At 69.2% G+C, this 45,645-nt stretch carries 37 protein-coding genes; 23 read left to right on the plus strand and 14 right to left on the minus strand.

Annotated elements, in window-relative coordinates:
• Positions 1–138 precede the first annotated feature (138 nt).
• Positions 139–777, minus strand: a complete 639-nt coding sequence (locus ABZZ22_RS19830; RefSeq protein WP_354934659.1) for a permease prefix domain 1-containing protein — start codon at positions 775–777, stop codon at positions 139–141.
• A 126-nt stretch (positions 778–903) separates the two neighbouring features.
• On the minus strand, positions 904–1,224 hold the full coding sequence (locus tag ABZZ22_RS19835; protein WP_354934661.1) for a PadR family transcriptional regulator: 321 nt from the start codon (positions 1,222–1,224) through the stop codon (positions 904–906).
• Between the two features lie 87 nt (positions 1,225–1,311).
• Between ABZZ22_RS19835 and ABZZ22_RS19840 the strand changes: the two genes are divergently transcribed.
• From ABZZ22_RS19840 to ABZZ22_RS19850, 3 genes are all read left to right on the plus strand, one after another.
• On the plus strand, positions 1,312–3,399 hold the full coding sequence (locus ABZZ22_RS19840) for an MMPL family transporter (protein WP_354934663.1): 2,088 nt from the start codon (positions 1,312–1,314) through the stop codon (positions 3,397–3,399).
• Between the two features lie 128 nt (positions 3,400–3,527).
• Positions 3,528–4,550 carry an SGNH/GDSL hydrolase family protein gene (locus ABZZ22_RS19845; RefSeq protein WP_354934666.1) on the plus strand — a complete coding sequence of 341 codons (1,023 nt, stop codon included), beginning with the start codon at positions 3,528–3,530 and terminating at the stop codon, positions 4,548–4,550.
• 197 nt (positions 4,551–4,747) lie between these two features.
• Entirely contained in the window at positions 4,748–6,547 is a 1,800-nt protein-coding gene (locus ABZZ22_RS19850; RefSeq protein ID WP_354934669.1) for a penicillin-binding transpeptidase domain-containing protein, read from the plus strand.
• 274 nt (positions 6,548–6,821) lie between these two features.
• Here ABZZ22_RS19850 and ABZZ22_RS19855 read toward each other — a convergent pair whose 3' ends face one another.
• The 3 genes from ABZZ22_RS19855 to ABZZ22_RS19865 form a co-directional block, all read right to left on the minus strand.
• Positions 6,822–8,333, minus strand: coding sequence for an SPFH domain-containing protein (locus ABZZ22_RS19855; RefSeq protein WP_354934672.1), 1,512 nt, complete (start codon positions 8,331–8,333; stop codon positions 6,822–6,824).
• A 14-nt stretch (positions 8,334–8,347) separates the two neighbouring features.
• Positions 8,348–8,872: an NfeD family protein gene (locus tag ABZZ22_RS19860; protein WP_354934675.1), complete on the minus strand. Its 525-nt coding sequence runs from the start codon at positions 8,870–8,872 to the stop codon at positions 8,348–8,350.
• 68 nt (positions 8,873–8,940) lie between these two features.
• Complete coding sequence (locus ABZZ22_RS19865) at positions 8,941–9,633, minus strand: pirin family protein (protein ID WP_354934678.1); 693 nt, start codon at positions 9,631–9,633, stop codon at positions 8,941–8,943.
• A 15-nt stretch (positions 9,634–9,648) separates the two neighbouring features.
• On the opposite strand from ABZZ22_RS19865, the gene ABZZ22_RS19870 reads away from it, so the two are divergent.
• Positions 9,649–10,899: a family 1 glycosylhydrolase gene (locus ABZZ22_RS19870; protein WP_354934681.1), complete on the plus strand. Its 1,251-nt coding sequence runs from the start codon at positions 9,649–9,651 to the stop codon at positions 10,897–10,899.
• Between the two features lie 9 nt (positions 10,900–10,908).
• On the opposite strand, the gene ABZZ22_RS19875 is transcribed toward ABZZ22_RS19870, so the two are convergent.
• Entirely contained in the window at positions 10,909–11,337 is a 429-nt protein-coding gene (locus ABZZ22_RS19875; protein ID WP_354934684.1) for an HIT domain-containing protein, read from the minus strand.
• Positions 11,338–11,354: 17 nt separating this feature from the next.
• Positions 11,355–13,355, minus strand: a complete 2,001-nt coding sequence (locus ABZZ22_RS19880) for an NADPH-dependent 2,4-dienoyl-CoA reductase (protein WP_354934687.1) — start codon at positions 13,353–13,355, stop codon at positions 11,355–11,357.
• 63 nt (positions 13,356–13,418) lie between these two features.
• Between ABZZ22_RS19880 and ABZZ22_RS19885 the strand changes: the two genes are divergently transcribed.
• The 3 genes from ABZZ22_RS19885 to ABZZ22_RS19895 are packed head-to-tail and all read left to right on the plus strand — an operon-like array spanning position 13,419 to position 15,879.
• Positions 13,419–14,273, plus strand: a complete 855-nt coding sequence (locus ABZZ22_RS19885; RefSeq protein WP_354934690.1) for an ABC transporter substrate-binding protein — start codon at positions 13,419–13,421, stop codon at positions 14,271–14,273.
• A complete protein-coding gene (locus ABZZ22_RS19890) occupies positions 14,273–15,133 on the plus strand; it encodes an amino acid ABC transporter permease (RefSeq protein ID WP_354934693.1) in 861 nt (286 codons plus the stop codon). Before ABZZ22_RS19885 ends, ABZZ22_RS19890 begins: the two co-directional genes overlap by 1 nt.
• Positions 15,130–15,879, plus strand: a complete 750-nt coding sequence (locus ABZZ22_RS19895) for an amino acid ABC transporter ATP-binding protein (protein WP_354934696.1) — start codon at positions 15,130–15,132, stop codon at positions 15,877–15,879. The genes ABZZ22_RS19890 and ABZZ22_RS19895 overlap by 4 nt, the downstream gene beginning before the upstream one ends.
• Positions 15,880–16,145: 266 nt before the next feature.
• Here ABZZ22_RS19895 and ABZZ22_RS19900 read toward each other — a convergent pair whose 3' ends face one another.
• Entirely contained in the window at positions 16,146–17,594 is a 1,449-nt protein-coding gene (locus tag ABZZ22_RS19900) for a glyceraldehyde-3-phosphate dehydrogenase (RefSeq protein ID WP_354934699.1), read from the minus strand.
• Positions 17,595–17,837: 243 nt separating this feature from the next.
• Between ABZZ22_RS19900 and ABZZ22_RS19905 the strand changes: the two genes are divergently transcribed.
• A complete protein-coding gene (locus tag ABZZ22_RS19905; protein WP_354934702.1) occupies positions 17,838–18,365 on the plus strand; it encodes a hypothetical protein in 528 nt (175 codons plus the stop codon).
• Between the two features lie 45 nt (positions 18,366–18,410).
• On the opposite strand, the gene ABZZ22_RS19910 is transcribed toward ABZZ22_RS19905, so the two are convergent.
• Entirely contained in the window at positions 18,411–19,790 is a 1,380-nt protein-coding gene (locus ABZZ22_RS19910; protein WP_354934705.1) for a protein kinase, read from the minus strand.
• Between the two features lie 204 nt (positions 19,791–19,994).
• Here ABZZ22_RS19910 and ABZZ22_RS19915 point away from each other — a divergent pair, with 204 nt between their 5' ends.
• Positions 19,995–21,173: a CaiB/BaiF CoA-transferase family protein gene (locus ABZZ22_RS19915; protein WP_354934708.1), complete on the plus strand. Its 1,179-nt coding sequence runs from the start codon at positions 19,995–19,997 to the stop codon at positions 21,171–21,173.
• Positions 21,174–21,258: 85 nt separating this feature from the next.
• Here the strand turns inward: ABZZ22_RS19915 and ABZZ22_RS19920 are convergent, their stop codons facing one another.
• Entirely contained in the window at positions 21,259–22,092 is an 834-nt protein-coding gene (locus ABZZ22_RS19920; protein WP_354934710.1) for a hypothetical protein, read from the minus strand.
• Positions 22,093–22,363: 271 nt separating this feature from the next.
• Here ABZZ22_RS19920 and ABZZ22_RS19925 point away from each other — a divergent pair, with 271 nt between their 5' ends.
• Complete coding sequence (locus tag ABZZ22_RS19925; protein WP_354934713.1) at positions 22,364–23,878, plus strand: NAD(P)/FAD-dependent oxidoreductase; 1,515 nt, start codon at positions 22,364–22,366, stop codon at positions 23,876–23,878.
• A gap of 104 nt (positions 23,879–23,982) precedes the next feature.
• The gene (locus ABZZ22_RS19930; protein WP_354934716.1) at positions 23,983–24,651 is read left to right on the plus strand and encodes a TetR/AcrR family transcriptional regulator; all 669 of its coding nucleotides are present in this window, start codon (positions 23,983–23,985) and stop codon (positions 24,649–24,651) included.
• A 19-nt stretch (positions 24,652–24,670) separates the two neighbouring features.
• Here the strand turns inward: ABZZ22_RS19930 and ABZZ22_RS19935 are convergent, their stop codons facing one another.
• Complete coding sequence (locus ABZZ22_RS19935) at positions 24,671–25,588, minus strand: LysR family transcriptional regulator (RefSeq protein WP_354934719.1); 918 nt, start codon at positions 25,586–25,588, stop codon at positions 24,671–24,673.
• Positions 25,589–25,670: 82 nt separating this feature from the next.
• On the opposite strand from ABZZ22_RS19935, the gene ABZZ22_RS19940 reads away from it, so the two are divergent.
• On the plus strand, positions 25,671–29,084 hold the full coding sequence (locus ABZZ22_RS19940) for a bifunctional proline dehydrogenase/L-glutamate gamma-semialdehyde dehydrogenase (RefSeq protein WP_354934722.1): 3,414 nt from the start codon (positions 25,671–25,673) through the stop codon (positions 29,082–29,084).
• A 168-nt stretch (positions 29,085–29,252) separates the two neighbouring features.
• Positions 29,253–29,654, plus strand: coding sequence for a hypothetical protein (locus ABZZ22_RS19945; RefSeq protein WP_354934725.1), 402 nt, complete (start codon positions 29,253–29,255; stop codon positions 29,652–29,654).
• A gap of 43 nt (positions 29,655–29,697) precedes the next feature.
• Here the strand turns inward: ABZZ22_RS19945 and ABZZ22_RS19950 are convergent, their stop codons facing one another.
• On the minus strand, positions 29,698–31,317 hold the full coding sequence (locus tag ABZZ22_RS19950; protein ID WP_354934728.1) for a Coagulation factor 5/8 type domain-containing protein: 1,620 nt from the start codon (positions 31,315–31,317) through the stop codon (positions 29,698–29,700).
• Between the two features lie 104 nt (positions 31,318–31,421).
• Complete coding sequence (locus ABZZ22_RS19955; RefSeq protein ID WP_354934731.1) at positions 31,422–32,174, minus strand: DUF4386 domain-containing protein; 753 nt, start codon at positions 32,172–32,174, stop codon at positions 31,422–31,424.
• 84 nt (positions 32,175–32,258) lie between these two features.
• Between ABZZ22_RS19955 and ABZZ22_RS19960 the strand changes: the two genes are divergently transcribed.
• A complete protein-coding gene (locus ABZZ22_RS19960; protein WP_354934734.1) occupies positions 32,259–32,915 on the plus strand; it encodes a TetR/AcrR family transcriptional regulator C-terminal domain-containing protein in 657 nt (218 codons plus the stop codon).
• Positions 32,916–32,949: 34 nt separating this feature from the next.
• Complete coding sequence (gene proC, locus ABZZ22_RS19965) at positions 32,950–33,738, plus strand: pyrroline-5-carboxylate reductase (protein ID WP_354934737.1); 789 nt, start codon at positions 32,950–32,952, stop codon at positions 33,736–33,738.
• 146 nt (positions 33,739–33,884) lie between these two features.
• On the opposite strand, the gene ABZZ22_RS19970 is transcribed toward proC, so the two are convergent.
• The gene (locus ABZZ22_RS19970; protein ID WP_354934740.1) at positions 33,885–35,033 is read right to left on the minus strand and encodes an acyl-CoA dehydrogenase family protein; all 1,149 of its coding nucleotides are present in this window, start codon (positions 35,031–35,033) and stop codon (positions 33,885–33,887) included.
• Between the two features lie 121 nt (positions 35,034–35,154).
• Between ABZZ22_RS19970 and ABZZ22_RS19975 the strand changes: the two genes are divergently transcribed.
• The 8 genes from ABZZ22_RS19975 (at position 35,155) to ABZZ22_RS20010 (ending at position 45,480) form a co-directional block, all read left to right on the plus strand.
• Complete coding sequence (locus tag ABZZ22_RS19975; RefSeq protein WP_354934743.1) at positions 35,155–35,748, plus strand: MerR family transcriptional regulator; 594 nt, start codon at positions 35,155–35,157, stop codon at positions 35,746–35,748.
• 53 nt (positions 35,749–35,801) lie between these two features.
• A complete protein-coding gene (locus tag ABZZ22_RS19980; RefSeq protein ID WP_354934746.1) occupies positions 35,802–37,013 on the plus strand; it encodes an acetyl-CoA C-acetyltransferase in 1,212 nt (403 codons plus the stop codon).
• Positions 37,014–37,152: 139 nt separating this feature from the next.
• Entirely contained in the window at positions 37,153–39,318 is a 2,166-nt protein-coding gene (locus ABZZ22_RS19985; RefSeq protein WP_354934749.1) for a 3-hydroxyacyl-CoA dehydrogenase NAD-binding domain-containing protein, read from the plus strand.
• A gap of 174 nt (positions 39,319–39,492) precedes the next feature.
• The gene (locus ABZZ22_RS19990) at positions 39,493–40,848 is read left to right on the plus strand and encodes a DUF4232 domain-containing protein (RefSeq protein WP_354934752.1); all 1,356 of its coding nucleotides are present in this window, start codon (positions 39,493–39,495) and stop codon (positions 40,846–40,848) included.
• Between the two features lie 544 nt (positions 40,849–41,392).
• A complete protein-coding gene (locus ABZZ22_RS19995) occupies positions 41,393–41,956 on the plus strand; it encodes a PadR family transcriptional regulator (protein ID WP_354934755.1) in 564 nt (187 codons plus the stop codon).
• Positions 41,953–42,102 carry a hypothetical protein gene (locus ABZZ22_RS20000; protein ID WP_354934758.1) on the plus strand — a complete coding sequence of 50 codons (150 nt, stop codon included), beginning with the start codon at positions 41,953–41,955 and terminating at the stop codon, positions 42,100–42,102. Before ABZZ22_RS19995 ends, ABZZ22_RS20000 begins: the two co-directional genes overlap by 4 nt.
• Positions 42,095–42,817 (plus strand): ABC transporter ATP-binding protein, encoded by a 723-nt coding sequence (locus tag ABZZ22_RS20005; protein WP_354934761.1) that lies wholly within the window; start codon positions 42,095–42,097, stop codon positions 42,815–42,817. The genes ABZZ22_RS20000 and ABZZ22_RS20005 overlap by 8 nt, the downstream gene beginning before the upstream one ends.
• On the plus strand, positions 42,814–45,480 hold the full coding sequence (locus ABZZ22_RS20010) for an FtsX-like permease family protein (protein ID WP_354934763.1): 2,667 nt from the start codon (positions 42,814–42,816) through the stop codon (positions 45,478–45,480). Before ABZZ22_RS20005 ends, ABZZ22_RS20010 begins: the two co-directional genes overlap by 4 nt.
• Positions 45,481–45,645 lie beyond the last annotated feature (165 nt).

Here is a 45,645-nt window from a genome sequence, read left to right on the forward strand (position 1 = left end):
TGGCGATGCGGACGGCGTCGTCCTCGTCGGTGAAGGTCTCCACGGTGAGGACCGGCCCGAAGCCGGAGTGGGCGGTGTGATCCGTGTTGGTCTCGACGCGCCTCCGCCTAACGGCTCCGGCGGCTCGACCAGCGCATATCAGCAGGCGGCGAGGGTGCGCTGGGCCGAGAGGGCGACCAGGGCGAACGGTGCTGCCATCAGGGCGATCGCGCTGATGGCCAGGGTCACGGTGAGGCCGCCGGTCAGGGTCAGCATGGTGAAGCCGGTCACGGGCACCACCGTGGCCGTGGCCAGAGACCAGGCTGCGGTCATCCGGGCCGTGCCGCGCCCGATCCGCAGCCACCGCTGACCGATCGCGGTCGCCACCAGCGCGATGATCGCGCCGAGGGCGCCTGCTGTGCCGACGTACCCGATGAGGACGTCGAGGGCGTGGAAGAGACCGGTGTCCGGGGCGGTCGAGTGGGCAGTCCCGCCGAGGTTGATCCCGCCGTCCCACAGGAAGGCCTGGGGGATCATCACGAGGACGAGCAGAGCGGCCGTGCGTCGGGCGCCGCCGATCGCGACCGTGTCGCGGAAGCCCGGAGCGACGACGTCGACGGCACCGAAGTCGCGTAGCGCGAGAGCCTCGGCCTCGGCGGTCGGGTAGCCCGCCCGGGTGTAGGCGTCGGTCGCGTCCTCGAGGTGGTCGCCGGCCTCGCGCAACAGGTCGCGGCGGGCCCAGCTCGGGCCGGGTACGGCGGTGCGCAGGTCAGCAAGGTAGACGTCGACGGCGCTCATGGGTCCATCCTCTCCGTGCTGCCGGGTCGACCACATCAGGGAACCCCCTGAACTGAGCTCGCCGCGGGTGCGATCTCGGTCATCACCCCTGACGCCTCGGCCGACGGGAGTGACGTCTCGGCTGGGTCAGACCTCGCCGAGGACGCCGGAGACGACCTGGGAGAAGGTGCGCCACTCCTGGCGGTGGGTGGCGAGGGCGCTGCGGCCGGCGGAGGAGAGCTCGTAGGTGCGGCGTTTGCGGCCGCCGACCTCGGACCAGGAGCTGTCGAGGTATCCCGCCTTCTCCAGGCGGCGTAGGGCCGGGTAGATCGTGCCCGTGGGGAGATCCAGCTCGCCACCGCTGCGGGCGCTCAGCGCCTCGATGATCGCGTAGCCGTGGAGGGGCTGCTTCTCGACGACGGCCAGGATCAGCGAGTCGAGGTGGCCACGGAGTGCGTCGGCTTTCATGTAGACAGCCTACACAGACCGGGTTACATTGCCTTCATACGTGTTGTCTGCCTACAGGTAGCCAGACGAGATCAAGAAGGAGACACGATGACCACCCAGACGACGACGAGACCCAGCCCGCTGCGGCGGCTGGCCACCTTCTCCCAACGGCATCACTGGACCGCGCTGCTGCTGTGGGTGGTCGTGCTCGTGGGCGTGACGGGGGCGGCCCAGGGCATCGGCGACGACTACCGCAACTCGTTCGACATCCCGGGAAGCCAGTCCCAGGAGATGGCCGATCTCCTGGCGAAGCACGGCGGAGCGACCGGCGACGAGGTGCGCGCAGTCATCCATGACGAGCGTGGCTGGGACACCGACCAGCAGGCGGTGGACGAGCTGATCGCCGACCTCGCCGACGTTCCCCATGTCGAGACCGTGGAGCCGGCCGATCCGCAGCGCGGGTCGGTGAGCGAGGACGGTACGACCGCACTCGTCACGGTCGTGATGGACGCCGAGGCCGGTGAGCTCCCGACCAGTGCCTACGAGCCCTTCCTCGAGATCGCGGACGACTCGACGACCGACGATCTCCAGGTCGAGATGGCCGGCGAGGCGATGCGCGAGGTGAGCGGGGGCGAGGGCGGCAGCTCGGAGGGGCTCGGGATGCTCGCCGCTCTGGTGATCATGTTCTTCATGTTCGGCTCGTTCCTGGCGGCGAGCCTGCCGCTGATCACCGCGATCTTCGCGGTCGGCACGACCTTCGGCGTGGTCACGCTGCTCTCCCACCTGACCACGATCCCGGACTACACCGCGCCGATGCTGATGCTCGTGGGGCTCGGCGTCGGCATCGACTACGCGTTGCTGGTCTTCTCCCGCTATCGCAGCGAGCTGCTCCACGGCGCCACCCGTGAGGACGCCACCTCGACCGCGATCGACACCGCCGGCCGCTCGGTCCTGTTCGCCGGAGTCAGCGTGATCCTGGCCCTCTGCGGCCTCTACGTGCTGCAGCTGACCTCGATCCAGGGCGTCGTGCTCGGGGTCGCTCTCACCGTCCTGATGACGATGATCGCCGCGGTCACCCTGCTCCCGTCCCTCCTCACGCTGTTCGGCAAGCGTCTGGAGAAGTCGATCCGCAAGCATGCGGCCCGTTCCGGACGCGAGCCCGGCCGCCGCTGGCGCGCCTGGGCCGGTGGAGTCCAGCGGCACCCGTGGGCCGCGTTGATCGTCTCGATGGTCGCTCTCGGCGCCCTCGCGACCCCGGTCCTCGGCCTCCAGCTCGGCTTCGCTGACGCCGGCAACGACGACAGCTCCTCGACCACCCGCAAGGCCTACGACCTGGTGAGCGACAAGTTCGGCCCCGGCGCCAACGGCCCGCTCATCGTCATGACCGAAGGCTCGCAGGGGCAGGCGGACGCGGCGTACGAGAAGCTCCAGACGCACGAAGGCGTGGCCGCGGTGACGCCGCCGCAGCCTTCGGCCGACGGCGCGGTCTACACCGCCATCGCCTTCCCGGAGACCGGTCCGCAGGACGCCGAGACCACCGAGCTGGTGAAGGAGCTGCGCGCCGACCTGGGCGACGACGTCCTCGTCGGGGGCTCGACCGCGGCGCTGATCGACTACTCCGACGCGGTCTCGAAGAAGCTGCCGCTCTTCATCGGGCTGGTGGTGGGCCTCTCCGCGCTGCTGCTGATGTGCGTCTTCCGCTCCGTCGCGGTGGCGATCAAGGCGGCGATCCTCAACCTGATCTCGATCGGCGCCTCGATGGGCGCGATGACGTACGTCTTCCAGGAGGGTCTGCTGGGGGTGGAGCCGGGGCCGATCGAGGCGTTCCTGCCGGTGATGACCTTCGCGATCGTCTTCGGTCTCTCGATGGACTACGAGGTCTTCCTGATCTCGCGGATGCGCGAGGAGTGGCTGCGCAGCGGCAACGCGCAGGAGGCGGTCCGCGAAGGGCTTGCGCACACCGGTGGCGTCATCACCGCGGCCGGTGCGATCATGGTCGTGGTCTTCGGCGCCTTCTGGTTCAGCCCGGATCGGATGCTGCAGGAGATGGGCTTCGTGATGGCGGTGGCGGTGCTGCTGGACGCGGTCGTGGTCCGGTGCCTCGTCGTGCCTGCGGTGATGCGGCTGCTCGGTGCTCGCGCATGGTGGCTGCCGCGGTGGCTCGACCGGATCCTGCCGCGACTGCAGAACGTCTGATGAACGAACGTAAGCGGATTCCGGACGATTACTAAGACGTGAAACTAATTTCCTGCGAGCGAAAGTAAGGGCGCGTACAACCGAAGAGAAGGGCCGCCACCGGTGGCCCCTGGCTTTCGGGAGTTGCCATGAACGGTTTGACCTTCCGCCTGTCCAAAGTCCGCCTCGCGGTCTCCCTCACCTCCACCGCCCTTCTCGGCGCCGGCCTGGCCGTCGCCCCAGGCTCCCCAGCCGCTGCGGCTGGGGAGCCCTACGTCGCACTCGGCGACTCCTACTCCTCAGGAGTCGGCACCCGCAGCTACCTCAGTGACGGCTCCGCCTGCAAACGGTCGACCCTGGCGTACCCGAGCCTGGTCGCCGCGGCGAAGAGCTACAGCCTCAACTTCCGCGCCTGCTCGGGTGCGGTCGTCGCCGACGTCACCAGCAGTCAGCTCAGCGCCCTGTCCAGCTCCACTCGCTATGTGACCATCTCGGTCGGCGGCAACGACGCCGGCTTCGCCGACGTGATCACCGAATGCGCCCTTCCCGCCTGGGCGAGCGACTGCGCCGGAGCGGTCGCGGGTGCGCAGAGCTACATCCGCAACACGCTCCCAGGCAGCCTCGGGACGCTCTACTCCCGGATCCGGTCGGCCGCGCCCAACGCGAAGGTGGTGGTCGTGGGCTACCCGAAGCTGTTCATGGGCGAGGACTGCAACGCCTTCACCTGGTTCAGCCCGCAGGACGAGGCGATCCTCAACGACACCGCCGTGCTCCTCAACAACACCACTGCCTCGCGCGCGAGCGCAGCCGGATTCAGCTTCGTGAACCCGATCAGCCGGTTCACGGGACACGCCGTCTGTGACGACGTCGAGTGGGTCAACGGGCTCTCCAACCCGATCGAGGAGTCCTTCCACGCCAACGCGGCCGGCCACCGCGACGGCTACACACCTCTGGTGAGCTCTCCGCTCACCGGCGCCGCGGTCGCCGCGACCCCGGCACTGGTCGACGCGGCCGAGGCTACCGGCCCCGCACAGGCCGCCAGGCAGCGGAAGTACGCCGCGCTCGACCGCCACATCGAGCCGAAGGTGTTCCAGCCGCCGACCCGTGAACGTCTGCAGAAGCTCGCGGACCAGCGAGGGGTGGACCTGGACGCCTGGCTGGCGACGCACTGAGCGATTTGGCTGTGAAGCCGAGCGTGGCCCACCGGCCGCTCTCGGCTTCACAACCTCCGCGTAGGAGGCGTGTAACCCAATCTTGGGGGCGAGGCTGATAGAACCGTCCCATGCGAGTATCCCGGGGCATAGCGGCCCTTGCTGTTGCTTTACCGCTGCTTGCTGCCTGCGGTGAGGCCGAGGATCCGGGTCCCAGCATGTCGACCCTGACCACGGCCCTGGAGAGCGGCACCTTCACGAAGGTCGACTTCGTCGCGAAGACCGACCCCGCCGAGGTCGCCGACGACTACCGCGATCTGACCGGCAACCTGTTCGGGAAGCTCGGAGCGCCCGACGTGTCCGCGACCAAGCCGGTCTTCTCCGGCCACGGCACCGACAGCGCGAAGTCGATGCTCACCTGGGCGTGGGGGGTGCCGGGCGGCCGGTGGACCTATGAGTCGGAGGTGGAGCTCCACAAGACCGGTGACAAGTGGGAGTTCGTCTGGGAGCCGACGGTCGTCGCCCCGGAGCTCGCCGAAGGACGCAGCCTGCATGTCGAGACCGTCCACCAGCAGCGGGGCGAGATCCGGAGCACGTCGGGAGCGACCCTGGTCGCCGATCGGCCGGTCGTCACGGTGGGCATCGACAAGACCCTGATCGACCCGGTTGCCGCCCCTGCGGCCGCCCGGGACGTCGCCGCGGTCCTCGGCATCAATCCGAAGCGCTACGCCAAGCGCGTCAAGGCGTCCGGGGACAAGGCGTTCGTCGAGGCGCTCTCGGTCCGCAAGCCGATGATGACGAAGGCGAAGGCTGCCAAGATCGCCAAGATCAAGGGCGCGGCCATGCTCAATCGGACCCTCCCGCTCGGCCCTACCAAGGAGTTCGCCTCACCGGTCATCGGCATCGTCGGTGAGGTGACGGCCGAGAAGATGAAGAAGAGGCCCGGGACCTACCTTCCGGGTGATCTCGTCGGCCTCTCCGGACTGCAGGCACGCTACGACGAGCAGCTGCGGGGGAAGCCCGGGCTGCAGGTCGCGGTCCTCGGCGACGAGGGTGAGGTGCTGAAGAAGCTCTACAGCACCGACCCGATCGACGGGAAGCCCCTGGCCGTCACGCTCGACGCGCGGCTGCAGAAGAGCGCCGAGAAGATCCTGAAACGGGTCGAGCCAGAGAGCGCGCTGGTCGCGATCCGGCCCAGCGACGGCGCCGTGCTGGTCGCCGCCAACGGCGCGGACAACAAGATGAACCTGGCGACCTACGGTCAGGCCGCTCCGGGGTCGACCTTCAAGGCGGCGACCACGCTGGCCATGCTGCGCAAGGGGCTCAACCCCAAGAGCCGGGTCAGCTGTCCTGCGAAGGCCACCGTCGACGGCAAGACGTTCAAGAACGACTCGTGGTACCCGAAGTCCGGCTTGGGGAAGATCACCCTCGCCCATGCGGTCGCCGAGTCCTGCAACACCGCGATGGTCGGCGCGGCGGACCAGATCGGCCACGCCGAGATCGCCTCGGCCGCTGCCTCGCTGGGCTTCGGGATCGACCGCGACGCCGGCTTCGCCTCCTACTTCGGCCAGATCCCCGAGCCCGCAGGCGAGACCGAGCATGCCGCCGACCTGATCGGCCAGGGCAAGGTGCTCGCCTCACCGCTGGTGATGGCCTCGGTGATCGGCTCGATCCAGGCCGGTCACACCGTGGTCCCGAACCTCGTCCAGGGCCAGGTCGCCAAGCCGTCGGGCGTGGAGCCGCTCGCCGCGGCGGAGGTCGGCCAGCTGCGTACGATCTTCCGAGGCGTGGTCACCGACGGCACCGGCAGGGGCTTGGCCGACGTGCCGGGCAAGCCGGTGATCGCCAAGACCGGCACTGCGGAGTTCGACCGTGACGGCAAGCGTCTGACCCACACCTGGATGATCGCCGCGCAGGGTGACCTGGCGGTGGCTGTCTACGTCGACGAGGGCGAGAACGGCGCGGCCACCTCGGGCCCGCTCGTGGAGGCGTTCCTGCGGATGGCCAACGAGCGCTAGGCCCGATCCGCGTGCTGCGGGCAAAATGAGATGTGGCCCGGCCGTGAGGCCGGGCCACATTCAATTCCCTCGGTGCCCCTCTACCGACGGGGGGAACAGTAGAGAGACTCGAGGGGCGAGCCTGGCGGCCTTTCGGCCGCGAGGCCCGGTCGAGGCTTGGAGTGCTCCCTCCCTACGTCGACGTGGATAGATAACCAGACTTGTTCCTGGCTGTCACGTCAATGCCCCTTTTCAACAGGATTGGTGACCGGGGTGTTGGCAACGTGTGGATCGGTCAGCTCGGCAGCTCGGCGGAGGGAGCCGCCGTGGAGTCATTCTCACCGTTGCCGGACGACGCCTTGCGGAGCATCGATCCGAGGTCGATGCCGGTCGTGGTCTTGAGCATGGCGAGGGTCTGGACGACGTTGTCGTTGACCTGCTTCGGGATGGCGCCGGCACCGTCGGTGGAGAGCACGGTGAGGTTGTCGATGGCGCTGATCGGCGCGGCGACCTCCTTGGCGACCCGCGGCAGGACCTCGATGAGCATCTGCAGCACGGCGGCGTCGTTGTAGGACTCGAACGCCGAGGCGCGCTTCTCCATCGCCTCCGCCTCGGCCTGTCCGATGGCCAGCGTGGCGGCAGCGCTCGCCTCGCCCTCGGCCCGGGTCGCCTCGGCGCCGGCCAGACGCAGCGACTTCTGCGCGTCACCGCGCTTGGCGCCCTCGATGGCCTCGGCCTCGGCCAGCGCGGCGCGGCGGGCCTTCTCCGCCTCACCGCTGAGCCTGGCCTGCTCGGCGTCGGCCTCGGCCGCGGCGATGGTGGACGCCTTGCGTGCCTCCGCGGCCGCGATCTCGGAGCTGCGGCGAGCCTCAGCCTCCTGCTCGACACGGTAGCGCTCGGCGTCGGCGGGCTTGCGGACCTGCGTCTCGAGCTGTCGCTCGGTCAGCGCCGCTTGGCGTACGGCGACCTTCTCCTGCTCGGTGAGGATGGCCTGGTCGCGGTCGGCCTGGGCAAGGGGCCCGGAGGCGGCTGCGGTGGCGGTGGCGGCGTCGGTCTCGGCCTTGATCTCGGCCTGCTTGAGGGCGAGCGCGCGCTGAGCGACCGCGATCTCCTCCTCGGCCTTGATCCGGGCCTGCTCGGAGGCACGCCGGGCCTCCGCCTCGGCGATCGAGGCGGTCTGGGTGATGCGTGCCGCCTCGGGGCGGCCGAGGTTGGCGAGGTAGGAGCCGTCGTCGGTGACGTCCTGGATCTGGAAGGTGTCCAGGATCAGGCCCTGGCCGGTGAGCGACGACTCGGACTCGTCGGCGACCCGCTGGGCGAAAGCGGCCCGGTCACGGATGATCTGCTCGACGGTGAGGCCGCCGACGATCGAGCGCAGCGCGCCGGCGAGCACCTCCTGGGTGAACGGCTCGATCTCCTCCTGCTGGGAGAGGAACCGCTGGGCGGACAGCCGGATCTGGTCGGCGTTGCCGCCCACCTTCACGATCGCGACACCGTCGAGGTTGAGCTTGATGCCCTGCCCGGAGACCGCGCCGCGGATCTGGACCGAGATCCGCCGCGAGGAGAGGTCCATGGTCGCCAGCTTCTGGACGAACGGCACCACGAAGACGCCGCCGCCGAGCACGACCTTCTGGCCCGACAGGTCGGTGGTGAGCTGGCCGGTCTCGGGGTTGAGGACCGCCTTGCCCTTGCGGCCGGTGACGATGAAGGCGTGGTTGGGACCGGCGACCTTGTAGCGGCTGGTGACCAGCAGCAGGAGCAGGATGACGAGTACGACAAGGCCGGCGATCGGCACCAGCAGTTCCATGAGGATTCCTTCAGTCAGGAGGTGATCTCGCGCCACGTCGGCGCGACGGTGACTGCCGTCGGTGAGAGGACGCCGGTCACGTGCACGGCGGTGCCGGGGGCGATCGGCTCGTCGGTGTCCGGTGCCTTCGCGTTGTAGGTCACGGTGTGGCCTCCGAGCGTCACCCGGATCACGCCGAAGCCGCCGGCCGGGATCGTCGTGATCACCGCGGCGTCCCGCCCGACTGCGTCATCGCCACTCGGAGCAGCATCGGTGTGCTCCTCCTTCAGCAAGCGCGTCAGCCAGAGAGCGAACCAGGCGAAGATCAGGCCGGCGCCGGCCCCGATACCGATGGCGGGCAAGGTGCCGAGAGGTCCGGCGGCGATCGCGCCGCCGAAACCGAAGGCCGACACGAAACCACCGATCGCGGCCGTCGAGAACCAGTCGCTCTCCAGCCAGTCCAGCAGGCCGCCGAGGAAGCCGTCGAGCAGGTCGCCGATCACCAGCGACACGAGCAGGAGGGCCAGCCCGACGGCTCCGATGATCAGGAACGTCGTCACACAGTCCTCCACACTCAACAGCAGTCAAGGTGGACCCTATCCGCCCAGACAGCGGGTTGTCCGCGCTTTCATGCCTCCTGTTCGAAGCACCAGAGAAGAAGCTCGGTCGGTACGCCGGCGCTGACCGTGAATTCCGGCGGCAGGTCCTCGCCGGCGGTCACCTCGAAGGCGTCGCCCGCGGCGAGCGGCTCGGCCATGCCGCTGCGCAGGAGGGCGCCGGAGGCGATGTGGAGGTGGCGGAGCCGGGCCTCGGGAAGAGTGATCTCGGACGGTCCGGAGGTGCCGATGCGGGCGACGTACAGCGTCCCGGCGGGCAGTGACACAGCCTCGGTCCACGCACCCTCGCGCGCGGCGACGTCGTGGACGGCGTACCCCGGTGCGCCGGGGCTGCCGGCGATCCAGACCTGGATGAACCGGGTGCTGGAGGCGGTGGCGAACTCCGAGTGGTCGACGCCGTCACCGGTGGTGAAGACACCCACCTGGCCGGGGGAGACCGTGCCGGTGGCCCCGGACGAGTCGGTGTGGGTCACCTCGCCGGACAACGGCCAGGTGACGATCGAGACTCCGGCATGGTGGTGGGTGTCGAACCCCTCACCGTCGCGCAGCAGGTGCTCGTCGTAGGTCACGATCGGTCCGAAACCGATGCGGTCGGGGTCGTAGTGGGGGCCGAACGAGTAGGTGTGCCAGGTTATTTTTCCTGGTCTGAGGCCGGGCGGCCGCTCTGTGAATCGGGCGTTTCCTCGGCGGATCTGGGCAGTCACAGTCATGATTGTGCCGTGGCGTTTCCCAAGTTTCCGACTGGCTTCCTGTTCGGCACTGCAGACGCCACCCGGCCGGGGGGCGAGCAGGATGTTGCGCTGCTTCAACGACTCGGTGCGCCGGGATACCGATTCACGGTCTCCTGGCGTGAGTTCCAGCCGGGTGGCCGCGGTGCCGTCGATCAGGACGCCCGCGCTCGTTACGACCGCCTGGTCGACGAGCTGCTCGAGGCCGGTCTTCGCCCGTCGGTCACGCTCTACGCCGGCGAGCTCCCCGAGCCGCTGGTCGCCGACGGTGGCTGGCTCAACCGCGCCACGGTCGACGCCTTCGGTGAGTACGTCCAGACGGTCGTGGACCTGATCGGCGACCGGGTCCCGGAGTGGGTGCCGGTCCAGGACCCCAACGTGGCCGGCTATCTCGGCTACGGGCTCGGCACCATCGCACCGGGTCGTCGCGCCGGCTGGGGACTCGTCGCGGCGATGCACCATCTGCTGCTCGCCCACGGCCGCGGCGTCCAGGTGCTGCGCGCAGCCGGGGTCGAGTCGGTCGGGTGCGCCAACCATCACGAGCCGATCTGGCCGCTCTCCGAGGACCCTGCCGACGTCGGTGCGGCCAAGCTCGTCGACCTGGCCTGGAACGCGGTGCCCCTCGAGGCGATGCTGATGGGCCGCTATCCACGCGACCTCGCCGGCCTCGCCGACGAGGTGGTGATGCCGGGCGACATGGCCGCGATCCGCTCCCCGCTGGACTTCTACGGGGTCAACTTCTTCGCCCCGCAGCGCATCGGCGCCTCAGCCGAGGGCGACGAGATCCCGTTCCGGATGGTGCCGCTCGTCGGCCACCCGGCGACCGACACCGGCTGGGGCGTGGTGCCGACCGCCCTGCGCGAGTGGCTGATCATCACCCGCTCGCGTTATCGCGCGGCGATGCCGCCGATCGTGGTGACCGAGTGCGGTGCTGCGTACGACGCTCCGCTGGTCGACGGCGAGGTCGACGACCAGGCCCGGATCGACTACCTCGAGGCACACCTGGAAGCGGTCTCGGCCGCGATCGAGCGCGGTGTCGACGTGCGTGGCTTCTATGCCTACACCCTGCTCGACGGAGACGGCTGGGAGGCGCCGTTCACCGGAAAGGACTGGGAGGACGGCGTGGGTGGGAAGTACGGCCTGGTGCACGTCGACGCCGCCGGGGTGCGCACGCCGAAGCGATCCTTCGCCTGGTACGCCGCACTGGTCGCCGCTCACGCCGAGGGCGCCCCTACGGGATGACTCGGCGGGCTAGAAGGCGAGCTTCGCGCCGATCGCCTTGATCGCGTCCAGGTCACCCGGATGCGGCACCCAAGGCAGCGTGAGCGAGTCCTTGGACTTGTCGGTGTAGCGCGGGATCACGTGGAAGTGCAGGTGGAACACCGTCTGCCATGCGGTCGAACCGCAGTTGTTGAGTACGTTGACCCCGTCCGCCTGCAGCACGTCGACGGCCCGCTTCGCGACCGCCTGGGCGGCCTTCGCGGTCGCGGCGTAGACCGCGGGGTCGGACTCCAGGACATCCTTCGTGTGCGTCTTCGGCACCACCACCGTGTGTCCCTCGGCCGCCGGGGCGATGTCCATGAAGGCGTACGTCTCGTCGTCCTCGTAGACCTTCGTCGAGGGGATGTTGCCGGCGACGATCTTGCAGAAGAGGCAGTTTTCGTTGGGCGAGTCGCTCATGTGCCGAGGCTATCGGGTCACAAGGCGGCAGCGATCTCGGTTCCCTGCTGGATCGCGCGCTTGGCGTCCAGCTCGGCGGCGACGTCGGCGCCGCCGATCAGGTGCCAGTGCTCGCGCTCGGTCCAGAGATCGCGCACGGACTCCTGGCCGGCGCAGAGGACCACGTGGTCGACCTCGAGCGTGTGCGGCTCGCCGTCGACGGCGTAGTGGAGGGTGACGGAGTCGTCGCCGGCCTCGATCTTGTCGTAGGTCGCACCTCGGACCTGCTTGACGCCGTCCTGCTTCAGGTGGGCGCGGTGGGCCCAGCCCGAGGTCTTGCCGAGACCGATCCCGATCGGGGTGGCCTTGCGCTGCAGCAGCGTCACCTGGCGGGCCGGGGCCTCCAGGACCGGCCTGGTCAGGCCACCGCGGAAGGTCGCCGGGTCTCCGACGCCCCAGCGCGCCTTCCACTTCTCGAGGGACTCGGACCGGTGGGTCAGCCAGACGGAGACATCGACGCCGATGCCGCCGGCGCCGATGACCGCGACGCGGTCGCCCGGGACGACCCGGCCGGCGAGCACGTCCGCGTAGGTCACGACCCGGTCGTCCTCGGAGCCGGCGATCTGCGGGACCCGCGGCGTGACGCCGGTGGAGATGATGACGTGGTCGAAGGGCTCCAGGTCAGCGGTGGTGGCCTCGGTGTCGAGACGCACCTCGACCCCCAGCACCTCCAGGCGCCGGGTGAAGTAGCGCAGGGTGTCCTTGAAGTCCTCCTTGCCCGGCACCTCCATGGCGAGCCGGAACTGGCCTCCGAGCTGCGAGGACTTCTCGAACAGGGTCACCGAGAGACCACGCTCGGCGGCCGAGGTGGCGGCGGCGAGGCCGGCCGGGCCGGCGCCGACGACGGCCACGGTCTGCTTGAGCTTGGTCGGGCGCAGCACCAGCGTGGTCTCGCGCGCGGCGCGCGGGTTGACCAGGCAGGAGGCGGCCTTGTTGGAGAAGGCGTGGTCCAGGCAGGCCTGGTTGCAGGCGATGCAGGTGTTGATCTCGTCGGTGCGGCCCTCGGCGGTCTTCTTGGCGAACTCAGGGTCGGCGAGCAGCGGGCGGGCCATCGAGACCAGGTCGGCCTTGCCCGCGGCGATCGCCGACTCGGCGAGCTCGGGGGTGTTGATCCGGTTGGAGGCGCAGACCGGCACGCTGACCTCGGCCTTGAGGCGGGCGGTCATGTCCAGCCAAGCGCCGCGCGGGACCTGGGTGATGATGGTGGGCACGCGAGCCTCGTGCCAGCCGATGCCCGTGTTGAAGACCGACACCCCGGCGTCCTGGAGCGCGTAGGCGAGCTCGATCGTCTCCTCCCAGGTCTGCCCGTCCTCGACCAGGTCGAGGATCGAGAGCCGGAAGATGATCGGGAAGTCGTCACCGACCAGCTCGCGCGAGCGGCGCACGATCTCCACCGGGAACCGCATCCGGTTGGTCGTGGTGCCGCCCCAGCGGTCCTCGCGCTGGTTGGTCCGCTCTGCGAGGAACTGGTTGATCAGGTAGCCCTCGGAGCCCATGATCTCGACCGCGTCGTAGCCCGCCCGCTTCGCCAGCGCCACGCTCTTGGCGAAGTCGCTCACGGTCGCGTCGACGGCCTTGTCGGAGAGTGCCGCAGGCTTGAACGGGTTGATCGGTGCCTGGATGGCCGAGGCGCTGACCGAGAACGGCGTGTAGGCGTAGCGGCCCGCGTGCAGCACCTGCATCGCGATCGCGCCACCCTCCTCGTGCACCGCTGCGGTGACCCGGCGGTGCTGGGCGGCGTGCAGCCGGGAGCTCATCTCGCTGGCGAAGGGCTTCAGCCAGCCGCGCTTGTTGGGGGCGTAGCCGCCGGTGATGAGCAACCCGGTGCCGCCGCGTGCGCGCTCGGCGAAGTAGGCTGCCAGCTTGGGAATGTCCCATGCGTGGTCCTCGAGACCGGTGTGCATGGATCCCATCACCACCCGGTTGCGCAGGGTGAGAGACCCGATCGTCAGCGGAGAGAGCAGGGATTCGTACGCCATGGACGTATGCTACTCATGAGTAATAAGAAGCGGCCACCGGCCGTCCCATTTACGCTTCGGCACATGCGTACTCGCCTCACCGCCCTTCTCGTCGTTCCGATCGCCCTCGCTGCCACGTTGTCCGCGTGCGGGAGCGAGAGCGACACCAACGCCGAAGGCGGCGCCCCCGCCTCCTGCAAGGCCGCGGATCTGCCGCTGAAGCAGGACGGCAAGCTGACCATCGGCACCGACTCTCCTGCGTACGAGCCGTGGTTCTCCGAGAACGACCCCAGCAACGGCAAGGGCTTCGAGGCTGCGGTCGCCTACGCGGTCGCCGACCAGCTCGGGTTCGCGAAGGACGATGTCGTCTGGGTCAAGCAGGCGTTCAACACCTCCTACACGCCGGGTGCGAAGAAGTTCGACTTCGACATCAACCAGATCTCCATCACGCCGGAGCGAGCGAAGGTCGTCGACCTCTCGCAGGGCTACTACACCGCCTCGCAGGCGGTCGTGACGATGGAGGACGACGCGGCCAAGGCGGCGTCGCTGGCTGACCTCGAGGGTCTCAAGCTCGGTGCGCAGACGGCGACCACCTCGCTCACTGCGATCCGCGAGGACGTGCGGCCGAGCACGGATCCGCTGGTCTTCGACACCAGCGACCAGGCCAAGCAGGCGCTGCTCAACGGCCAGGTCGACGCGCTCGTCTTCGACCTGCCGACCGCGTTCTACATCACCGCGGCCGAGATCGAGGGCAGCACGATCACCGGGCAGTTCGAGAGCAGCTCGACGCCGGAGGAGTTCGGTCTGCTGACCGAGAAGGACAGCGGCTTGGCTCCGTGCCTCGACGAGGCGCTGACCGCGCTCGAGAAGGACGGGACCCTCGCGGCTCTCGAGAAGGAGTGGCTCTCTGACGTCGTCTCCGTTCCTGTCTTGAAGTGATGGGGTCGATTCGTTCGGCGGGTGAGTGGGTTCCGAGCGAGCGGGAGCTCGAGAGGCAGGCCGTACGCCGTCGGCTGAAGCTGCAGCAGATCGTCATCGCCACGGTGGTGACCGCGGTGGTGACGGTCGGGGTGGGGCTGCTGGTCGTCTCCTCGCCCGGGTGGGACCGGGTCCGGGACTACTTCCTGAGCTGGTCGCACGCGCGTGACTCGTTCGCGGCGATCGCCGAGGGATTCTGGATCAACATCCGGATCTTCCTGATCGCCGAGCCGTGCGTACTCATCCTCGGAGCCCTCGTCGCCATCACGCGCCAGACGACCTCCCCGTGGCTGGCGCCGCTGCGGTTCCTGGCCACCGGCTACACCGACCTGTTCCGCGGAGTGCCGTCGATCCTGGTCGTGGTCATCTGCGGCATCGGCATCCCGGCGCTGGGCCTGTCCGGGGTGACCAACTCGTTGTTCTGGCTGACCACGTTCGCGCTGGTGCTCTGCTACGGGGCTTATGTCGCCGAGGTCTTCCGTGCCGGCATCCTGTCCATCCATCCCACCCAGGTCGCCTCGGCCGAGGCGCTGGCGCTCACCCACACACAGACGATGCGCTTCGTGGTCCTCCCTCAGGCCGTACGTCGCGTCGTACCGCCGCTCATGAACGACCTCGTCTCGCTGCAGAAGGACACCGCCCTGATCTCGGCGGTCGGTGTCTTCGAGGCGCTGCGGACGGCCCAGGACTACCAGGGCTACAACTTCAACGGCACGCCGTTGCTGGTCGCGGCCGCGTACTTCCTCATCGTCGCGGTGCCGCTCACCCGGCTCACGGACTGGCTGATGAGGCGACAGATCGAGAAGGAGCAGGGCCGATGACCGAGCCGATGGTGTCCCCGCTGCTGGAGGCCAAGGGGCTGCGGAAGGCCTACCGGGGCCGGGTCGTGCTCGACGACCTGGACCTGTCCGTCGCGGAGCACGACGTGGTCTGCCTGATCGGTGCGTCGGGCTCGGGCAAGTCGACCCTGCTGCGCTGCCTGAACCTGCTCGAGACGATCGACGACGGGATCATCACCTTCGCCGGCCGGGAGATCTCCGACCCGCTCGTGGATCCGCGCTCGGTCCGCCGCGAGGTCGGGATGGTCTTCCAGGCCTACAACCTCTTCCCGCATCTGTCGGTGCTCGACAACTGCACGCTGGCGCAGGTGCGGGTGCACGGTGTGCGTCCGGACGAGGCGGCCGATCGTGCGCGGACGCTGCTGGCCCGCTTCGGCCTCGCCGACAAGGCCGACGCCCACCCGGATGCTCTCTCCGGAGGTCAGCAGCAGCGGGTCGCGCTGGTGCGGGCGATGTGCACGCGGCCGCGGTTGCTGCTCCTCGACGAGATCACCGCCGCCCTCGACCCCGAGCTCGTCGGCGAGGTGCTGGAGATCGTCCGAGCCGAGGCGGAGGCCGGCACTACCTTGGTGCTCGCCACCCACGAGATGTCGTTCGCCCGGGAGGTAGCCACCAAGGTCTGTTTCCTGGACGGTGGCCGGGTGCTGGAGCAGGGATCGCCGGAGCAGCTCTTCGGTGACCCGGTCGAGGATCGCACCCGCGCCTTCCTCGCCCGCGTTCGCTCCTGAATCCAGCCCCGTCGTCAGGACCACCCAAGTGGTTTCCACAGAGTCATCCACAGGATCTTGATTGCGGTCGCCTGGACCAGAAGCCGACTCCTAGCGTCAAGCAGAAGGAGCGGCTCGAGTACGAGATGTGGCTCCGATCCGCCCCGGTACTGCGCGACGTCGCGCAGGTCGGCCTGACCGAAACCGACGCCATCCTCAGGGCCAGGGACCACGCTGCCCCGCCTCATCCGGAGGCCGGACGAGACGGGGCAGCGTAGACGTCAGGCTCAGACAGCAGCCGGGGCCGGGAACGTCGGGTACTCGACACCCGAGATCGACTGCACGGTGCGGACGACCTGGCAGGAGTAGCCGAACTCGTTGTCGTACCAGACGTACAGGATCGCGGAGTCGCCGTCGACGATGGTCGCGTTGCCGTCGACGATCGAGGCGGCGCGGGAGCCGATGAAGTCGGAGGAGACCGCGTCACGGGCGGTGGTGAAGTCCACCTGGCGACGGAGTTCACCGGTGAGCGACGCCTCGCGGAGGAAGTCGACGACCTCTTCCTTGGAGGTCTCGCTCTTGAGCGAGAGCGACAGGATCGCGATCGAGACGTCCGGGGTGGGGACGCGGATCGAGTTGCCGGTGATCTTCGCCTTCAGGTCCGGGAGTGCCTTGGCGACCGCGGAGGCGGCACCGGTCTCGGTCAGGACCAGGTTGAGCGGTGCGGAGCGACCGCGACGGTCGGCCTTGTGGTAGTTGTCCAGCAGGTTCTGGTCGTTGGTGAACGAGTGCACCGTCTCCACGTGACCACGCACGATGCCGAAGCGGTCCTCCATCAGCTTCAGCGGCGGGACGATGGCGTTGGTCGTGCAGGAAGCGCACGAGATCACGGACTCGTCGCCGCTGAGGGTCTGGTGGTTGACGCCGTGGACGATGTTGGGGACGTCGCCCTTGCCCGGCGCGGTCAGCAGCACCTTCTTGATGCCCGGACGCAGGTGCTGGGAGAGGCCCTCGCGGTCACGCCACCTGCCGGTGTTGTCGATGAGGATGGCGTCCTTGATGCCGTACGCCGTGTAGTCGACCGTCGTGGGGTCGTTGGAGTAGATGAACTGGATCGGGTTGCCGTTGGCGATGATCACGCCGTTCTTCTCGTCCACCGTGATCGTGCCGGCGAACTGACCGTGGATCGAGTCGCGGCGCAGCAGCGAGGCGCGCTTGATGAGGTCGTCCTCGCCACCCTTGCGGACAACGACGGCCTTCAGGCGCAGGCCGTGACGCGAGCCGGCCTTCTCGACGAGCAGGCGGGCGACGAGGCGGCCGATGCGGCCGAAGCCGTAGAGCACGACGTCCTGGCCGCCGTTGCGCTCGAGCTTGTTCCCGCCCGTCGCGCCCGCCAGCTTCTCGGCGACGAACTCGTCGGCGGAGAGGCCGCGGTCGTCTTCGGCGTACTGGACGGCGAGCAGACCGAGATCGATCTTCGACGGCCCCAGGTCGAGCTTGGCGACCGCCTGGAGGAGCGGGAACGTCTCGGTGACGGAGAGCTCCTCGCCCTCGATCTGGCGCGCGAAACGGTGCGCCTTGAGGATCGAGATGTCGGACTTGCTCACCAGCGACCGGCTGTGGACCAGGATGGTGACATCCTTCTCGCGGTAGAGCTTGCCGATGATCGGGATCATCGTCTCCGCGAGCTCCTCGCGGTGCTGCCAGTCGTTGAAGGTCTCGTCGGTGTTGCTCACAGCTCAACTTTCGGTTGCTCGGGAAGGCTCGGCCCGATCGGGCGCGCGGCACACTCAGCCAGGCTCGATTATCGGGACTCCCAGAGCCGCGGCCACCTTGATCGATCCAACCTCTGGCTCGGTGTGATCCGGGTCTCCTGAGCGGCCCGAGATCAGCGGAGTGCGGGAAAGGTACGGGAATGCGGTGAGTGGCCTGCCCTCTACGGTCTCGACGAATACGAACCTAGACCTAAGGAATCGATGATGCGCATCAGCAGACCCAGGCTCCGTGCTTACGTGGCCACAGTCGGGCTTCTCCTTGCGGCGCTGCCGATCGGCCTGGCCGCCTCCCCGTCGCAAGCTGCCTCCACTGGCAGCTGCAACACGGCATCGACGAGAACTCTTGGCCTTTCGGCGTACCCCCACGACTACGGAAAGATCCCCCTCAACGGCGGCAGCTGGGACTGCTGGATGGGCAACGGGCATGGCACGACCGCCGGCCAGAAGAGCGCAGTCAAGGCCCTCCAGAGGAACATTCTGACGTGCTATTCGAGCACGACAGCTGCCCAGCGTATCCGGGACAGCGGAGGTGACGACGGGTTGTACCGCTCGGGCATGGTGAGCGCGATGAAGGCCTTTCAGCGGTACCAGCTCGGCTTCACGGGCAGCGACGTGGACGGTGTCTATGGTGTCAAGACCCGGAAGGCGATGCGGTGGGCTCACCACTCTTCGAGGGGCGTGATCCTCGTCTACCCGACCGGGTACCTCTGCACGAACCCCAACCGGTTCTGAGCACTGGATGGCCTCACGGCACGACGTATGTAGGCGTTCCCTGCCTCAAGACGCCGCGGGCGTCGTCGGCTCCTCGGCAGGTGGCTCGGTCGGCTCGGGCGTCGCGGTCTCGGTCGGCTCGGCGGACGGTGTCGGGCTGACCGGCTCGCTGGTCGGTTCGGTGGGGGCGGGAGCGCTCGGCTCCGGCGCCTCGGACGGCGCCGCGTCGTCGCTGGGCACGCTGTTGCTGGGGGCGATCTCGTCGTCGCTCCCGGCGCCCTCGTCCTCAGGCGCTTCGTCGACCTCGGGCCTCGTCCGGGTGTCCACGGATCCGCCCACCGGCGTTGTCGGTGCGCTGCTGCTCTGGCCGTCGGTCGGCTCGGCCGAAGGGGTCACCTCACCGACCTTCGGCGCGTCCTCCCGGCCGGGCAGGAGGACGGTGTTGGCGGCGACGGCCACGCCTGCCGAGACCAGGACCGCTGCCACGGCTGCCAGGACGGCGATCTTCCAGCGTCGCTTCGACGGCTGGGAAGGCTCAGCGAACGTGGGCGCCCGAGTGGGCAGGTCGGCGGTGTCGCCCGGGGACGACGGTGCGCGAGCGACCCCGGCAGCCGCAGGGAGTCGGTGGGGTGGCGTGCCGAGAAAGGTCTCCTCCGTCGAGGTGGCCGGGGCGGGCAGCAGAGTCCAGTCGCCGTTGGTGGCGAGGATGTCAGCCGCGGAGGGTCGGGAGGTCGGCGCCTCGGCCAGGCAGGCGGCGACCAACGGGCGCAGGTAGACCGGGCAGAGGCTCAGGTTGGGGGACTCACCCGTGAGGAGGTGTCCCATCGACCCGATCTCGCCGCTGAACGGCCAGCGTCCGGTGGCTGCGACGAACGCGACCAGTCCCAGCGCCCAGATGTCGACGGCGCTGGAGAAGGTGCCGGTCTGGACCTGCTCGGGCGCCTGGTATCCGTAGGTGCCGACGGCCTTGCCGGTCTGGGTCAGCGCGGTGCCGTCCACCGATCGGGCGATGCCCATGTCGATCACGCACGGGTCGGTGGCGCCGTAGAGGATGTTGCCCGGCTTGATGTCACGGTGGACCAGGCCGGTGGCGTGCACCGCGGCGAGAGCCTCGGCAACTCCGGCGACCAGCTGGCGCACGTCGATCTCCGGCAGTCGCTGGCCGGACCCGACCAGCTTGCTGAGCGGCGGGTCGGCGACGTACTCGCTCGCCATCCACGGCTGCTCGGCACCGGGGTCGGCGTCGAGGACTCGCGCGGTGAACCGGCTCTCCACCTTCTTGGCGGCCTGGATCTCTCGCTCGAACCGCGCGCGGAACCCCGGGTCGGAGGTGAGCTCGGGAAGGATCGCCTTCACCGCCGCCTGCATGCCCGCCGCGTCCTCGCCCAGATAGACGACGCCCATGCCACCGTGTCCGAGGCGGCCGGTGAGCGTGTACGGACCCATCTCGCGGGGGTCGTTCGCGGTGAGCGGGCTGACCGAGCTGGTCGGTCGGGACTGGGGGGATGGGGGAAATTCCCGAGACAACTTCTCTGCTCCTGTGCACCGGCGAGTGTGCCTCGGAGCGTATCGGACGCAGGCGCTGGGATCCGTGATGCCAGGCGGAGGGTTCTCGACTCTGTGAGACCCGATCCTGCGAGTATGGCCGGCATGACTGAGTCGACGGAGAAATCCACAGTGACACTGGGCCAGGGCACCGGTCCCCTCCGCGGGGTCAAGGTCGTCGAGCTGGCCGGGATCGGGCCGGGCCCCCACGCCTGCACGCTCCTCGCGGACATGGGCGCGGACGTGATCCGGGTCGATCGTCCAGGCGGCAACGTCCTCGGGGGCGGCGCCGGGGACCTGCTCACCCGAGGCCGTCCGAGCATCGCCCTGGACCTCAAGAACCCGGATGCCGTCGAGACCGTCCTGCGCCTGGTGGAGACGGCCGACGTGCTCATCGAAGGGCTGCGTCCCGGGGTCACCGACCGGCTGGGGCTGGGGCCGGAGACCTGTCTGGAGCGCAACCCGCGGCTGGTCTACGGCCGGATGACCGGCTGGGGCCAAGACGGGCCGCTGGCCCAGTCGGCCGGTCACGACCTCACCTACATCGCCACCACCGGCGTGCTCAACGGGCTCGGTCAGGACCGGGCTCGACCCCACTTCCCGCTCAACCTGCTCGGTGACTTCGGCGGTGGATCGACCTACCTGGTCATGGGCATCCTCGCCGCGCTCGTCGAGGCGAAGACCACCGGCGAGGGGCAGGTCGTGGACGCCGCGATCGTGGACGGCACCGCTCACCTCGCCACGATGATCTCCGGCATGCTCGCCTCCGGGTCCTGGCACGAGCAGCGGCAGAGCAACCTCCTCGACGGCGCGATGCCGTTCTACGCCCTCTACGACACCTCCGACGGGCGCCAGGTCGCGGTCGGTGCGCTCGAGGGCAAGTTCTTCGCCGAGATGGTGACCCGGCTCGGACTCGACGGAGTCTGCCCGGGGCAGTACGAGATGGAGCGCTACGACGAGATGCGCGACCTCTTCACCAAGACCTTCGCGTCGAAGACGATGGCCGAGTGGGCCGAGATCTTCGAGGGCACCGACGCCTGCGTCGCCCCCGTCCTCACTCCCTCCGAGGCCGCTTCGCACCCGCACCTGCAGGCCCGACAGACGTACGTGACCCACCACGGTGTCACCCAGCCGGCTCCCGCCCCGCGGTTCAGCCGCACCACCTCCACCCTGGGTGCGGGACCCGCCGCCAGCGCCGGCCAACACACCCGCGAGGCCCTCGCTGCCTGGGGCGTCGCCGACGTCGACGCGTTGATCGAGAAGGGCGCTGCGTTCCAGGACTGAGGATCAGGGCTGGCCGGACGAAGAAACGGCGCGGCGCACGACCCGAAGGTCATGCGCCGCGCCGATCTCAGTGACGCGGGCTTGCTCAGTCGTTGCGGACCAGAGCGGCAGCGCGGCGACGCAGGACCACGACCAGCGCGAGGCCGGCAGCGGCAGCGCCGGCGAGCATGGCCAGCAGCGGCCACATCGCGGGCACGGCGGATTCGCTCTCGCCGGCGAGGCCGGCGTCGATGTTGGTCGGGACCTCGGAGTCGGTGACCGGCGCCTCGGAGGACTCCTCGTCAGCGGGCTCCGTCTCGTTCGAGACCGGGGTGGACTCGGACGGCGTCTCGGAGGGCTCCTCCGACGGCGACTCGGACTCCGACGGGCTCGGGCTCGGAGTGGGGGTCGGAGTCGGAGTCGGGGTCTCCGACGCGGGAGGAACGGTCACGCAGCCCTTGAACCAGAAGACCTTGGTCTTGGTGTCGTTGCCGCGGCTGCCCGGGGTGTGGATGGTGACCTTCGCGTGGAAGCCCTGCTCCGGGTGGGCGAGGCCGGTGGCGGTCAGCGTGTAGGTCTCGCGACCGTCGAGACCGTCGTCGGTGCCGGCGCCGCTGGCGGGGTCACCGCCCACAGGGACAGAGGACTTGCCGTCGACGGTGAGCTCACCTTCGTCGGTCGGCGAGTGCAGCTCGAAGCTGATCTCGGAGACGATGTCGTCGCCCTCGTCGAAGCCGTACCACTCGATGTCCAGGGTGCAGCCGACGTGCGGCTGGTTCTCCGGGACCTCGTCGATGTCGCCGTGGTTGATGACCTTGACGGTGCCGTTGTTGCCGCTCGGGTCGCCCTTGTCGCCGCCGGTGGCGAACGCCGGGGTTGCGACCAGACCGGCCAGTGCTGCGCCTGCGAAGATCGCACCGGCGCGTTTGATGCTGAACACTCGAAAACCTTTCGAAGACCGTTGACCGCTAACTGCGGTCCGTGCGCAGCTTCAGCCATCGAAAGCGATGGGTGAATGACCCAAGAATCGCTGTGGAGGCTTGCCGCCCCCGCAGCTGCCGTCGGCAGCGTAGTGACCCGAGGCGACACCTACAAGATGGCGCGCCAAGGGTGTTGGGGAGATGTGGATCGACGGTGGAGCGACAGATTTGCTTGCAAAAGTTTGCGAGACAGGGTGTCGCAAACACGTACTCCCGGGTAACCTTGCCCACATGCATGTCGACGTACTGATCATCGGTGCCGGCGTCTCCGGCATCGGAGCGGCTGCGCAGCTCCGTGAGCGCCTCCCCGGCAGGACGCTCGCCATCCTGGAGCAGCGTGAGGCCAGTGGCGGCACCTGGGACCTTTTCCGCTACCCGGGCATCCGATCCGACTCCGACATGTTCACCTTCGCCTTCAGGTGGCGGCCCTGGGAGAGCGCGCAGGCCCTCGCCGACGGTCACCAGATCCGTGACTACCTGCGCCAGACGGCGAAGGACTACGGCGTCGACAAGCTGATCAGCTACGGCCACAGGGTCACCGGTGCCTCCTGGAGCAGCGCGGACAAGCAGTGGACGGTCTCCGTCGAGACCGCCGACGGCCCGGCCGAGATCACCGCTGGCTTCCTGTGGAACTGCTCGGGCTACTACGACTACGACAACGGCTATCAGCCGGAGTTCCCCGGTCTCGACGACTACGAGGGCGCCTTCGTGCACCCGCAGCACTGGCCCGAGGACCTCGACTATGCCGGCAAGAAGGTCGTCATCATCGGCTCCGGCGCGACCGCGGTCACCCTCCTGCCCAACCTGGCGGGGGAGGGCAGCGACCGGGCCGAGAAGGTGACGATGCTGCAGCGGACGCCGACGTACATCCTCTCCCGACCGGGCCAGGACGCGATCGCATCGCTGCTGAAGACGGCACCGTTCAGCCTGCTCGGCAAGCTGCCCTTCAAGCGCCTGCGCGAGAAGATCGGCCACGAGGCGGTCCGCTGGGAGAACATCGCGCTCACCGTCGGCACCTACCAGCTGGCCCGCCGGGCTCCCGGCGTGGTCAAGAAGGTCATCCGCGACCAGTGGATCAACGGGCTCACCAACCGCGGGGGCCGTCCCGGCATGAGCAAGACCGAGGCGATCGCCTACGTCGACAAGCACTTCAACCCGCCCTACGACCCCTGGGACCAGCGCATCTGCTTCGTCCCCGACGGCGACATGATGAAGTCGATCCGGGAGGGGTACGCCGCAGTGGTGACCGACCGGATCAAGACGTTCGTGCCGAAGGGCATCGAGCTCGAGTCGGGCGAGACGCTCGAGGCCGACATCGTCATCTCCGCGACCGGGCTCAACCTGCGACTCTTCGGCGGGCTCGACTACACCGTCGACGGCGAGCCGATCAACCTCCCCGACCAGATGGCCTACAAGGGCCTGATGATCACCGGGATTCCCAACTTCGCCTACACGATCGGCTACACCAACGCCTCCTGGACCCTGAAGGCCGACCTGGTCACCGACTACGTGATCCGGCTGCTCGACTTCATGGGTGAGAACGGCTACGACGTCGCCTCCGTCGCCCGGGATCCGAGCGTCGAGGAGCGGCCGTTCATGGACCTCGCCTCCGGCTACATCCAGCGCTCGCTGGACCTGATGCCGAAGGCGGGAGACCGGGCGCCGTGGGCCGCGAAGCAGAACTACCTCGTCGACATGAAGGCGCTCGGTTCGCCGGTCGCGGACGGCGTGATCCGGTTCGGCTGACACCCGTCTGAGCCTGCCTGACCTCTGCTCTCGTCGGGCTCGTGATTGCTGTGACAGGCGTTCCGCGCCCGCCGTGAAGTACGTGGGACTACGATGGCCCCACCATGGATGGCAGGGCAGTTCGCTGGAAGCGTCACAACGATGACCGACGCAAGCGCATCGTCGATGCCGCGATCGGTCTGATCGAGACCGAAGGCGTCAACGTGAGCCTGCAGGCGATCGGCCAGGCAGCCGGGCTCTCCCGGTCCGTGGTCTACCGTCACTTCGCCGACCGGCGTGAGCTCGACCTCGCCATCCAGGCCGACATCCTCGACGGGCTGTGGGCCAAGCTCTTCCCGGCGATGGAGCTGACCGGCTCGATCCGCCAGATCATCTCGCGCACCGTCGGGGCGTACGTCAACTGGGCGCTCGAGCACCCGCTCCTGCACCAGGTGGCCGACGTCGACACCGCACCGAACGGCACCGGCCCGCTGCAGCAGGGCCTCGACCGGATCGCGGAGCGGATCAAGGAGCTGATCCTGGCCGCGTTCGAGCTGGCCGGCGTGGAGGTCTCCGAGGTCGACAAGAAGGCCGTCGACCCGCTCATCTACGGCCTGATCGGGATGGTCTTCGGAGCCGTACGCCGCTGGGTGCACCTCGGCGAAGGAATCCCCGACGCCGAGCACCTGACCGCCGTCGTCACCGAGGCGGTGCTGGCCATGATCGACACCCGCACGGTGGCGTACGGACTCTCGATCGACCACGACCAGCCGCTCGAGGAGATCTTCGCCTGACCCCTGTTGCGGGCCGAGGTCAGTCGGGCAGCGTCAGATCCGGTGGTACCACGCGAGCCAGCGCGGAACGGCAGGCGATGATCCCCGCCGAGTCGGCGATGGCGGTGCGGGCGGCGGTGAAGACCGTACGCCGCGGCGAACCCGCCAGCTCGATGAGCCGCACCGCGGTCCGGTGGCGCACCCGCATCAGGTCAGAGAGCAGCGCGACGGCGTTGCCGGACTCCACCAGCGCGACGTGGGCCTCGACGTCGTCGGTCTCGTAGCGGACCTCGGGCTCGAAGCCGGCCCGGCGGCACTGCTCCTCGATCCAGTGCCGGGAGGCGGTGCCCGGCGGCTCCATCGCCCACGGGACGCATCCGGCCTCGGCGAGGGAGGTGATGTTGTCCCAGATCGCTCCGGAGCCGCGGGGCGGGAGGGCGAGTCGGAGCCGGTCGGTGGTGAGCGGCTGCCGGTCGAGACCGTCGAAGTGGGGTGCGCCGTGGTCGGGGTAGTGCTCGGCGACCACCAGATCGAGCTCGCGCAGGGCGAGGTCGTGGAGGGCCTGCTCGGGCGCGCGCTGGGACAGCATGACCCGCAGCCGGGGATGACGTCTGGTCAGGTCGGCGAGGGCCTGCGGCATGTAGGCGAGGGCCACGGACTGGAAGACGGCGACCCGCACCGTGCCGGCCGTCTCGTCGCCGAGTGAGGTGACCGCGGCCTCGGCCGCCTCGAGCCGGGCCAGGATCTCGGTCGTGTGCTCGACGAGCACCTGGGCCGCGGCGGTGAGCTGGACCCGTCTTCCCGCCTTGGTGAGGAGTGGGACGCCGACCTCCCGCTCGAGCTGGCCGAGCTGCTGGGAGACCGAGGACGGGCTCTGATGGAGAGCCTCGGCGACCTCGGCGAGGGTCCCGCGAGCGGCGAGCTCGGCGAGCAGTCGGAGGCGGCGGACGTCGAGCATTGGAAACCTTCAGGTTTGCTTATGGATAATCCCCAGGAAACATCGCTTTATCTTACGTGAGTCTCGTCGCATACTCGCTCCCATGACCACCAATGACGCGCTCATCGCCGAGGTCGACGTCCTCGTCCGCGGCTGGCTGACGAAGGCTTCGACCAAGCCGACCGCCGCTGCCGCGCAGCGCCTCGCCGACGTTCTCAAGGACCCCGCGGGGCTCGACTTCACCGTCGGCTTCGTCGACCGGGTGATCCGGCCCGAGGACGTACGCGTGGCGGCGGCCAGCCTTCGTGAGCTGGCCGGCGACGTACCCTCGTTCCTGCCGTGGCACCTGAAGCTGGGCGTGAAGCTCGGCGCGCTGATGTCGCTGGTCGCGCCCTGGTTCGTCATCCCGGTCGCGCGCCGTGCGCTGCGGCAGATGGTGGGTCACCTGCTGATCGACGCCTCCGAGGCGCGGCTCGGCAAGCAGATCGAGCGGATCCGGTCGCGTGGCGTGGACCTGAACATCAACCTCCTCGGTGAGGCCGTCCTCGGCCAGAAGGAGGCCGACCGGCGTCTGGCCGGGATCCGAAAGCTGCTGGCGCGCGACGACGTCGACTACGTCTCGGTGAAGGTCTCCTCGCCGGTCGCGCCGCACGCGGTCTGGGCCTACGACGAGGCGGTCGAGCACGTCGTCGAGCGACTGCTCCCGCTCTACACCTACGCGGCGAAGTCCTCGGCTGCCGGGACGAAGAAGTTCATCAACCTGGACATGGAGGAGTACCGCGACCTCGACATGACGATCGACGTCTTCACGCGGCTCCTCGACCGGCCCGAGCTGGCCGACCTGGAGGCGGGGATCGTCCTGCAGGCGTACCTGCCGGACGCGATGGCCGCGATGATCCGGCTGCAGGACTGGGCGGCTGCTCGCCGTGCGCGTGGGGGCGCAGCGATCAAGGTCCGTCTGGTCAAGGGCGCCAACCTGCCGATGGAGCACGTCGAGGCGTCGCTGCACGGCTGGCCGGTCGCGACCTGGACGACCAAGCAGGACTCCGACACCAACTACAAGCGGGTGCTGTCCTGGTCCCTGACGCCCGAGCGGATGGCCAACGTGCGTCTCGGCGTCGCCGGCCACAACCTGTTCGACGTGGCGTACGCATGGATTCTGTCTGGTCAGCGCGGTGCTCGTGACTCGGTCGAGTTCGAGATGCTGCTGGGGATGGCCGAGGGCCAGGCCGAGGCGGTCCAGGAGACCGTGGGCGGTCTGCTGCTCTACGTGCCGGTCGTGCACCCGAAGGACTTCGACGTCGCGATCGCGTATCTCGTGCGTCGCCTCGAGGAGGGCGCGAGCACCGAGAACTTCATGTCGGCCGTCTTCGACCTCAACTCCTCCGAGGCCCTCTATGCGCGAGAGAAGGAGCGGTTCGTACGCTCCCTGGAGGCTGTCGACGAGTCCGTGCCGGCGCCCAACCGGACCCAGGACCGGCGCCTGCCGATCACGGATGAGGTCCAGACCCAGTTCGACAACGCCCCCGACACCGACCCGCACCTGCCGGGCAACCGAGAGTGGGGCAAGGCGATCATCGCCCGGGTGGGCTCCTCGACGCTCGGTGCCCAGCTCGTTGCCGACCACACGGTGACATCGGTGGAGGCTGTCGAGTCGGTGCTCGAGGGTGCCGTCGGCGCCCAGGCCGACTGGGGCCGCAAGACCGGTGCCGAGCGCGCCGCCGTGCTGCGGGCCGCTGCCGTCGAGGTCGAGCGGCGTCGCGCCGAGTGGCTCGAGGTCGGCGCGTCGGAGTGTGGCAAGACGCTCGACCAGGGCGACCCCGAGGTCTCCGAGGCGATCGACTTCCTCAACTACTACGCGAGCCTGGCCGAGGAGCTCGACACGGTCGACGGCGCCCGCCAGGTGCCGGTCCGGCTCACGCTGGTCACCCCGCCGTGGAACTTCCCGCTCGCCATCCCGACCGGTGGGGTCGCGGCGGCGCTCGCAGCCGGTTCGGCCGTGGTGATCAAGCCGGCCCCGCAGGCGCAGCGCTGCGGCTCGGTGCTGGTGGAGACGCTCTGGGCCGCCGGGGTGCCGAAGGAGGTCCTGAGGCTGGTCCATGTGCCGGAGAACGAGGTCGGCCGCGCGCTGATCGCCTCGCCGCTGGTCGACCGGCTGGTGCTGACCGGCGCGTTCGACACCGCCGAGCTCTTCCGTTCGTTCCGTGCGGACCTGCCACTGCTGGCCGAGACCTCCGGCAAGAACTCGCTGGTGGTCACCCCGGACGCCGACCTCGACCTCGCGGTCAAGGACCTCGTCTACTCCGCCTTCGGCCACGCCGGGCAGAAGTGCTCGGCGGCGTCGCTGGGCATCCTGGTCGGCTCGGTCGCGACCTCGCGTCGCTTCCGCGACCAGCTCGTCGACGCGGTCACCTCGCTCAAGGTCGGCTACCCGACCGACTCGACGGTGCAGGTCGGCCCGGTCATCGAGCCCGCCTCCGGCAAGCTGCTCAAGGCGCTGACGACGCTTGCGCCGGGCGAGTCATGGCTCGTGAGGCCGCGCCAGCTCGATGACGCCGGCCGCCTCTGGTCGCCGGGCGTGAAGACCGGGGTGAAGCGTGGCTCCGAGTTCCACCTGACCGAGTACTTCGGTCCCGTCCTCGGGCTGATCTCGGCCGACTCGCTCGACGAGGCGCTCGAGATCCAGAACCAGGTCGACTACGGCCTCACTGCCGGCATCCACAGCCTCGACCGAGCAGAGATCGAGCACTGGCTCGACTCCGTCGAGGCCGGCAACGTCTACGTCAACCGCGGCATCACCGGCGCGATCGTGCGTCGCCAGCCGTTCGGTGGCTGGAAGAAGTCGGCCGTCGGTGCTGGGACGAAGGCCGGTGGGCCGAACTACCTGGTCGGACTCAGCGACTGGCTCCCGGCTCCGGCCACCGAGCTCGCGACGCCGTCCGCCGCCGTCCGGTCGCTCGTCGACTGGGCCGCCCGGCTGCAGATCGACGAGATCGAGATGCTCAAACGGGGCGCCGGGTCGGACGCGGTCGCCTGGGAGCGCGAGTTCGGTGCCGCCCGGGACGTGTCGCGCCTGACCGCCGAGGTCAACGTGCTGCGCTACTCGCCGGTGCCGGTCACCATCCGGTACGAAGGTGGGCCGGTCGCTCACCTGCTGCGTGTGCTCGCCGCCGGTGTCGCGGCCGAGGCGCCGGTGACGGTCTCCGTCGCCGCTGACCTGGACGATGACACCGTCTCGCTGGTGCGGGCGACCAGTGCGACCTATGTCGTCGAGGACGCTGCAGCGTGGAGCGCCACGCTGACCGGGACCGCTGCGCCCGGCCGCGTACGCCTCCTGGGTGGGTCGCGCGAGGCCTTCGCCGAAGCGAGCCAGGCCCGGGTCGACATCGCCCTCTACGCTCAGCCCGTCGTCGAGGCCGGCCGCGTCGAGCTGCTCACCTTCCTGCACGAGCAGGCCGTCTCGGTCACCGCGCACCGCTTCGGCTCGCCGACGCCGCTGGTGGAGAACCTCTTCTGACCCGCCTACGCCGAGTCGGCTCGTTCTGACACAAATCGGCGCCGAGTCGGCTCGTTACAACGAGCCGACTCGGCGCCGGTTCACGTCAGAACGAGCCGACTCGGTCGGAAGTGGCGTCCGATCGCGGTCAGTTCATCGAGCGCCTGCGCGTTCTCCTACAGTGGGGCGATGATCTCGATCGCGCGAACTGTCGCACGCCTCCTGCTGGGCATGGCGATGATCGGCGCCGGGGTGGCGCACCTGACCGCCCAGCTACAAGAGTTTCGGGCGCAGGTGCCCGACTGGTTCCCGATCGACGAGGACCTGACGGTGCTCGGCTCTGGCGTCATCGAGATCGGGCTCGGGCTGGCCTTCATCGTGCTGCCGAGCAAACGACGGCTCATCGGAGCGCTGCTTGCCGCGTTCTTCGTGGCGATCTTCCCCGGCAACATCGCGCAGTATGTCGAAGGCGTCGACGCGTTCGGTCTCGACACAGACGGCAAGCGGTTGATCCGGCTGTTCTTCCAACCCGTGCTCATCGTCTGGGCGTTGTTCGGCGGCGGTTGGCTCAGGCGTCCTCGAGACGACTGATTCACGCCCTCTGACATTACGGCCGAGTCGGCAGGCCTGCTTGTCAGTGTGCTGCTGAGCTCGCCCCTGCCCACGTACGCAGGTAGGACTCGGAGCCGCGGACGATGTCGTCGATCACGTCCTGGCCGCCGGTGAGGCGGAGATCCTCGAGGTAGTCGGGGATCATCCCGTAGTGGGCGACACCGTCGGTGTTGTAGTCCCAGATCCGTTTGCCGGTGACCTGCCGGTCGACGACGGAGCCTCCGTCGAAGCTGCGGAAGGGATAGCTGACCTGCGTCTTCGCGGGCCCGGGCGTGCCGCCGAAGCCGTTCATGTCGAAGCCGAACCCGATGCCTGCGTCGTAGCGGTCACGGACGGGGGCGGTGCGGACGTACTCCGCCAGGAACTGGTCCGTGCTGTGGCCGTAGATCGTCGAGAACCCGCCGAGGGCGTAGAGCCGGTCGAGGTAGCGCTCGTCCATCCAGGAGTGGCTGGCGAGCACGCCGGGGTAGTCGACCTCCTCGAGGATGTCAAAGGCCCGGCCGGCCGCTTTGGCGCTCATGTGGTCGACCTCGACCATCATGCCGCGCTTGATCAGGCCCCGCAGGGCGTACTCGCCCAGCGCGGAGAGACCGTGGGGGTTGCAGACCGTCCCCTCGGGATAGATCGGCGGCTGCGGCAGCCATTCCAGCCCGGGAGGCCTGGCGATCAGGCGCGGGTTGTTGTCGTGCGGCTGGCCGGGGTCGCAGGCCTTCGGCGTCCAGAACGTGCCGGTGGTGAGGAACTGCCCGGCGTTGATCAGCAGCCCGGTGGTGCCTTCGTCGTAGCGGACCCCGCAGAGCGCGTTGTCGAACTTGTGGCACAGGAACATCGACGAGACTCCGAGCGACTTCAGCTCGTCGAGCCCCTTGTCTATGTTGGCGCGCGTGCACGAGGGCAGCCGCAGCTTCTGGGAGCAGCCGAACGGCTCCGAGGTCTCCACACCGAGCACCACGGCGAGCTTGCCGTCCTCGATCACCTCACGCGCCTGGGCGGCGTCGGTGACGATCCGATACCACCCGAGCCCCTCGCCGCCGTACTGCGCGTCGATGAACGCCTGGGTGTCGTACGCATCCTGAGCTTGTCGCCGCACCGCGGTCATCTCGTCGCACGACTGGTGGGTGCCGGGGTTGATCGCGCACAGCGCCTTGTTGCTGGTCAGCTGCACCACCAGGATCCGCTGTCCCGCGCGCCAGGCACGCTCGACCCAGCGGTAGTACATCTGCTGGTGGGTCAGCGAGTCGTACGCCGGCCAGTCCTTGAACGAGGGCCAGCCGGTGGTGTCGTGGAACCCGAGCGGGCTCCCCGAGCGGGTCAGGTTCTCCAGCAGTGCGGTCTCGCCGGCGACCCCGTGAGAGGGGCAGTCCTTCAGCGCGTCGGCGATCCCTGCCTCGGAGAAGGCCTTCCCGCAGACCGCCGCGCCACCGATCCCGTCCTGCATGAACATGTGGCTGTGGGCGTCGATCAGCCCTTGCACCGTGCCGTCCGGAGCTGTGCCGGTGAACGGCTCCCCGGTCACGTTGATCTCGGACTCGGGGGACGGAAGCCGGCGCTCCACCTCATCACCCGAGGCCGGTGGCCCCACCATCGCGACGGTCACCGCGAGGGCGATCACAGCGAGCAGGGACGTACGTCGGATGCGCATGTGGCCTCCCGATGACCAGCGGCGTCACACTGAGGTGGGTATCGAAACCTAGCAGTGCGCGAGGCTTCTTCGGAGCGGAATCCGGGAAATTTTCAGAACGCGTTCTAGTGTCCTGTGCCTCGGCTGCGCGCGATGGGGCTCGACTCGCGGAGGCCGCGACCGATGAGCCAGGCGCCCAGGATCAGGCTCTGCAGTGCAAGCGGTGCGTTCAGGAGAAGGTAGGGCGCTGCGACGATCTCGACAGCCCGGGACAGCACCAAGAGGCTGGCGAAGATGGCGAGCCCGGCCCCGCAGAGCCCCCACAGCGACAGCCATCGTGGCACCAGCCGCCAGCGGTGGAGGAGCGTGAAGAGCAGCAGGTCTCCCAAGCCCAAGGCCACGATGACCGCGACGTGGTTGACCAGGTCGCGTGCCTTCCGCAGCGTCTCGGCGAGGATCTCGTAGGTGGCGGCATCCGGCGCGGCGGTGCCGTGCCCCTGTGCCAGGTCCAGCAACAGCGGCAGCATCGCGGCGGCGAGGAGGTGGAAGCCGCAGGCCATCAGCCGGAAACCGAGGAACCCGGCCGCCAGGCCCGCGCTGACGCGGCGGAGGCTGGGGTAGAGCGCCAGGGCGAAGCCTGCGTACGCGGGGATCATGAGGACCTGGAACAGCGCTCCGGAGACGACCTCGGCTGATCGTGCGGGCAGTGCCCCGAAGTAGTCGTCCTGCTCCAGCACCGGGACGACGCTCAACAGCCCGGCCACCATCCCGGCGAACACCAGCACTCCGGCTGTCGTGGTGAGGCGTCTGGACGGGTGGATGGCTGAGCGTATGGAGTGCCGGATCGTTGTCGGCGGCTGCTGGTCAGCGGTGGTCATCTCGTTTTCCTTTACGGCCGTAAACTAAGGGTGCGTGCTACCTTACGCCTGTAAGAATCGATGTCCAGCCCGAAGTGAGAAGACGTGCCGACCGACCGGACTCGCCGCCAGCCGCTATCGCCCGAGCGCGTGGTCGCCGCCGCCGTGTCGGTGGCAGACCGAGGCGGGGTCGCCGAGGTCAGCATGCGCAAGGTCGCCGAGGTGCTCGGGGTCGAGGCGATGGCGCTCTACCACCACGTTCCCAACAAGGACGCGATCCTGAACAGGATCGTCGACGCCGTGTTCGCCGAGATCGACGCCCCGGATCCGGCCCAACCCTGGAGGCAGGCCCTGGCGGAGTGCAGCCGGTCGGCTCGGCAGGCCATCGCGCGTCACAGCTGGGTGCTCGGGCTGGTCGAGTCGCGAGAGCATGTCGGGCCGGCCAGGCTGCGACACATCGACGCAGTCCTGGGAGTGCTGCTCGAGGCGGGCTTCTCGGCCATCGAGGCGGTCCAGGCCACCGCGTTGCTGGACGGTTACGTGTACGGCTTCGTCCTGCAGGAGCAGCAGCAGCGTATCGACGTGCCTGCCGACACCGAGCTGGCCGCCAGCGCCCTGCTCGCCGATCCCTCCTCGGACGACCTGCCACATCTGCGCGTCGTGGCGCAGGCGGTCGCCGCGGGCCCGGCGCCGTCTCACGACGACACGTTCGACCACGGCCTGCAGATCATCCTGGGCGGGCTTGTTCCGGGCGGCGCCTGATTCGAGCACCGGGATGCTTTGAGAGACTGCGGCCATGACCATCGCGATCATCGGTGCAGGCAACATGGGCGGGGCTGTCCTCGCCGGACTCCTCGAGGCCGGGCATGCCCCGGAGAGCGTCATCGTCGTGGAAGCTCGCGAGGAGCAGGCGGCCGCGCTCCGCGAGAAGCACGGCGTCCGTACGCTGCCTGCCGCCGAGGCCGCGGCCGAGGCCGACGTGGTGGTGCTCGGCGTGAAGCCCTACGGCGTCGTACCGGTGCTGGAGTCGATCGCCTCCGCGCTGCGGCCGGGGACCACGGTGGTCTCGCTGGCCGCCGGCGTGCCGACCTCGGCGATGGAGCCGGCTGTCCCGGACGGTGTCTCGGTCGTGCGGGTCATGCCCAACACGCCGGCCCTGGTCGGGGAGGGCATGTCCGCTGTCGCTGGCGGCGTCAAGGCGACGTCGGAAGCTGTCGCGACCGCAGCCGACCTGATGGGTGCGGTCGGCAAGGTGGTCACCGTGCCCGAGTCACAGATCGACGCCGTCACCGCGATCAGCGGCTCCGGCCCGGCGTACGTCTTCATGGTCGCCGAGGCTTGGATCGAGGCCGGCGTCCACCTGGGGCTGACCCGGGACGATGCGACCACCCTCGTCATCCAGACGCTGGCCGGATCCGCGGAGCTGCTCAAGAGCGGCACCCACCCGGCGATCCTCCGCGAGCAGGTCACCTCGCCCGGCGGCACGACCGCGGCCGCCCTGGGCGCGTTGGAGCAGAACGGCCTGCGGGCGGCGTTCCTCGACGCCACCCGCGCCGCCTTCGTGCGCAGCCAAGAACTCTCCTAGCCCTTCCCCGCCGCCGGTCGAGCCGTGAGGCCGCCTGCGGCCGAGCGTGTCGAGACCAACACAGTCCCATCGGCGCTCGAGACGACCGTGTTGGTCTCGAGCGCCTCCGCCTAGCGGCTCCGGCGGCTCGACCAGCGGTGGCGAGGTTACAGGCCGAGGTGGCGGCTGATGATCAGCTTCTGGACCTCGGTGGTGCCGCCGTAGATGGTCTGGATGCGGCTGTCGATGAACGCCTTGGCGATCGGGTATTCCATCATGTAGCCGTAGCCGCCGTGGATCTGGACGCCCTGGTCGACGAACTTCTTCTGCAGCTCGGTGGTCCACCACTTCGCCATGCTGGCCAGGACGGTGTCGGCGGTGCCGGCGTTGAGCTGGGTGATGGCGTCGTTGAGGAACAGGCGGGCGAGGTAGGCCTCGGTGGCCATCTCGGCGAGCGTGAACGCGGTGTTCTGGAAGCGGCCGATCGGGCGGCCGAACGCCTCGCGGGTGCGGGCGTAGTCGAGGGAGAGCTCGAGGACCTGCTCGACCGCGGCGACCGCGATCGAGGCGACCGAGATCCGCTCCTGCGGCAGCAGGGTCATCAGCGAGACGAAGCCGGAGCCCTCCTCGCCGAGCAGGTTCTCCTTCGGCACGACCACGTCGGTGAAGGAGAGCTCGGCGGTGTCCTGCGCCTTCATGCCGACCTTGTCGAGGTTGCGGCCGCGCTCGAAGCCCTCCATGCCGCGCTCGACCACCAGCAGCGAGATGCCGTGGGCGCCGGCGTCGGGGTTGGTCTTGGCGACCACGATGACCAGGTCGGCGTTGATCCCGTTGGAGATGAACGTCTTCGAGCCGTTGAGGAGGTAGTGGTCGCCCTTGTCGACCGCGGTGGTGCGTACGCCCTGGAGGTCCGAGCCCGCGCCCGGCTCGGTCATCGCGATGGCGGTGATGATGTCGCCGGAGACGCAGCCAGGCAGCCACCGGGCCTTCTGCTCCGCGGTGCCGAGGTGCGAGATGTAGGGGACGATGATGTCGGTGTGGACGAAGAAGCCCGGTCCGCTGGCGCCGATCTTCGCCATCTCCTCGTGGAGGACGGCGTTGAATCGGAAGTCCTTGATCCCCGGGCCGCCGAATTCCTCTTCGACGTCGAAGCAGAGCAGACCGGTGTCGCCGGCCTTCTTCCACAGCTCGCGCGGGACGATGCCGGCCTTCTCCCACTCGTCGTGGAAGGGCGCGACCTCCTTCTCGAAGAAGGCCTTGGCGGTAGCGCGGAAGTCCTCGTGCTCGGCTTCGTAGATGGTGGGCTTCTCGGGCATGACACTCCTTCGTAGACAGTCGGGCTCATCGGGCCGCACGGTTGTGACGCGGGCCACCGACGGAGCAACTGTGACAGTAACACTGGCGAAGTCGCAACAGTTTGGTCTACGGTCCCTGACTATGACGGAGACGACCGAGGAACTGCTGACGATCGATGAGCTGTCGACCGCCACGGGGTTGTCGGTGCGCACCACGCGCTATTACGCGAGTCTCGGCCTGATCCCGCCGCCTATCCGTCGTGGCCGGGTCGCCTACTACGGCCCCGAGCATCGGGCTCGCCTGGACCTGGTCACCGCGCTCCAGGAGCACGGGTTCACGCTGCAGGCCATCGAGCGCTATCTCGGTCGGCTCCCCGCCGACATCACGCGCGAGGACCTTGCGATGCAGCGCGCGATGATCACCTCGTGGGCCACCGAGCCGACCGAGGACATCCAGGCCCGGATCGGGCGTGAGCTGATCGCTCTGGGGCTGCCCCGCGACGCGCTGGCGGCGGCGTACGCAGCGACCTCACGCCTCATGGCGGACCTCGCGGACGAGCTCAACACGATCCTGCGCGATCAGGTCGTGGATCCGTTCAAGCGGACACATCACACCGCGGAGGAGGCGGCGCATCTCGAAGAGGTGCTCCCGCGGCTTCGTCAGCTGACCACCGAGGCGATCGTGGTGAGCTTTCAAGACGCTGTGAACCGGACGATCTCCCGCAATCTCTCGTGAACGTTTCTGTCCAACCCTGTTGACTGTGACAGTTTTAGTGTCACAATCGGCGCATGGCTGAAGCATTCATCTATGACCACCTGCGCACGCCGCGCGGGAAGGGTAAGAAGACCGGAGCGCTCCACGAGGTCAAGCCGATCGACCTGGTGGTCGGCCTGATCGACGAGGCGCGCAAGCGGAACCCCAACCTCGACCCCGAGCAGATCGACGACGTCGTCCTCGGTGTCGTCACCCCTGTCGGCGAGCAGGGCGGTGACATCGCCAAGACCGCCGCCATCAAGGCCGGTCTCCCCGAGACGACCGCCGGGGTGCAGCTCAACCGCTTCTGCGCCTCCGGTCTCGAGGCCGTGAACCAGGCCGCCTCCCGCGTACGCGGCGGGTTCGAGGAGCTCATCCTCGCCGGCGGCGTCGAGTCGATGAGCAAGGCGCCGATGGGCAGCGACGGTGGCGCCTGGGCGCAGGACCCCGACACCGCGCTCAAGACCGGCTTCGTCCCGCAGGGCATCGGCGCCGACCTGATCGCCACCATCGAGGGCTTCAGCCGCGCGGACGTCGACCGCTACGCCGCCCAGTCCCACGCCCGCGCGGCCGCCGCCTGGGAGAACGGCTACTTCAAGGACGCCGTCATCCCGGTCGTCGACCAGACCGGTCTGACCGTGCTCGACCACGACGAGCTGATCCGCCCCGGCACCACCGCCGAGACGCTGGCCGGCCTCAAGCCGTCCTTCCTCCAGCAGGGTCAGGAGGCCGGCTTCGACGACGTCGCGCTGGCCAAGTACCACTGGGTCGAGAAGATCGATCACGTCCACCACGCCGGGAACTCCTCCGGCATCGTCGACGGCTCCGCGCTGATGCTGATCGGCTCCGAGGAGGCAGGCAAGGCCAACGGGCTCACCCCGCGCGCCCGGATCATCTCGGCAGCCGTCTCCGGCGCCGACCCGACGATCATGCTCACCGGCCCCGCCCCGGCCTCGCGCAAGGCGCTGGCCAAGGCCGGGCTCACCGTCGACGACATCGACCTGTTCGAGATCAACGAGGCGTTCGCCGCGGTCGCGATGCGGTTCATGAAGGACATGGGCATCGACGAGTCGATCACCAACGTCAACGGCGGCGCGATCGCCATGGGTCACCCGCTGGGCGCGACCGGTGCCATCATCCTCGGCACCCTGGTCGACGAGCTCGAGCGTCAGGGCAAGCAGCGCGGTCTCGCCACGCTGTGTGTCGGCGGCGGCATGGGTATCGCGACGATCGTCGAGCTGGTCTGACGCGTCCGCGAATGCTCACCGAGGTAACTCGGTGAGCGCCCACATCCCTCGTGGAACTCCGCGAAGGAAGCGACAACTGACCGAGGTACCTCGGTGAACATCCCGGGCCGCGCCCCGGCACAGACTTGAAGGAAGACACATGAGCGAGACCGCAGTCCGCTATGACAAGGACGGCGACGGGATCGTCGTCCTCACCCTGGACGACCCGAACCAGTCGGCCAACACCATGAACGAGCTGTACAAGACCTCGATGGCGGAGGCCGTCGAGAAGCTGTACGCCGATGGTGACTCCGTCACCGGCGTCGTCATCGCCTCCGCGAAGAAGACCTTCTTCGCGGGTGGCGACCTCAAGAACATGATCCAGGTCCGCCCGGAGAACGGCGCCCAGGTCTTCGAGGAGGTCGAGGCGATCAAGGCGACCCTCCGCAAGCTGGAGACCTTCCCGAAGCCGGTCGTCGCGGCGATCAACGGCGCCGCCCTCGGTGGCGGCCTGGAGATCGCGCTGGCCGCCCAGCACCGGATCGCGCTGGACGCCCGCTACGACATCGGCCTGCCCGAGGTCTCCCTCGGACTGCTCCCGGGCGGTGGCGGGGTCACCCGCGTCGTACGCCTCTTGGGGATCATGACCGGTCTGATGGACGTGCTCGGCCAGGGCACCAAGTTCAAGCCCGCCGCTGCGAAGGAGAAGGGACTGGTCGACGAGCTCGTCTCCTCCCCCGACGAGCTCGTCCCCGCCGCCAAGGCGTGGATCAAGGCCAACCCCGACGAGATCGCCCAGCCGTGGGACAAGCCCGGCTACAAGATGCCCGGTGGCAAGCCGACCTCGCCGGCGCTCGCGGGCTTCCTGCCAGCGTTCCCGCCGATCCTGCGCAAGCAGCTCAAGCAGTCCGACATGCGGGCGCCGAAGGCGATCCTGTCGGCCGCGGTCGAGGGCGCGATGGTCGACTTCGACACCGCCACCCGGATCGAGTCGCGCTACTTCACCTCGCTGGTCACCGGCCAGCAGTCGAAGAACATGATCCAGGCGTTCTTCTTCGACCTCGGTGCCATCGGCGCCGGCACGCTGCGTCCTGACGGCGTGGAGAAGTTCACGGCGAAGAAGGTGGGCGTGCTCGGTGCCGGGATGATGGGCGCCGGCATCGCGTACTCCTTCGCCCGGGCCGGTGCCGAGGTCGTCCTCAAGGACGTCGCCATCGAGTCGGCCGAAAAGGGCAAGGCCTACACCGCCAAGCTCAACGAGAAGGCGGTCTCGCGCGGCAAGCTGACGCAGGAGAAGGCCGACGAGATCCTCGACCGGATCACCGCGACTGTCGACCCGAAGGACTTCGCCGGCGTCGACGTCGTCGTCGAGGCGGTCTTCGAGGACGTCTCGCTGAAGCAGAAGGTCTTCAGCGAGATCGCCCCGTTCGTCAACGAGGACGCGGTGCTCTGCTCCAACACCTCGACGCTGCCGATCACCGAGCTCGCCAAGGGGATCGACCGGCCGGCCGACTTCATCGGCCTGCACTTCTTCTCGCCCGTCGACAAGATGCCGCTGGTCGAGATCATCAAGGGCGCCGAGACGAACGACGTCGCGCTGGCCAAGGCCTACGACGTCGTCCAGCAGATCAAGAAGACCCCGATCGTGGTCAACGACAGCCGCGGCTTCTACACCTCGCGGGTCATCGGCACCCAGATCCAGGAGGGTCTGGAGCTGCTCGCCGAGGGTTTCGCGCCCTACTCGCTCGAGCGTGCCGCGACCCAGGCCGGCTTCCCGGTCGGGCCGCTGCAGATCGCCGACGAGCTCAACCACGAGCTCATGGTCAAGATCGCTCGTACGACGCGGGAGGCCGCGGGTGTCGAGGAGCCGACCACCACGGAGAAGGTGCTCACCCCGCTCATCGAGGCGGGTCGCTCCGGCAAGCTGAAGGGCGCCGGCTTCTACGAGTACGCCGACGGCAAGCGTGGCTCGATCTGGTCGGGTCTCGGCGACGTGTTCCCGGTCTCCGAGAAGCAGATCCCGATCAAGGACGCCGAGGAGCGGATGCTCTTCATCGAGGCGATCGAGACGGCGAAGTGCTTCGAGGAGGGGGTCATCACCTCCGCCGCGCACGCCAACATCGGTTCCATCTTCGGCATCGGCTTCCCGCCGCAGACCGGTGGTGCGGCTCAGTTCATCACCGGCTACGAGGCCGCTGACGGCTCGATCGGCATCGAGGCCTTCCTGGCTCGGGCCGACGAGCTCGCCGAGGCCTACGGCGAGCGGTTCCGTCCGACGGCGTACCTCCGCGAGCTCGCGGCCAAGGGTGAAGGCTTCCCCGCCTGACCCACGGCATTGTGATGAACCGGCACGGATCCTGTGAAGGAACCGTGCCGGTTCTCCTTTTGCGGGGTCGCCGCGGCCAGCCCTGTGCGACTCTTTGCCTTCCGTAGAGGTCGAGGGAGGACGTACGTGGCGTTGCCGGGCAGTACACGAGGGCGCCCGCTCCGGGTGGGGGTCGTGATCGTCGGGGTCGTCCTGCTGGTCGTGATCGGGTGCGTGGCCGCGATGGTCTGGGACCGGGACGACGGGTCGGCGACGCTCGAGCTCTCCGACGAGTGGCGCTCCGTCTCCGGCGTACGCGACGTGGTGGCTGTCGAGGAGTCGCGTCGCATCCCGGGGGAGGACTTCGGCGAGGAGGACCGCTGGGAGCACTCCGTCCGGGTAGAGGTGACCCTGGAGGACGATCTGTCCGGACCCGAGGCTGCCGCGGCCGGCACTGAGGTGCTGCGGTGGCTGGGACCCGAGCTCGCCCGGCTGGCGCCGGATGCCGCCGCTGACCGGACCAGCACATCGCTCGCGATGGGCTCCACCGCGATCCAGGTGTACGTGGCTGGGCTGGACCCGGTCGACGGCGTCGGTGACGCGCTCACCGATGCCGTCGCGCTGCGCGACGCCGGCGCCACATCGGTGTCGTCGAGCGTCTCCGAGCCGCAGACCGGCAGCCCGGCGAAGGCCGACGTCCAGGCACCGAAGGACGCGCTGGTCGCGATCGCCACGGTCGCACGCGACCAGCAGCGCCCGGTCGATCTTCACGGTGGCGAGGCTTGGTATCGGTCGAACGAGCTCCCCGATCCGGCCGCGGTGAGACTGGTTGCGGACGCCTCCGAGCGCCCGTCGGTGACCTCCGCGCAGCTCTCCGCTCCCTTCGAACCGCTGACCGTCCTGGTCGAGGCCGCCGAGGGCGACCGTGAGATCGCCGACGTCGGCCGGTGGCTCACCGCGTACGACGGGTATCCCGGACGGTCGGGACAGCCGATGGCGTACGTGGTCCAAGGCACGCGGGGCGGCGAGGTCGAGGGCTGGATCGGCGGTACGACCCCGCCGCAGACGACGATGCCGCCGTTCGGTGACGCCGCGCCCTGGCCCGCCGACCCTGGGGCGCCGTCCTGCCGGTTGGCGGATCTCGAGGCCACCTTCGGCGGACACGACGCCGCCGCGGGCTCCCGGCAGGCGTGGATCCGAGCCCGGAACGCAGGCGGCCGCGCATGTGCGATCGAGGGTGTGCCCGCGGTCGAGTTCCTGAACGCCGCCGGCACCGCGCAGACCGGCGTGACCGCCGAGCCGTACGAGCCGTCGATGGTTCCCGAGCGCGTGGTCGTCCCCGCCGGCGAGTCGGTGATGGCGGCGATCGACTGGCAGGCGATGTCCACCGCGAACGACCCCGACGTCACGACCGATCTCAGGGTGACCGTGCTGCCCGGCAGCAAGCCGGTCACACTCCGGGTCAGCGCGCCGGGGGCGCCGGGCGATCTCGACATCCTCGACGGGGCCGAGGTGCGGATCAGTCCCTGGGCCCAGGGTTCTCCCGGCTGACGTAAGCGATGACGAGGTTCGGCCCGGAGCCGTGGCCGACGTGCGCCATGGCTCCGAGCCAGCCTCCCCATGGAGGGGTCAGCGGATCACGGTTGTCGCCGCGGAGAGGCGGGACTTGGTGTAGTAGCCGGCCTTGCGTCCGGTGACCCGGACACGGATGCGGTCATGGCGGTCGACGGACCTCAACCGGTACGTCTTGCCGGTGGCGCCCGAGATGACCTTGCCGCTGCGCAGCCACTGTCGTCAGCAAGGCCCACCACGCAGCCACCGGCCTCCGGGTCGCCGAAGAGGGGACGTGGCTCTATGAAGACGACCTGGTCCGCGGCCCCCGGATCGGCGAGGCGAGCGTCTACCGGTCCAGTACGGTCTCGCGGATGTCGGCGCCGTTGGTCACCGTGAACCGGCCGGTCCGTGGCGAGTGGAAGCCGGCCCCGGTGACGTACTCCTACTCGGCCGTTGGTCCCGGTGGAGCACGACTTGAACTCGGATACATACTCGGTATATACATACTCAGTAAGTAATCAGAGGGGGTGATCGAGTGTCCGTGAAACACGCACTGCTGGCGCTGCTGGAGAAGCCGCGCTACGGCTATGAGCTGCGCGCCGAGTTCGAGCAGCGCACCGGCGCGAGCTGGCCGTTGAACGTCGGGCAGGTCTATACGACCCTGTCGCGACTCGAGCGTGACGGTCTCGTCGAGGCCGGAGGGACCGACGCGGAGGGACGGTCCCTCTATCAGGTCACCGAGGCCGGCAGGGTCGAGGTCAAGGGGTGGTTCGACAGCCCCGTGGAGCGTACGCAGCCACAGCGCGACGAGCTCGCGATCAAGCTCGCGGTGGCGGTCGCGGTGCCGAGCGTGGACGTCGGCAAGGTCGTCCAGCAGCAGCGCAACGCGACGATGCAGGCGCTCCAGGGGTATCGGCGCCAGGCGCGCTCCGGCGCCGGCGACGACCTCGCCGGCGGGCTCGTGCTCGATCGGCTCGTCTTCGCGGCCGAGGCCGAGATCCGCTGGCTCGACCACTGCGAGTCCCGGCTTCGCCGGGCGGCAGCGACGAGCACCGCGCCGGAGCCCGCCGAGCCCACCGAGCCCACCGATGGAGGAACGCGATGAACGCCGCCCTCGCCCATGACCTGCGCCGACTCAGCCACGACAGCGATCGCTGGCTCGCCGACGCCCGCGAGCGGCTGAGCCGCCGCGCCCACGCCACGCCCGTCAAGCCGGGCACCACCCAGACCAAGGAGTCTACCGATGAGTGAACCCGTCCTCCGGCTCACCGACGTGAGCCGCGTCCACGGCACCGGCGCCGCCGAGGTCCAGGCCCTGCGGGGTGTCAGCCTCGCGGCGTACGCCGGTGAGCTGGTCGCCATCATGGGGCCGAGCGGCTCCGGGAAGTCGTCGCTGCTGACCATCGCCGGTGGCCTCGACTCGCCGACCTCCGGGTCCGTGTCCGTCGACGGTCAGGATCTCGGCGAGGCCGGGATCAGCGGGCGCGCCAAGCTGCGGCGTACGTCGATCGGCTATGTCTTCCAGGACTTCAACCTGATCCCGGCGCTGACCGCCGCCGAGAACGTCGCGCTGCCGTTGGAGCTCGACGGCGCCGGTCGGCGCCCGGCGCGGGACGCGGCGAGAGTCGCGCTCGAGGAGGTCGGTCTCGACGGCTTCGCGGACCGGTTCCCCGACGAGATGTCCGGTGGGCAGCGGCAGCGGATCGCGATCGCGCGGGCGATCGTCGGTGAGCGCCGGCTGATCCTGGCCGACGAGCCGACCGGGGCGCTCGACACCGAGACCGGCGAGGACATCCTCAAACTGATCCGTGCGCGATGCGACGCAGGCGCTGCCGGCGTGCTCGTCACCCACGAGCCGCGCTACGCCAGCTGGGCCGACCGGGTGATCTATGTGCGTGACGGTCTCGTCGTCGACGAGGCCGGCGAGACGCCGAGCACGGTCTTCGCGACGGGGATCCAGGAATGAGCGGGCGACTCGCCGGATGGCGGCTCGCGCTGCGGATCGGGCAGCGGGAGGCCCGGCGCGCGAAGTGGCGCAGCCTGCTGGTCATCTTGATGATCGCGCTGCCCGTCGCGGGCGTGACTGCGATCGCGGTGACGTACCAGACCTACAGCCTCGACACCAGTGAGGGCCTCGACCGGCGGCTCGGCACGGAGGCTGCTGCGCTCGTCGAGGCGCGGAGCTCCGGACCGGTCCGGCAGGGCATCGATCCCGACAAGGCGGCCGAGTGGCTGGGTGAGACCGGCGACGGACCGCTGGACTCCGCCGGTCTGCAGGCCGTGGTCGAGGACCGGCCGGTGCTCGCGGCGCATGACTACGGCTTCGACGTACGGACCGACAAGGGGGTCACCTGGGCGAGCGGGCTGCGGACCGATCTGAGCGATCCGCTCGCGGCCGGACTGACCCGGTTGAGCGAGGGTCGCCTCCCTCAGGGCACGGGCGAGGTCGTGGTCAACGAGGCCCTGGCCGATCGCGGGCCAGGCCTCGGCGAGGAGCTGCGGATCCCCGGACCGGGCTCCGAGGAGGTCCGCGAGATCGTGGGAATCGTCGAGTCTGCATCTGTGCGCAACGAACCCTTCGTCGCAGGGTTGGACCTGCCGGCGTCAGCGTCCGTCGATGTCCCGACCTGGCTGGTCGGTGGCGGACCGATGACCTGGGACGACGTCGAGAAGCTGAACGCGGAGGGTGCCTTCGTGCTCTCGCGCTCGGTCGTCGAGAACCCGTCGAAGGAGGCCTTGGCTGCCGAGCGCGAGCTCGGTCAGCAGCCGGGCGCGCCGGATCCTGCCGAGGCCGTGATCGTCGTCCTCATCGTGGTCATGGTGCTGCTCGAGGTGGTGCTGCTTGCCGGTCCGGCGTTCGCGGTGGCGGCCAGGCGACAGGCTCGTGACCTCGCGCTGATCGCGGCCTCAGGCGGGACCGCTCGCCAGGCTCGGCGTGTCCTGCTCGGGATGGCGATCGTCATCGGTGCGGTGGCTGCCGTCGTGGGTGCTGTCCTCGGGATCGGGCTCGCTCGGCTGCTCCAGCCGCTCGCCCAGGCGCAGGTGTCGGACTGGTTCGGGCCGTTCGAGGTGCCGTGGCTGCAGATCCTGGCGGTTGCCGCGATCGGGTTCGCGGCCGCGATCTGCGCGGCAGTCGTACCGGCCTGGATCGCGTCGCGGCAGGACGTCGTCGGCGTGCTGGCCGGACGTCGCTCCACGAGCCGGCCATCGCGCAGCTCGCCGGTCATCGGGGTCGTGCTGCTCGTCGCCGGTGTCGCCTCGGCTGCCTTCGGCACCCGGAATGCGTTCAGCGGTATCCCGATCGCTCTCGGCGTCCTGCTCTGCGTCACGGGTTTGCTCTTCATCCTTCCGGTCCTGGTGTCGTTGGCCGCCCGGCTCAGCGCCGGCATGCCGCTGGCGATCCGCTTCGCGACCCGCGACGCCGACCGGCATCGCACCCGGACGGTTCCGGCGGTCGGTGCCATCGCGGTGACGGTGGTCGGGGTGGTCACGCTGGGGATCGCGTTCGGCAGCGACCAGAAGCAGAACGAGGAGAGCTACCTGCCTGCGTTCGCCATCGGGGACGCCACGGTCCAGCCGCGGCACGCCGTCAACGCCGGCGATCAAACCCCCACGGTTGCGCAGTGGCAGCGCGTCACCGCGCAGATCGAGAAGGCGAGCCCGGGATCGACGGTCACGCCGATGACCGGCGCGAGACTCACAGACCCCGACGGCTACATCTCCGTCGAGACCGGTGAGGGCGACCAGGTCCCGCTCGACACGACCACCGGCGGATTCGGCGAGCTGATCGTCGCCGATGCCGACGGCACCCTCCCTGCGGTGGTGACCCGATCGCTGCCAGGGCTCGATGTCACCCCCGCCGAGAAGATGCTGCGCTCCTCCGGGATGGTCGTGTTCACCACTGACGACGCGCTGGTGTCCTCACGGTCCGCACGTCTGGCCGTCAAGGCGTACTCCGAGGAGGACGACGAGGAGCAGGAGCGGGTCGCGATCAGCGTGCCGGCCACCTTCGTCGATGTCGGTGACCGAGCCGCGCCTGCGTACGCGGTCGTGACGCCGGCGGTGGCGAAGCGGATCGGTGCCGACCCGCAGATCACCGGGCTCTACATCGAGGACGCCCGCATCAGCGAGGCCGCGGAGACCGACCTGGACGAGGCCCTGGCCGGGGGAGAGCTATCCACGACGCTCCAGGTCGAGCGAGGGTTCGAGGAGGAGGACTCGGCCGTGATCGTGTGGCTTCTCCTGGTCACGCTGGGCGGGGTGCTGATGATCGGCGGCGCGCTCACCGCGACGCACCTGGCGCTCAACGACGCCCGGCCCGACCTGGCGACGCTGTCGGCGGTCGGAGCCCGGACACGTACGCGGCGGGGGGTCGCTGCTGCGTACGCGATCGTGGTCGCGCTCCTCGGCGCGGTCCCTGGCGCGATCATCGGGTTCGTGCCGGGCATCGCGGTCAGCTATCCGCTCACGGCCGAGGGGTGGCCGGTGCGCGACGACGTGGCCGCGCACTACCTCGAGATCCCCTGGACCCTGGTCGGAGTGATCGTGGTCGGTCTTCCGCTGCTGATCGCGCTGATCGTCGCGATGACCACTCGCAGTCGCCTGCCCATGGTGGCCCGCGTCGAATAGGGACTTATGGCGGGCCGAATCCGCACTTGTGGAGGCCGAGAATGTAGTTGTGGGCGACGAAACTCTAGTTTCGCCAGGACGACCCGACGGATTCTGTGGAGACGGAGCCCGTCGAGGAATCCGCTCCGGCGCCGCTGCTGACCCTGCGCGACGGGCCGGGTGCCC

The organism is Nocardioides sp. NPDC006273, from assembly GCF_040613495.1.
In the GTDB taxonomy this organism is placed as follows: domain Bacteria; phylum Actinomycetota; class Actinomycetes; order Propionibacteriales; family Nocardioidaceae; genus Nocardioides.

What these genes read in the sequence shown, in the direction of transcription:
- ABZZ22_RS19855 (WP_354934672.1), bottom strand. Translation starts at nt 8,333, where the DNA reads ATGGAACTGCTGGTGCCGATCGCCGGCCTTGTCGTACTCGTCATCCTG.
- ABZZ22_RS19935 (WP_354934719.1), bottom strand. Translation starts at nt 25,588, where the DNA reads ATGCTCGACGTCCGCCGCCTCCGACTGCTCGCCGAGCTCGCCGCTCGC.
- ABZZ22_RS19880 (WP_354934687.1), bottom strand. Translation starts at nt 13,355, where the DNA reads ATGGCGTACGAATCCCTGCTCTCTCCGCTGACGATCGGGTCTCTCACC.
- ABZZ22_RS19980 (WP_354934746.1), top strand. Translation starts at nt 35,802, where the DNA reads ATGGCTGAAGCATTCATCTATGACCACCTGCGCACGCCGCGCGGGAAG.
- ABZZ22_RS19970 (WP_354934740.1), bottom strand. Translation starts at nt 35,033, where the DNA reads ATGCCCGAGAAGCCCACCATCTACGAAGCCGAGCACGAGGACTTCCGC.
- ABZZ22_RS20005 (WP_354934761.1), top strand. Translation starts at nt 42,095, where the DNA reads ATGAGTGAACCCGTCCTCCGGCTCACCGACGTGAGCCGCGTCCACGGC.
- ABZZ22_RS20000 (WP_354934758.1), top strand. Translation starts at nt 41,953, where the DNA reads ATGAACGCCGCCCTCGCCCATGACCTGCGCCGACTCAGCCACGACAGC.
- ABZZ22_RS19950 (WP_354934728.1), bottom strand. Translation starts at nt 31,317, where the DNA reads ATGCGCATCCGACGTACGTCCCTGCTCGCTGTGATCGCCCTCGCGGTG.
- ABZZ22_RS19845 (WP_354934666.1), top strand. Translation starts at nt 3,528, where the DNA reads ATGAACGGTTTGACCTTCCGCCTGTCCAAAGTCCGCCTCGCGGTCTCC.
- ABZZ22_RS19915 (WP_354934708.1), top strand. Translation starts at nt 19,995, where the DNA reads ATGACTGAGTCGACGGAGAAATCCACAGTGACACTGGGCCAGGGCACC.
- ABZZ22_RS19840 (WP_354934663.1), top strand. Translation starts at nt 1,312, where the DNA reads ATGACCACCCAGACGACGACGAGACCCAGCCCGCTGCGGCGGCTGGCC.
- ABZZ22_RS19875 (WP_354934684.1), bottom strand. Translation starts at nt 11,337, where the DNA reads ATGAGCGACTCGCCCAACGAAAACTGCCTCTTCTGCAAGATCGTCGCC.
- ABZZ22_RS20010 (WP_354934763.1), top strand. Translation starts at nt 42,814, where the DNA reads ATGAGCGGGCGACTCGCCGGATGGCGGCTCGCGCTGCGGATCGGGCAG.
- ABZZ22_RS19930 (WP_354934716.1), top strand. Translation starts at nt 23,983, where the DNA reads ATGGATGGCAGGGCAGTTCGCTGGAAGCGTCACAACGATGACCGACGC.
- ABZZ22_RS19830 (WP_354934659.1), bottom strand. Translation starts at nt 777, where the DNA reads ATGAGCGCCGTCGACGTCTACCTTGCTGACCTGCGCACCGCCGTACCC.
- ABZZ22_RS19940 (WP_354934722.1), top strand. Translation starts at nt 25,671, where the DNA reads ATGACCACCAATGACGCGCTCATCGCCGAGGTCGACGTCCTCGTCCGC.
- ABZZ22_RS19925 (WP_354934713.1), top strand. Translation starts at nt 22,364, where the DNA reads ATGCATGTCGACGTACTGATCATCGGTGCCGGCGTCTCCGGCATCGGA.
- ABZZ22_RS19835 (WP_354934661.1), bottom strand. Translation starts at nt 1,224, where the DNA reads ATGAAAGCCGACGCACTCCGTGGCCACCTCGACTCGCTGATCCTGGCC.
- ABZZ22_RS19890 (WP_354934693.1), top strand. Translation starts at nt 14,273, where the DNA reads ATGGGGTCGATTCGTTCGGCGGGTGAGTGGGTTCCGAGCGAGCGGGAG.
- ABZZ22_RS19905 (WP_354934702.1), top strand. Translation starts at nt 17,838, where the DNA reads ATGCGCATCAGCAGACCCAGGCTCCGTGCTTACGTGGCCACAGTCGGG.
- ABZZ22_RS19955 (WP_354934731.1), bottom strand. Translation starts at nt 32,174, where the DNA reads ATGACCACCGCTGACCAGCAGCCGCCGACAACGATCCGGCACTCCATA.
- ABZZ22_RS19885 (WP_354934690.1), top strand. Translation starts at nt 13,419, where the DNA reads ATGCGTACTCGCCTCACCGCCCTTCTCGTCGTTCCGATCGCCCTCGCT.
- proC (WP_354934737.1), top strand. Translation starts at nt 32,950, where the DNA reads ATGACCATCGCGATCATCGGTGCAGGCAACATGGGCGGGGCTGTCCTC.
- ABZZ22_RS19975 (WP_354934743.1), top strand. Translation starts at nt 35,155, where the DNA reads ATGACGGAGACGACCGAGGAACTGCTGACGATCGATGAGCTGTCGACC.
- ABZZ22_RS19895 (WP_354934696.1), top strand. Translation starts at nt 15,130, where the DNA reads ATGACCGAGCCGATGGTGTCCCCGCTGCTGGAGGCCAAGGGGCTGCGG.
- ABZZ22_RS19910 (WP_354934705.1), bottom strand. Translation starts at nt 19,790, where the DNA reads ATGGGTCCGTACACGCTCACCGGCCGCCTCGGACACGGTGGCATGGGC.
- ABZZ22_RS19945 (WP_354934725.1), top strand. Translation starts at nt 29,253, where the DNA reads ATGATCTCGATCGCGCGAACTGTCGCACGCCTCCTGCTGGGCATGGCG.
- ABZZ22_RS19850 (WP_354934669.1), top strand. Translation starts at nt 4,748, where the DNA reads ATGTCGACCCTGACCACGGCCCTGGAGAGCGGCACCTTCACGAAGGTC.
- ABZZ22_RS19985 (WP_354934749.1), top strand. Translation starts at nt 37,153, where the DNA reads ATGAGCGAGACCGCAGTCCGCTATGACAAGGACGGCGACGGGATCGTC.